Below are 55,655 nucleotides of genomic sequence, written 5' to 3'. Positions count from 1 at the left end.
GATCTGGCCGGTGGCGGTGCAAGGCGATCAATGCGCGCCGCAGGTGGCGCGCGCGATCAGGGGCTTCAACGCGCTGGCACCGGGCGGTGCGCTGCCCCGGCCTGACCTTTTGATCGTGGCGCGCGGGGGCGGCTCGATCGAGGATCTGTGGGGGTTCAACGAAGAGAGTGTCGCGCGCGCGGCGGCGGCCAGTGACATTCCACTGATCTCGGCGGTGGGGCACGAAACCGACACGACGCTGATCGATTTCGTCTCGGACAAGCGCGCCCCGACACCCACGGCGGCGGCGGAACTGGCGGTGCCGGTACGCATGGACCTGCTGGCCTGGGTCGGGGAACAAGGCGCCCGGCTGACCCGCAGCGCGGGCAGCGCCGTTGCCCTGCGCGGTCAGCGGCTTCGGGACGTGGCGCGCGCCCTGCCGCGCCGGGACGCGCTGTTGCAGACACCGCGCCAGCGGCTGGACGAGGCGTCGGACCGGTTGCCGCGCGCGCTGGTGGCGGGGGTGCAGACGCGCAAGGTGGCGCTGAGCGAAGCTGGCGGTCTGCTGCGCGCAAGCACTCTGACGCGGATGATCGGGAACAAACGCGAGGCGCTGGGGCGGCGCGGCGACCGGCTGCGCCCCGAAACCCTGACGCGCGAGATTGATCGGCGCAAGGACCGGCTGGGCGATCTGGCGCGGCGGCTGGACGAGGCAACACAGCGGCGCATCCAAGCCCCGCGCGACAAGCTGGCGGCACTTGGCCGGATGAACGAGACCCTGAGCTACAAGGCAACACTGGACCGCGGCTACGCGGTGGTCCGGGGGGACGGGGCGCTGGTGAAAACCGCGGCGGCCGCGCGCAAGGCCGACAAGATCGAGATCGTGTTCGCCGATGACACCTTCTCACCGGCCGCCCCAAGAAAGGCGCCTTCGGCCGCGCCGAAACCGAAACCGTCACCCGGACAGGGCAGCCTGTTCTGATCCGGCTTTCAATGTTCCGAAAATACTCTGGGGAGTCGCGCGCCCGCGCGCGGCGGGGCAGCGCCCCTCAACCGGCTCAGACACCCACTTCGGGACCAAGGCAAAGCATCTCCTCGCCGCTGGCCTCGACCTCATACAGTACCCGGCCATCGGGGTCGCTTTCGAACCGGGCGGTCAGGCCCCCGGCCTCCAGAAAAAAGCTCCAGCATTGCGGGCCGGGGGTGTCGTCATAGACAAAGCAGATCTGCCGCCCCCGGGCAAACCAGCGCCCATCCTTGCACTGGCCGTCCAGGAATGACCAGCGCACACGGCGGTCGGGGAGATATTCCTCAACACCATAGCGGCGCCCGTCGGCGGCAAAGAACAGGGTTTTGCCAGTTGTGTAGGCTTCGAATTCGGCCGCGCTCATCGTTGATTGCGCGGTTTGCGCGGCGGCAGAACCGGCCAGAAGGCAGGCGGACAGGAGCAACTGTTTCATGCCACCATGCTGCCAAAGGATCGGCGCGCGCGCCAGTCTCAATCCCGTGACCGGCCCAGGCGCGCCACGCGCGGGTCCATCACCCGGCGCCAGAGCGGCGGGCACAGGGCCAGCGCGCCCATGGCCGGCAGCGACCGGGGCAGGACGGGCATGGTGGCGCTGTCCAGCCGCAGCGACGGGTAGGGGCGCAGCGGGTGCATGTGGTGATCGGAATGGCGCGGCGCGTTCAGCATCAACGCCGAGGAAAAGAAATGCGGTGCGTTCCAGCTATGGGCGGGGGACACCGGCTCGGGCCGTCCGTTGGGCAGGGTCGCGCGGTGCAGGCCGTAATGCTGTACATAGTCGGAAACCAGAAGCTGCATCTGCGCATAGGCGGTGATGGCGATCAGCGCGAGGAGGCCCGCAGGGCCAAAGAGCCAGAGCGCCAGCGCCAGCGTAGCCAGCGCGCCGCCGACATAGCCGACATAGGGGTGGGTCCAGGCCGGGGGCGGCGGCGTGACGCGGGCGCGCAGGGCGGTTTCGGCGCGCAGCCCGGCGCGGAACGAGCCGATCCAGGCGCGCGGCCAGAACCGGTAAAACCCTTCACCGGGGCGCGGGCTGTTGGGGTCGTTGGGCGTGGCGACCCAGACATGATGCACTCGGGTATGGGCCGATGTATGGTGGCCGAACAGCAGGCTGACATAGACAAGCTGGCCCAGCCGTCGCGGCCAGCGCGCCTGCCGGTGAATCAGCTCATGGGCGTTGGCATTGCTGACCTGGCCAAAGAACATGCCGAACGCCACAAAGCCAACCAGCCGTTCGCCCCAGCCCTGTCCGGTCGCGCCCGACAGCGCCATGACCGCCAGCACCAGCAGCGGGACATGCGCCAGACCCAGAAAAACCGACAGCGCCGAACCCGAGGGAAATTCGCCATCCGCGCCGCGCCGGGCCACGGCGCCGTGGATCAGCAGGTCCAGCGAAAAGGTCAGCACCGTCAGATAGGCCAGGGCCGCCACCGGCCAGACGCCGCCCAACAGTGCGGCGGCGCTCAGCAAGGCGACAGGCAGGGTTGTTGCAAGTGTGAACCAGAGCATCCGGGCGCCCCATGTGGCAGGTCTCGGCGCCATTTGCCCATAAGTCGGCGGATGACTCAAGCCGGGCGCGCGCATTGACGGCACGGCAGCAAGCCAGAATTTTCCGCAACTGCAAAGTTTCTTGGAAACCCCCATTGACTCGGGGGCGGGCATCGGTAAAAGGCAGGCTTCATGAGATTTCACGGGGCGGTGCTGTCTGCCCCGGCGCAGGAGAAGACAAATGGCGAAGCCGACGACCATCAAGATCCGTCTGAACTCGACCGCGGGCACGGGCCATTTCTACGTGACCAAGAAAAACGCACGCACCATGACCGAAAAGATGGTCGTACGAAAGTACGATCCGGTGGTGCGCAAGCATGTCGAGTACAAGGAAGGCAAGATCAAGTAAGATCGCCCCTTGATGACACAGCAAAAGCCGCGCCCCGAAAAATGGGCGCGGCTTTTTGCATTTCTCCCTTGTCGCGCCCCGCATTTGCCACCTGGACCTTGCAGGACACGACATGCCGGACCTTTTTCAAATCCGCCCCGCCACACCGGATGACCGGTTGCAGGTCACGCAGCTGTTTCGCCGCTCTTACCCGCGGCTCCTGCCGCGCGATTACGCGCCGCGCCTGTTGCGCGACGCGTTGCCGGTGATCACCACGGCCCAGCCCGCGCTGTTGGCCTGTGGCACCTATTTCGTGGCGGTCTGTTGTCAGAGCGGGGCTGTGGTGGGGGCGGGCGGCTGGACCGACATAAGCCCGACGCGGGGGGTGTCGGGGACCGGACAGGGCCACATGCGCCACATGGCGACCGATCCGGGCTGGTTGCGCCGGGGCGTGGCGCGGGCTTTGCTGCGCCACAGCTGTGCATCGGCGTGGGCGCAGGGCATCACGCGGATGACCTGCATGAGCACGCTGACCGCGCGCCGGTTCTATGCGGCGATGGGATTTCACGAACAGGGCGAGGTCGAGCTGACGCTGGCGCCGGGGGTGCATTTCCCGGCGGTGCAGATGGCGCGGGATCTTGCCGGGACTGGCGATGATGACCTGTATCATGCCGCCGGGGCGCCGGATGGGGTAGGATCGGCGCGGTGACAGGTGAGAAGGAGACTGCCATGTCAGGCAAGGACAACAAGCGCCCGGACTGGATCGAAGAGATCGAGGTGGCGGGCGAAAAGCTGGTGGAAGAGGTGAAGCGTCTGGCCGCCGAAGGCAAGGTGCGCCGCATCCGCATCTACGAGCCGGATGGCGATATCGCGGTGGACATTCCGCTGACCGTGGGCGCGATTGCCGGCGGCGCGGTGGTGCTTGCGGCACCGATCCTGGCCATTGTGGGCGCTTTGGCGGCGTTTGTGACCAAGGTGAAGATCGAGATCGTGCGCGACACCCCGCCCGAGGCGGATGATGACGCCCCGTCCTGACGGACGCAGGGTCAAAAAAGCAAAGGGCCGGTCCCAAAGGACCGGCCCGGATGTTTTGCCGTTGTTGCGGCTTTATTCCCGGTTGCCAAGCAGTTGCAGCAGGAACATGAACATGTTGATGAAGTCGAGATAGAGGTTCAGTGCCCCCATGATCGCGGCCTTGCCCAACCATTCGCTGTCGCCGCTATGGGCGTGTTCCAGGTAGGTATTCTTGATCTTCTGCGTGTCATAGGCGGTAAGCCCGGCGAAGATCAGCACACCCAGGATCGAGATCGCGAACATGATCGCGGGCGAGCCCAGGAAGATGTTGATGATCGACGCCACCAGGATACCGATCACACCCATGATCAGGAACGATCCCCAGCCGGAGATGTCCTTTTTCGTGGTGTAGCCCCACAGCGACAGGCCGGCGAAGGCGATCGAGGTGACAAGGAACACCTGCGCGATCGAGAAGCCGGTGAAAGCAACGAAGATCCACGCCAGCGACAGGCCCATGACAGCGGCAAACGCATAGAAGAACAGTTGCGCACCCGCTGCCGAAAGGCGGTTGATTGCCGCGCCGAAGCCAAAGATCATGCCCAGCGGTGCAAACATCACGATCCAGCCCAGGATATTGGGCTGAAGCGTGATCGGATCGCGGAACATGCCCAGCAGCGACGGGCTTGTGCCCACGGCCCAGGCCACGGCAAATGTCAGCAACATGCCCACGGACATGGTGCTGTAGACCTTGTTCATATGGGCGCGAAGCCCTGCGTCAATCTCGGCCGCGCGCGTACCAGCGCCGCTCCGGATTGTGTCAAATTCAGCCATTCAAGCCTCCGATATTGAACTTTTGGGCCACCCGATCCCTCAGGCAGCCGTCAGAACTGAATATCGGTGAGGTGGCGGCGCTTTTCAAGGACAACAAGCGGCGTGATACACGAAATTCAGTGTTCACGCCGCATCTGCCGGTTAACCGCGCCAGTTGGAGGGCACATCCCAGACCGGGCGCCGGATTTCGGCATTCACATCGCCGGCCGTCAGCCCCAGATCCTTCAGCGCGGCGTCGTCCAGCCGGGCCAGCGCACGGCGCTGCCGCAGCACGGCGACGGCTTTGGCAATCGCGCCGGTGTCAAACGAAAAGCCGACATGGCGGCCGAGGGTGCTGAGGAGGGTCATGGGGTGTCCTTTCCTGATCTGCGATGGGTTTCTCATGTTTCATCAAATTACTTGATGTATATGGCGCAATGTGATCTATATTGAAAACGAATGTTTGTGACGTCATCCATCAAGGATCATGATGATATGCGAAATCTTGACGTGACCACCCTGCGCAGTTTCGTGGCCGTGGCCGATATGGGCGGTGTGACCAAGGCGGCCGGATTTCTGCACCTGACCCAATCGGCGGTGTCGATGCAGCTCAAGCGGCTTGAGGAACTGATCGGCGTGGCGCTGCTGGACCGCACCGGGCGCGGCATCGCGCTGACCCCGGCGGGCGAGCAGATGCTGGGCTATGCGCGCCGGATGGTGACGCTGAATGACGAGATCATGCGCCGCCTGACCGATGAGGCGTTCGAGGGGGAAATTTCGCTCGGGGTTCCCCATGACATCGTTTATCCGGCCATTCCGAGGGTGTTGCAGCAGTTCAGCGCCGCCTATCCGCGGGTCAAGGTGCATCTGGTGTCGTCTTTTACACGGGCGCTGAAGCGGGATTATGAAAAGGGGGAAATGGACCTGATCCTGACCACCGAGGCGGAAAAGCCGGAAAACGCCGAAGGGCTGTGCCGGTTGCCGCTGGTCTGGATCGGGGCGCCGGGGGGCGCGAGCTGGCGGCGGCGGCCGATCCAGTTTGCCTCGGGGCGGCAATGCGTGTTCCGGGCCCGCGCCATCGGATCGCTGGACCGGGCGGGGATCGAATGGGAATCCGCGCTGGAAACGGAATCGGATCGCACGGTCGAGGCGACGATTGCCGCCGATCTGGGGATCGGGGCGATGATCGAGGGCACGGAGCCGCAGCAGCTGGAGGTGATCGAGCACGGCGGCGCGCTGCCCGATCTGGGCGAGCAATATATCAACATGTATGGCGGCAACCCGGCCAAGGGCGATGCCGTCGCCCATCTGGCCGGATTGATCCGCAAGGGGTTTCGCCCGCTGGCCACGCAACAGGACTCGTTGGTGCGGCTGGGCGCGGTTGGCTGATTGCGGGGCTGAATACCTAGGGTCAGGACCCATTAATCCTGCGCCACTGGTTTAACAGATTTGCTGTCTGACTACGTACAATGCCGCAGGAATAGTGGTTCTATTTCAAGGCATTGAAAGGACGTCAGGCGGCAAATCCGTCAAATCCGCAGGACGCCAAATCCACTTCATCCCAGCGGCTTGGCACGCTTGGAAATAGAGCCACTATGTCCGGCGCGCGCCAAACCCCTGATATTTCGTGGATTTGGCGCCAGTGGTGCAGGATTAATGGGTCCTGACCCTAGTCGACCGTCACCACAACCTTGCCGGTGGATTTGCGGCTGCGCAGCAGCTCATAGGCCGCGTCCGCCTGATCGAGCGGCAGCACGTGGCTGATATGTGGCTTGATCCTGCCCTCGGCATACCAGCGGAACAGGGTTGCCATGCTGTCGGTCACGACAGCGGGTTTGAAGGCCATGTAGCCGCCCCAGTAAAGCCCCATCACGGTGAGGTTCTTGACCAGAAGGTGATTGGCCGGGATTTGCGGAATGTCGCCCGAGGCAAACCCGATGGGCAGAAGGCGCGCTTCGGGGCGGCAGGCGCGAAAGGCCGCCTTGAACTGATCGCCGCCCACCGGATCATAGACCACATCGGCCCCGCCCAGTGCCTTGACGGCGGCGCGGATATCGTCGGTTGATGCGTCGATCAGGTGATCCGCCCCCATCTTGCGCGCCACCTCCAGCTTGTCGGCGCCGCGGGCGCAGGCGATGACATTGGCGCCCATCAGCTTGCCGATCTCGACCGCCGTGAGACCAATCCCGCCGGCCGCCCCCAGCACCAGCAGGTTTTCCCCCGGTTGCAGGCGCGCCCGGTACTCCAGCGCCACATGGCTTGTGCCATAGGCGACAGGAAAGGCGGCGGCGTGTTCAAAGCTCATGGCGTCAGGCAAGGGCACGGCGCGCGCGGCCGGATAGCAGCCATATTCGGCCAGCCCGCCCTGACCGCCAAACACCACGACCCGGGTGCCGATGGCGGGGCCGGGTGTATCGGGGCCCAGCGCCTCGACCTCGCCCGCCACCTCCATGCCCAGAACGAAAGGCAGGGGCGGAATATCCTGATAGGTGCCCTTGATCATCAGAAGATCCGCGAAATTCAGCGCGCAGGCGCGGATGCGGATGCGGATTTCGCCGCGGCCCGGTTCGGGCGTGGGAATATCGCGGATGGCGGGCGGCGAATCGTGGGTGGTGACCTGGTAGGCGCGCATGGGGACATACTCCTGATGTGATGCGCCTTGAGTACACAAGTGGTGGAACAGGTGTCAAAACCGCAGAGTCGCTTTGGCTGTTTCGCGACACAGCGTCACAATTCCGGGACAAGCCATGATTGTATGGTGTGCTATTTGGTTAACGGCTGACTTGTATCAAATTCCTTGAACGAAAGGTCAAAGCTGTTAAAGTGGGGCATCGCTGTAGGGATGCGCGGCGACATCAAGAACAGGGCATGCGCCGGGTGTTGGGAGCTGGCGCATGTTTCGGCGAAGGCCGAAGAAAAGGTAAAACAAGGAGTCGTATGATGACGCACCCGGTAGACGTGCATGTAGGCAAGAGAATTCGGCAACGCCGGTGGTTGACCGGCATGACGCAGCAGCAGCTGGCCGAGCAAGTGGGAATCAAGTTTCAGCAGATCCAGAAATACGAAACCGGGGCCAACCGCGTCAGCGCGTCCCGGCTTTGGGATATTGCCGATGCGCTTGATGTGCCCGTAAGCTTCTTTTTCGAAGGCCTGGATGCTGAAGAAGGCGATCTTGCCAGGAAAGTGCCCGCGGACCTGATGGGTGACAAGGAAGCGCTGGATCTGGTCCGGTCGTATTACGCGATCCCGGAGAACCAGCGGCGGCGCCTGTTTGAACTGGCACGGGTTTTAAGCGACGTAGCTTGAGTTTTCTTCCCCCTTGGGCTAGCGCAGAGGTGGCCGACAGGGGCGAGGGGCATTCAAGTGAACCGTAGCGATATTGAAAAAATCAAACGGGTGGCGGATGTGATGGCAGACGCCGCCCGTTCTGCCATTCTGCCGCATTTTCGTGCGCAGGGGCTGGCGGCGGAGAACAAGCTGACGGACGGGTTCGATCCGGTCACGGTGGCGGACCGCGCCGCGGAACGGGCGATGCGGGATGTGCTGGAGCGCGAATTCCCGCAGGACGGCATCCTGGGCGAGGAATACGGCGCGCGCGAGGGCAGCTCGGGCCTGACCTGGGTGCTGGATCCGATCGACGGCACGCGCGGTTTCATCAGCGGCACGCCCACCTGGGGCGTGCTGATTGCGCTGTCGGATGCAACCGGCCCGCTTTATGGCGTGATCGACCAGCCCTATATCGGCGAGCGATTTGCCGGCGGGCTTGGGGTGGCGGACCTGACCGGCCCGCAGGGCCGGCGGAGGCTGGAAACCCGGCGCACGCACCGGCTGGAAGACGCGATCCTGTTCACCACCTTTCCCGAAATCGGCACGCCCGGTGAACGGCGCGCGTTCGAAGCCGTGGCGGAACGGGTGCGGCTGACCCGCTATGGCATGGATTGCTATGCCTATGCTCTGGTGGCGGCGGGGCAGGTGGATCTGGTGATCGAGGCCGGGCTGAACGCCTATGACATTCAGGCGCCGATTGCGGTGATCGAGGCCGCGGGCGGGATCGTGACCGACTGGCAGGGTGGCAAGGTGCATATGGGTGGGCAGGTCCTGGCCGCCGCGACGCCCGAATTGCACGCCGAAGCGCTGAAGCTGCTTTCGCAATTCCCTGATTGAAACCGGCGCGCGCGCTGATTAAATTGACAGGCGTTGCCGGAGTCCTTTGCCCGCTTTCTGTCCGGTGGCTTTCACACTTCAAAACCGAATCGGGCCTTTGTGAAGTGTGAAAGGCTGACCATGTCCGAAATTCTGCTGAAATCCTGTGAAACCGTCCTGACCATGGACGATGACCGCCGTGAACTGGCGGGGTGCGATATCCGTATCCGCGATGGCGTGATCGCCGAGATCGGCGCGGATCGGACAAGCGGCGGCGAGGTGGTGCGCGCGGCGGGCTGCGTGGTGACGCCCGGTCTGGTCAACACCCATCACCATTTGTACCAGACCCTGACGCGGGCGGTGCCGGGCGGGCAGGATGCGCTGTTGTTTGGCTGGTTGCAGACGCTGTATCCGATCTGGGCGCGGTTCGGGCCGGAAGAGATGTTCGTATCGGCGCAGGTGGGGCTGGCGGAACTGGCGCTGTCGGGCTGTACGCTGACCTCGGATCACCTGTATCTTTATCCCAACGGCGCGCGGCTGGATGACACGATCGACGCGGCCCGCGAGATCGGGATGCGGTTTCATCCAACGCGCGGTGCGATGAGCATCGGGCAAAGCGACGGCGGGCTGCCGCCGGATATGCTGGTCGAGCGGGAGGCGGATATCCTGGAGGATGCGCTGCGTGTCATCGACCGGCATCACGATGCGCGCGAGGGCGCGATGGTGCGGGTGGGCGTTGCGCCCTGTTCGCCCTTCTCGGTGAGCCGCGATCTGATGCGGGACGCGGCGTTGCTGGCGCGCGACAAGGGGGTGATGCTACACACGCATCTGGCCGAAAATGACGAGGACATCGCCTATTCGCTGGAGAAATTCGGCTGTCGTCCCGGACAATATGCCGAGGATCTGGGCTGGACGGGGCCGGATGTGTGGCACGCGCATTGCGTGAAGCTGGACGGGCAGGAGATCGGCCTGTTCGCGCGCAGCGGGACCGGGGTGGCGCATTGCCCATGTTCGAACTGTCGCCTTGGCAGCGGCATCGCGCCGGTGCGGGCGATGCGCGATGCGGGCGTGCCAGTGGGGCTGGGTGTGGATGGCTCGGCCAGCAACGATGCGGGCAACCTGGTGTCCGAGGCGCGCCTGGCGATGCTGTTGCAGCGGGTGGCCAGGGGCGCGGACGCGATGAGCGCGCGCGAGGCGCTGGAGATCGCCACGCGGGGCGGGGCGGCGGTGCTGGGACGCGCGGATTGCGGGCAGATCGCCGTGGGCAAGCGCGCCGATATCGCCCTGTGGGACGTGTCGGGTGTGGAGAGTGCCGGAAGCTGGGACAAGGCGGCGCTGTTGCTGGCGGGGCCGACACGGGTGCGCGATCTGTTTGTCGAGGGGCGTCAGGTGGTGCGCGACGGACAGGTGATCACGATCGATCTGGCGCGGGTGATCGAGCGGCAGACCAGTCTGGCGGCGAAGCTGGCGGGGTAACGCGCGAATTCGATGCCGCCTGGCAGCCGTCTGCGAACGGCTTGCGCCGTGACGTGACACATGCGGCTGGAATGCAAAAAGGCGCAAGGGAAGGTTCCCGTGCGCCCTGAGGTTTGATCCATTGGAGCGGGCGAGGCGATTCGAACGCCCGACCCTAACCTTGGCAAGGTTATGCTCTACCCCTGAGCTACGCCCGCCCCCTTTGGATGAGGGGTGAGATAGCCCCGGCGCGGGGGGACTTCAAGAGGAAAAATGCGGTGGTGCTGTGCACGCGCGGACGGGTCCGAAACATGAAAAGGCGCCGGGGTTCAACCCGGCGCCTTTTTCACTGTCCCTCCATCCGGAGGATATTGGAGCGGGCGAGGCGATTCGAACGCCCGACCCTAACCTTGGCAAGGTTATGCTCTACCCCTGAGCTACGCCCGCATCCTTGGGTGAGGCGTGAGATATAAAGAGTCGCCCCGCGCCGCAAGAGGTAAAATGATCACCCGAGGAAAAAAATTGTCCTCTTCACGACGGAATACGCGATGGGTTGCGTAAGAGATTTCATGAGAAAGACGACAACATGAAACCCGCCGGAACGCGCGAAATCCGGGCACCATGCGCGGCGCGCGAGGTCGCGGCGGGACAGAGGGATGAAGACGATGACACAGAATATGCGCCTTGTGGCGTTGGTCGTGGCGATCAGCCTTGGCATGGTGGTTTCGGCCGATGCGCAGGATCACCCCGCGACCTGCGACGCACCGGTGGCACAGTGCGCAGCGCCGTGACCTGTCGGTAAGCCCGCACAGGCTTGACCGTCTGACGCGGCGTGATAGGGAGAGGGCATTCCTGGGACGATCGCGGTTTGGATGGGCGTGGCACGGTCATATATCATTACCCTGACATCGGTGCCGCCCCGGTTTGGCCAGCTTGACTCGACCCTGCGCAGCCTGCTGGCGCAGAGCGTTCCGCCAGAGCGGGTGATCCTGTATCTGAACCGGCGCTATCGCCGCTTTCCCGACTGGGACGGTACCCCGCCCGAGGTGCCGGAAGGTGTTGAAATCCGTTGGGTTGGGGAAGATTGGGGGCCGGCGACCAAGCTGTTGCCCGCGTTGCGCGACTTTGCCGGGCAGGACATCGACATTCTGTATTGCGACGACGATCAGGCGTATCGCCCCTGGCTGGCCGAGCGGATGCTGAAGGCGCGCGCGCGCCGCCCCGGCGACGCGATCGCGGTCAGCGGGATGTGGGATTTCGCGCCGCCGGGCGGCGGCAGACGGCGGTTCGACAAGCGGCCAAGGCGGCTGTTTCTGTGGAAGATCACCAATGTCGGGTTTCACCTGCGCGCCCTGCTGCGTCGGGTGTCGTGCCGTCTGACCGGGCGCGATTATGTCGAGCCGGATCGGCGGCGGGTGCTGCGCGCGGGCTATGCCGACGGGGCCGAGGGCTGGATGGGGGTTCTGGTGCGTCCGGAGTTTTTCCCCGACGAGGTGTTTGATATCCCCGATTTCGCCTGGCCGGTGGATGATGTCTGGCTGTCGGGGCAGATGGCGCGCAAGGGGCACGGGGTGTGGATCATCGGCGGATTGCGCGAGCCGTATCTTGCGCCCGTTGAAAAGCCCGCCCACTCGGATGAAGAGGCGCTGTTCCGGTCCGAATTCGGGGGCAAGAAGCGCCGTCAGCTGAACAACGAGGCCGCGCGGTATTTTCAGGACCGCTACGGGATCTGGAGTTAGCGCCGCATGTCCTATGTCATTTCGCTTTCGACCATTCCAAGCCGGTTCGCGCTGATGCGGCCAACGCTGGAGATGCTGGTGCGTCAGCGGCCCGCGCCCGAGGCGGTCGTGTTGTACCTGCCGCGCCGGTACCGGCGGTTCCCGGATTGGGACGGGGCGTTGCCCGACGTGCCCCGGGGCGTTGAAATTCGCGTCGTTGACGAGGATTTCGGCCCGGCCAGCAAGGTGTTGCACGCGCTGCGCGAGTTTGCCGGGACGCAGACCGACATTCTGTTCTGCGATGATGACATGTGTTACCGCCCCGGCTGGGCGGCGGCGTTTCTGAAAGCGCGGCGCAAACAGCCCGGCGCGGTTATCGCGCTGTCGGGGATGCCGGTGACATCCTATCACCCGGCGGCGGCGCCCACGGGGTTCCTGCCAAGGGCGCGGCTGCATTGGCGCGCGACGGACCCGGAATTTGCCTTGCGCAGCTGGTGGATCCGGTGGCGGGCGCGCAACCCGGACTATCCGCTGATCGGTCCCGGCCGGCGGGCCTATTGGAAGGCGGGGCACGCCGACATTTTCGAAGGCTACGCGGGTGTGATGGTGCGGCCCGATTTCTTTGCACCCGAGGTGTTCGACATACCTGACGTGGCGCGTCACGTGGACGATGTATGGCTGTCGGGCATGGCCACGGTCAAAGGCACGCCGATCTGGGTGCCGGCCTTTCAGCGCGAGCCGGACCTGCTGCGCGGGGCGCATTCGGATGCGCTGCATCTGGGCACGCATCAGGGACAGGACCGGCGCGCCCAGAACCGGGGCGCGGTGGAATACCTGCAAGCGCGCTACGGTATCTGGACCTGAACACGCCCCGCCGGAGCGGGCCCCTGGCCTATTCCAGTTCGATCAGAAGATCCTTGGCGTCAATCTGGCCGCCGGCCTGCACATGCACGGCCTTGACCGTGGCGTCGCGTTCGGCATGGATGCCGGTTTCCATTTTCATGGCCTCGATGGTCAGGAGCAGATCGCCCTCCTTGACCGCCTGACCGGCGCTGACGCCGACAGAGGCGACGACGCCGGGCATGGGCGCGCCCACATGGTTGGGGTTGCCGGTCTCGACCTTGGGGCGGGCGACGGTGGAGGATTTCACCAGACGGTTGGGCACGCGGATCGCGCGCGGCTGGCCGTTGAGTTCGAAGAACACCTTGACCTCGCCGTTTTCGTCGGTGTCGCCAATCGCTTGCAGGCGGATTTCCAGCGTCTTGCCGGGGTCGATCTCGGCGGTGATCTCTTCGCCCGGTTCCATGCCATAAAAGAAGGTGCGCGTGGGCAGGGTGCGGACCGGGCCATAGCTGCGGTGCCGGCCCATGTAATCCAGAAAGACCTTGGGATACATGAGATAGCCGTTCAGATCCTCGTCATCGACCCTGAGCCCTTCAAGCTGTTCGGAGACTTCGTTGCGCACCGTTTCCAGATCGACGGGCGGCAGATGTTTGCCGGGGCGTTCGGTGTTGGGTTTTTCGCCCTTGAGCACCTTTTTGACGATCTTTGACGGGAAGCCGCCGGGAGGCTGGCCCAGATTGCCGCGCATCATGTCGATCACCGACTCCGGGAAGGCGACCTCGGTTTTCGGGTCTTCGACCTGTGCGCGGGTCAGGTTCTGGCTGACCATCATCAGCGCCATGTCGCCGACCACCTTGGAGGAGGGCGTAACCTTGACGATATCGCCGAACATCATGTTCACGTCGGCATAGGCCTGGGCGACCTCGTGCCAGCGTTCCTCCAGCCCCAGCGAGCGCGCCTGCGCCTTGAGGTTGGTGAACTGACCGCCGGGCATTTCGTGCAGGTAGACTTCGGAGGCCGGGGCCTGAAGGCCGGATTCAAAGGCGGCGTACTGGCCGCGCACCGCTTCCCAGTAATTGGAAATCTCGCGCACCGCCGCAATATCCAGATCGCTTTCGCGGTCAGTGAAACGCAGCGCTTCGAGAACCGAGCCCATGGTGGGCTGCGAGGTGTTGCCCGAGAAGGCATCCATCGCCGCATCCACGCAATCGACCCCGGCGCGGGCCGCGGCCAGAACCGTGGCGATGGCGGCGCCGGATGTATCATGTGTGTGGAAGTGGATCGGGATGTCCACCGCGTCTTTGAGCGCCGGGAACAGGGCCTCGGCGGCGGGGACTTTCATCAGCCCGGCCATGTCCTTGATGCCCAGCACATGCGCCCCGGCGGCCTCAAGCTCTTTGGCCATGTTGACGTAATACCTGATGTCATACTTGGCCCGCCCCGAATCCAGCGCATCGCCGGTATAGCAGATCGTGCCTTCGCAGATCTTGCCGTTTTCCTGCACCGCATCCATGGCGACGCGCATGTTTTCGACCCAGTTCAGCGAGTCGAACACGCGGAACACATCCACGCCGGTTTGCGCGGCCTGGCGGACAAATTCCTGTACCACGTTGTCGGGATAGTTGGTGTAGCCCACGCCGTTGGAGGCGCGCAGCAGCATTTGCGTCAGGATGTTGGGCATATGGGCGCGGATGTCGCGCAGGCGCTGCCAGGGGCATTCCTGAAGGAAACGATAGGCCACGTCGAACGTGGCGCCGCCCCAGCATTCCACCGAGAACAGTTGCGGCAGGTTGGCGGCATAGGCCGGGGCGACCTTGATCATGTCGACCGAGCGCATCCGGGTGGCCAGCAGCGACTGGTGCCCGTCGCGCATGGTGGTGTCGGTGAACAGGAGCTGATCCTGCGCCTTCATCCAGTCGGCCACCGCCTTTGGCCCTTGCGCGTCCAGCAGGTTGCGGGTGCCCGGCGGCGGCGTGTCGGCGCGTTTGGCGGGGCAGCGCGCCGGTTTCAGATCGGGATGCGGGGTGGGGCGGTCCTGGACCTCGGGATGGCCGTTCACGGTGATGTCGGCGATATAGGTGAGCACCTTGGTGCCACGGTCGCGCCGCTTGCGGAACTGGAACAGTTCAGGGGTCTCGTCGATGAACTTGGTGGTGTACTGGTTGTTCAGGAAGGTCGGGTGCTTCAGCAGGTTCTCGACAAAGGCGATATTGGTGCTGACGCCGCGAATGCGGAATTCACGCAGCGCGCGGTCCATGCGGGCGATGGCCTTTTCGGGGGTCTGCGCCCAGGCCGTGACCTTGGTCAGCAGGCTGTCGTAATAGCGGGTGATGACCCCGCCGGCATAGGCCGTGCCGCCGTCCAGGCGGATGCCCATGCCCGTGGCCGAGCGATAGGCGGTGATGCGGCCATAGTCGGGGATGAAATTGTTTTGCGGATCCTCGGTGGTGACGCGGGTTTGCAGCGCGTGGCCGTTGAGGCGGATGTCATACTGGCTGGCCTTGCCGGTGGCTTCGGCCAGCGACTTGCCCTCGGCGATCAGGATCTGGGCCTGCACGATGTCGATACCGGTCACTTCCTCGGTGACGGTGTGTTCCACCTGAACGCGGGGGTTGACCTCGATGAAGTAGAATTTGCCGGTTTCCATATCCATCAGGAATTCGACGGTGCCCGCGCATTCATAGTTCACATGGGCGCAGATCTTGCGGCCCAGTTCGCAGATTTCCTCGCGCTGGGCTTCGGACAGATAGGGCGCGGGGGCGCGTTCCACGACCTTCTGGTTACGGCGCTGGACCGAGCAATCGCGTTCGTAGAGGTGATAGATATTGCCATGGCTGTCGCCAAGGATCTGCACCTCGACATGGCGGGCGCGGGTGATCATCTTTTCCAGATACCCCTCGCCATTGCCAAAGGCGGCTTCGGCCTCGCGGCGGCCTTCGAGAACCTTCTCTTCCAGTTCGTCCTCGGACAGGATCGGGCGCATCCCGCGCCCGCCGCCGCCCCAGGACGCCTTGAGCATCAGCGGATAGCCCACCTCGGCCGCCTCTTTCCTGATCGCCGCCATGTCGTCGCCCAGCACCGCGGTTGCGGGGATGACGGGCACGCCGGCCTCGACCGCCACGCGGCGGGCCGACGCCTTGTCGCCCAGGGCGCGCATGGTCTCGGCCCTGGGGCCGATGAAGGTGATGCCGTTGGCGGCGCAGGCGTCCACGAAATCGGGGTTTTCCGACAGCAGCCCATAGCCGGGATGGATCGCATCGGCGCCGCATTCCCTGGCGACGCGGATGATTTCGTCAATCGAGAGATAGGCCGCCACCGGCCCCATGCCTTCGCCGATCCGATAAGCCTCGTCCGCCTTGAAGCGGTGCAGCGAGAGCTTGTCCTCTTCCGCAAAGACGGCCACGGTTTTCTTGCCCATCTCGTTGGCGGCGCGCATCACGCGGATGGCAATCTCGCCCCGGTTGGCAATCAGGATCTTCTGGAAATCGGGCATTGGGCAGGCTCCTCCCTTTTCGGTGTCTGTCCGGCTGTGTTCGCTGCGCGCAGATAAGACCATGCTGCGGCGCAGAGCAATACCGAGTCGTACGGATTCTGGCGCATTTCTGTTAGGATTCGTAAGATTTCGTTCCGTTTCCGGTCTTGCCGGCACGGAGTTCGACGTGCTGGCGGCTTTGTCAGTTGTGTCGGGCGCAGGGCTGTGGCACGACATGTATATAGAAAAAGCGGAATGTGAAACGATGCAACGACGGGTGTTTGTTGGCGGATTGGCGGCTGGTGTCGGGTTGGCGACGGCGGGACAGGCCGAAGGGATGGTTCTGACGGCGCAAGAGGCGCTGGCCGGGCTGGAGGGCGGCGACCTGATCCTGATCGATATCCGCACGCCCCGCGAGTGGCAGGACACCGGCGTGGCGCGCGGCGCCTGGCCGATGGACATGCGCGACCGCCGGTTCGGCGCGCGTCTGACCGGGGTGCTGGAGCGCAACCCGGATCGCCGGGTGGCCGTGATTTGCCGCACGGGCAACCGCTCGGGGTATCTGGTGGAGGTGCTGGCCAGGAATGGCATCACCAATGTCTGGGACGTGTCCGAGGGCATGGCCGGGGGGCCGAATGGCAAGGGGTGGATACCGTCCGGCCTGCCGATCGTGACCGCGCGCGCGGCGCAGGACGCCATGCCCGTCGACCTGCGCGCCGACTAGGGTCAGGACCCATTAATCCTGCGGATTTGACGGATTTGCCGCCTGACGTCCTTTCAATGCCTTGAAATAGAACCACTATTCCTGCGGCATTGTACGTAGTCAGACAGCAAATCTGTCAAACCAGTGGCGCAGGACTAATGGGTCCTGACCCTAGTTTGGCTCTTTCGCCCGTTGGTCCTGGCGCAACAGGCGCGATGCGGCCCGGGAGGGGGTGTCCAGCCCCAGCTGGCCCATATTGGCGTGCAGATCCTGCGTGAGAATTTCGGCAAGGTGGCCCGGCCCCGGCGCCCCAAGCGCGGCCAGCGCATAGTGAAAGCCGCGCCCCATCATCACCAGAGTGGCCCCGAGCGCCACGGCGCGCAGGATATCGAGCCCGGTCTCGAACCCGCTGTCCACGATCAGCGGCAGGGTGGTGGCCGCGCGGATGGCGGGCAGCGCCTCGATGGTGGCGGGGGCGGCGTCGAACTGTCGCCCGGCGTGGTTGGAGATCCAGAGCGCATCCACCCCGGCCTGTTCCAGCGGCGCGGCATCGCGCGGGTTCAGCACGCCCTTGACGATGAACGGCCCGTCCCAGTGATCGCGCAACCAGTGCAGATACTCCCAATCCGGCGAACTGCGCAGCATATAGCCGGCATGGGCGGTGGAGTTCAGCCCCGTCATCGGGCCGGCATAATCGTCGATCAGGCGCATGCGCGGCAGCCCGTGGCGCGCCATGCCCAGGGCCCAGGCCGGGCGCCGCGCGATCTGGGCCAGCAGGCGCGGTGTGAGGCGGGGCGGTGTGGTGAGGCCCGAGCGCAGCTGGCGTTCCCGGCGGCTGGCGACCGGGACATCCACGGTCAGGACCAGCGTGCGAAAGCCCGAATTGCGGGCGCGGCGCAGCATGTCCTTGCGGATATCGGGATCGCGCGGGGGGTATAGCTGAAACCAGCCATGCGGACCAAGATCCGGCGCGACATCCTCGGGGGTACGGCTGGCGACGGTGGACAGGCAATAGGGAATGCCGATATCGCGCGCGGCACGGGCGAGCCGGCGTTCGGCATCGGGCCAGACCAGACCGGACATGCCCACGGGGGCGATGCCGATGGGCAAGGCAAAATCCTGGCCCAGGAAAGGTGTGCCAAGGTCCGGGGCAATGTCGCCATGCAGGACCGAGGGGTGAAACAGGATCGCGTCCAGCGCCGCCCGGTTGCGGGCCTTGGTGCGTTCGTCGCCGGTGGCGCTGTCCAGAAACTCCCAGACAAAGCGGGGCATCCGGCGCTGCGCCCTGGCGCGCAGGTCCGACAGGGCGGGATATCTGGCATGTGGATCCATATGTCTTTGTTGGCCCTGAACGGAGGCTTGTCCAGAGGGGGCGAAATCTTGCAAAGATTTCGGTGCGGTTTCTTTTCAAGAAATCGTTTGGAACGTTCGGAACATAGAGAGAACGTAGCTTTCGCGTCGCCGCGCTTTGCGTTAATCTGGCGCGCATGAGCAGTTTTGACGAATTCGACGCCTTTGAAGGCGCTTCTCTTTCGGCGCGGGCCATGGCGGCGCGGCCGATGCCGTATCTGGACGAGCTGAACCCCGCGCAGCGCGAGGCGGTCGAGCAGATGGACGGGCCGGTTCTGATGCTGGCGGGCGCGGGCACCGGCAAGACCAAGGCGCTGACCGCGCGGATCGTGCATTTGCTGAATACCGGCCGGGCGCGGCCCAACGAGATTCTGGCCGTGACTTTCACCAACAAGGCGGCGCGGGAGATGAAGAACCGTGTGGGCGCGATGCTGGGACACGCGATAGAGGGAATGCCCTGGTTGGGCACGTTCCACGCGATCTGTGTCAAGCTGCTGCGCCGTCATGCCGAGCTTGTGGGCCTGAAATCCAACTTCACGATTCTGGATACGGATGATCAGCTGCGCCTGCTCAGGCAATTGGTGCGGGCCGCCAATATCGATGACAAACGCTGGCCCGCGCGCCAGTTGGCGCATCTGATTGATGGCTGGAAGAACCGGGCGCTGACGCCGGAAAACCTGCCGGCGGCGGATCACGCGGCCTATAACCATCGCGGCGGCGAGATCTATGCCCAGTATCAGCGCCGCCTGCTGGAACTGAACGCGGTGGATTTTGGCGATCTTTTGCTTCACGTGGTCACGATTTTCCAGAAACACCCGGATGTGCTGGAACAGTATCAACGCTGGTTCCGTTATATCCTTGTGGACGAGTACCAGGATACCAACGTGGCCCAGTATCTGTGGCTGCGCCTGCTGGCTGGGGCGCACAGGAATATCTGCTGCGTCGGGGATGATGACCAGTCGATCTATGGCTGGCGAGGCGCCGAAGTGGGCAATATCCTGCGATTCGAAAAGGATTTTCCCGGCGCGCATGTGGTGCGGCTGGAGCAGAATTACCGGTCGACCCCGCAGATCCTGGCCGCGGCGGCAAATGTCATTCGCGGCAATGCCGACCGGCTGGGCAAGGAATTGTGGACCGAGGCGGAGGAGGGCGAAAAACTTCGACTGATCGGCCATTGGGACGGCGAAGAGGAAGCGCGCTGGATCGGGGAAGAGATCGAGGCGATGCAGTCAGGCACGCGCGGCATGCGCGCCTTTGGGCTGGACGAGATCGCCATCCTTGTGCGGGCCAGCCACCAGATGCGCGCGTTCGAGGACCGGTTCCTGTCGATCGGGCTGCCCTATCGGGTGATCGGCGGGCCGCGGTTCTATGAGCGGATGGAGATCCGGGATGCCATGGCCTATTTCCGGCTGGTGGTGTCGCCCGACGACGATCTGGCCTTTGAGCGGATTGTGAACACGCCCAAGCGGGGCCTGGGCGATGTCGCACAGCAGAAGATCCAGACCTGCGCGCGCCGTCATGGCGTGAGCCTTGTCGAGGGCGCGCGGATCCTGCTGGAGGAAAAGGGGCTGGGCGGCAAGGGCGCGCGGGAACTGGGCCTTTTGCTGGACGGGCTGGCGCGGTGGCGCCGTCAGGGACAGGCGCCGGTCATCGAGGTGGCGCTGGATGACGATGCGGTGCTGGATGACGAGGCCGCGCCCAGGGCGACGCGGCTGCAGGAGGGGCAGCCCGAGCTGGGCCATGTGGAACTGGCGCAGGTGATCCTGGACGAATCGGGCTATACCGCCATGTGGCAGAACGACAAGACGCCCGAGGCGCCCGGGCGGCTGGAGAACCTCAAGGAACTGGTCAAGGCATTGGAACAGTTCGACAATCTTCAGGGCTTTCTGGAGCATGTCAGCCTGATCATGGACAATGAAAGTGACGGGTCCGAGCAGAAAGTATCGATCATGACCCTGCACGCCGCCAAGGGGTTGGAATTTCCGGCGGTGTTCCTGCCGGGCTGGGAAGACGGACTGTTTCCGTCCCAGCGCAGCATGGACGAAAGCGGTGTGAAGGGGCTGGAGGAAGAACGGCGGCTGGCCTATGTTGGGATTACCCGCGCCGAAGACCTGTGCACGATCTCTTTCGCGGGCAACCGGCTTGTGTTCGGTCAGTGGCAAAGCCAGATGCCGTCGCGATTCATCGATGAACTGCCCGAGGCGCATGTCGAGGTGCTGACGCCGCCGGGCCTGTATGGTGGTGGCTATGGCGGCGCGGCGGCCCGCCCGGCGGCCTCGACGCTGGAGCAGAGCGCGGCGCGCGCGGACGGGTATAATTCGCCCGGCTGGAAGCGCCTTCAGGCGCGCGCGGGGCATTACGGCACCAGCCAGCCACGCGAAAGCCGCCACGCGGCGATCGACCTGGAGGCGGTGTCAAGTTTCACGGTTGGCGACCGGGTGTTTCACCAGAAATTCGGCTATGGCGCGATTCTGGGGATCGAGGGCGACAAGCTGACGGTGGATTTCGAAAAAGCCGGGGAAAAGAAGGTCGTGGCCCGGTTCGTATCTGCGCCGGATGATATTCCGTTCTGAGCCGGGCCTTGTGACCCGGGGTTCCGGTTGACAGGGCGGCGCGCGCGCGCCTTGGCTGGAGGCAACAAGGAGGACCGCATGATTTTTTATGATTGCAACACGGCGCCCAGCCCGCGCCGGGCGCGCATGTTCATTGCCGAAAAGGGAATCGAGATTGAAACCCGCAATATCGACCTGAGCAAGGGCGAGCAACTGGGCCCCGACTATCTGGCGGTCAATCCGCGCGCCACGGTGCCCGCGCTGGTCACGCAGGGCGGGCAGGTGCTGGGCGAGAATATCGCGATTGCGGCCTATCTGGAGGCGCTTTTCCCGGAACCGCCGCTGATGGGAGAGGGGGCCGAGGAAAAGGGATCGGTGATGATGTGGAACGCCATGAGCGAATTTCAGGGCGGCTGGGCGGTGGCAGAGGCGCTGCGCAATGCGCATCCGGCGATGAAGGACCGCGCGCTGCCTGGCCCGGAAAGCTATCGTCAGATTCCCGAGTTGGCCGAACGGGGCCACGCCCGCCTGAACGTGTTCTTTGACCTGCTGGAGCAGCGGTTGCAGGAAAGCCCTTACCTGGCCTCGGGGCGGTTTACCCTGGCGGACATCACCGCGTTTGTGTTTTGCGATTTCGCGCGGGTCGTGCGCCGGGCCATTCCCGAAGAGAACGGCGCAACGCGGGATTGGTTCGCGCGGATTTCCGAGCGCGACAGCGCCCGGCGGTAAGTGCCGCCCGGGTTTGGCGCACGCCTGTTGACCGGAGAATCCATTGTCTGAAAAAAGATACGGCGGCACCCGGGAGGAGGGTGCCGCCGCTCGTTTGTCAAGACACCCCAGGGAGGAGGAGAGGGTTGCCTTGATCCCGGTGGGCCATGCGGCCCGGTGTTCTGGTGCGGCGGTCCCAAGGGAGGAGCGGAACCGCCGCGCTAGTCTCAAGACACCCCAGGGAGGAGGAGAGGGTTGCCTTGATCCCGGTGGGCCATGCGGCCCGGTGTTCTGGTGCGGCGGTCCCAAGGGAGGAGCGGAACCGCCGCGCTAGTCTCAAGACACCCCAGGGAGGAGGAGAGGGTTGCCTTGATCCCGGTGGGCCATGCGGCCCGGTGTTCTGGTGCGGCGGTCCCAAGGGAGGAGCGGAACCGCCGCGCTAGTCTCAAGACACCCCAGGGAGGAGGAGAGGGTTGCCTTGATCCCGGTGGGCCATGCGGCCCGGTGTTCTGGTGCGGCGGTCCCAAGGGAGGAGCGGAACCGCCGCGCTAGTCTCAAGACACCCCAGGGAGGAGGAGAGGGTTGCCTTGATCCCGATGGGCCATGTGGCCCGAATTTTGCTGCGGTAATGCCAGGGAGGAGGAGGCATCACCGCAGATATTGGAAAGCCTGAGGGAGGAGCGGCCTTCCGAATTGTTCAGTGCTCGCTGACGGCCTCGAGGGCGATGCGGCGGATCATCGACCGGTTCATGCCGAGATCGGCAAGCTCGCGGTCGGACAGGGATTGCAGTTCCAGAACGGTCTGACGGAACTTGCGGTGACGCTCGTAGCGTGCGACCAGATCGGCGAACAGGGTCGAAAGGCTGCGGCCGGATGCCGGTGCGAGTGTCGTGTGATTTGTTGCGTATGCCATTTCGGAACCTTCTCGGATGCGTGTCTGTCGTCGTTGTTGAGAAACATATAGGGGTATGCTGCATGTGCACAATGGAAGGCTTCGCAAAGCCGATATGCGCTGAGGGAATGGGGAAGCAACGTCAACTTGGACTTGCTGAATATTTAGGCAACCCTGTATGAATCTTGGGTAATTCGCCTATATTTGTCTGAATGGTCAAACCGCGATGCATTGTGCAGTCGCAGAAAGAGGAGAGCGAAATGGGTGTGGAAAAGGCCACTGTTCTGGACGCGTTGCAGCGATTGAGCCTGCCGGATGGCGGTGATCTGGTGAGCCGCGACATGGTGCGCGCGCTGACAATTGATGGCGCTAACATCCGATTCGTGATCGAGGCGGCCTCGCCCGCGATTGCCCGGCAGATGGAACCGCTGCGTCGCGCGGCAGAGCAGGCGGTGCGCGCGCTGGAGGGGGTGCGGGAGGTGCATGTGGCGCTGACCGCGCATGAGGCGGCACCGCAGGGCAAGCCGGCGGCGCCGTCGCTAAAGATCGGCGGCCACCCCAAGCCGCAGCAAGGCCCGATGAAAGTGCCGGGCGTGGCGCGTATTCTGGCGATCGGTTCCGGCAAGGGCGGGGTGGGCAAATCCACCGTGTCCTCGAACCTTGCCGTGGCGCTGGCCCGGCAGGGGCGCCGGGTGGGATTGCTGGATGCGGATATCTACGGGCCAAGCCAGCCGCGCATGATGGGGGTGAACAAGCGCCCCGCGTCGCCCGACGGCAAGACCATTCTGCCGCTGCACAGCCACGGGGTGACGATCATGTCGCTGGGTTTCATGCTGGACGAGGACAAGCCCGTGGTGTGGCGCGGGCCGATGCTGATGGGGGCGTTGCAGCAGATGCTGACGCAGGTGCAGTGGGGCGAGTTGGACGTGCTGATCGTGGACCTGCCGCCGGGCACGGGTGACGTGCAGCTGACCCTGTGCCAGAAGACCGAACTGACCGGCGCGATCGTGGTGTCAACGCCGCAGGATGTGGCGCTTCTGGATGCGCGCAAGGCGTTGGGCATGTTTGACCAGCTCAAGACTCCGGTGCTGGGACTCATTGAAAACATGAGTGTTTTCCACTGTCCCAACTGTGGGCACGAGACCCATATCTTTGGCCATGGCGGGGTGGCCGCCGAGGCCGAAAAGCTGGGCGTGCCGCTTTTGGGCGTGCTGCCGATCGATCTTGAGACACGCCTGGCCGGCGACGGGGGCACCCCGGTTGCCGCCGGCGAGAGCGATATGGCCAGCGCCTATGCCAGGATTGCGGAAGGGCTGGTCAAGGGCGGGATGGCGTGATCAGCTGACCACCTCGCCGATCAGCACATCCGGGTTCACGTTGGTGAAATTCGGCACATCGGCCATGACCGGGCCAGAGGCCTCCATGGCGGCATCCAAGGCGGCCTGATCGGCAAAGGTGATGGTGGCGATGGCGTGGTAGCCCGGGGGAGTTTTGGGGCCTCCGGCGACACCCCTTGTGACGGTGGTGGCGGCGATATGCGGCCCCATATGTTCGCCCACCAGATCAAAATGGGTGCTCAGGTAATAATCGAAATCGAAGGTCGATCCGTCGCTGACGGGATAGATGACTTGCAGAGAAACGGCCATTGCACGTGTCCTTTCACAGAGGGTCAATCGAGGGACTGTAGCAGCTTTGGGCCGCGTGTGTGAGGTATTTGGGGGGCGGGCAACGGGCGCAATCCGGTCGCATCCGGGGGCCGGGCCCGCGTCGGCATCACGTCGGTATTGCGTCGGTAGCGGGCGCGGAAATGGCCGGGTTGGCCCGACGCCCGCCCGCGCAACGTGGTTTCAGGCGGCTTGCGGGCGGCTCAATCGACGCGGCGCAGTTGAAGCTGATTGCTGGTCTTGCGGGTTTCGAACCGTTTGAGACCCTTCACCAGATCGCTGAGTTTGCGATGGCCATAGGTGCGGGTGTCGAAATCGGAATGTTCGGCGGTGATGTACTGACCGATCTGGCCCAGCGCGTACCAGTCGTCATCCTGCTGGATCTTTTCCATGGCGGACAGGATCAGCGGAATGGCATCGGTGGCCGGACGCTTGCCGGTCTTGACGGCGCCTTTCTGGGCCGGGGTGGGATCGTCGATGAGGTTCTCGATCAGGATGAACCGGTTGCAGACGTTGCGCAGGGATTCGGGTGTCTTGCCTTCGCCGATGCCGATCACGTCCAGCCCCTGTTCGCGGATGCGATTGGCCAGCGCGGTGAAATCGCTGTCGGAACTGACCAGCACGAATCCGTCAAAGCGGCCGGTGTGCAGGATGTCCATCGCATCGATCACCAGACCGATGTCAGAGGCGTTCTTGCCCTTGGTATTGGCGGTTTCCTGATGCGCCACCAGCCCGTGTTCGCGCGCGGTATCGGCCCAGTTGCGCAATTGCCCCGAGGACCAATCGCCATAGACCCGGCGCAGGGCCGGTTCCCCGAAAGAGGTGATTTCCTTGAGGATCGGCCCGGCATGTCGGGCCGGGATATTGTCGGCGTCGATCAGGACGGCGTAGAGGGGGCGGTCGCGGTTGGGCATTGGAGGGCCTTCTATTTGAGAAAGGCGCGCCATGAACGACGCGCCCTGATTTACTGATAACATAGGCGTGTGGCGTGATCTTTGAAAGCCGGTGCCGGGCTTTCGCTCAGAACTCCACGACAGCCCGGATCGATTTGCCCTCGTGCATCAGGTCGAACCCCTTGTTGATCTCTTCCAGCGTCAGCTTGTGGGTGATCATCGGGTCGATCTCGATCTTGCCGTTCATGTACCAGTCCACGATGCCGGGTACGTCGCTGCGCCCCCTGGCGCCGCCAAAGGCGGTGCCTTTCCACACGCGCCCCGTCACAAGCTGGAACGGGCGGGTGGAAATCTCGGCCCCCGCCGGAGCGACGCCGATGATCACCGAGACACCCCAGCCGCGATGCGAGCATTCCAGCGCGTCGCGCATCACCTGCACATTGCCGGTGGCGTCAAAGGAATAATCCACGCCGCCAAATGCGTCACGTTCGGTTTTGGTGAGGTCGATGATCGCCTCGGTCACGGACTGGCCTTCGGGCAGGTCGGCCGGGTTCACGAAATGGGTCATGCCGAATTTCCGGGCCATTTCGACCTTGCCGGGGTTCAGGTCGACGCCGATGATCATGTCGGCCCCGGCCAGGCGCAGGCCCTGGATCACGTTCAGCCCGATGCCGCCCAGCCCGAACACTGCCGCCGTAGAGCCGATTTCCACACCCGCGGTATTGATCACCGCGCCGATCCCGGTGGTGACGCCGCAGCCGATATAGCAGATCTTGTCAAACGGGGCGTCGTCGCGCACCTTGGCCAGCGCGATTTCCGGCAGCACGGTGTGGTTGGCGAAGGTCGAGCAGCCCATGTAGTGATAAATCGGCGTGCCATCCAGCATGGAAAACCGGGTGGTGCCGTCGGGCATCAGGCCCTGGCCCTGGGTGCCGCGAATGGCGGTACAAAGGTTGGTCTTGCCCGACAGGCAGGCATGACATTCGCGGCATTCCGGCGTGTAGAGCGGGATCACGTGGTCGCCCGGTTTCAGCGTGGTGACGCCTTCGCCCACCTCGACAACGACGCCGGCGCCCTCGTGCCCGAGGATCGAGGGAAACAGCCCTTCGGGATCGGCGCCGGAGCGGGTGAATTCATCGGTGTGGCAGATGCCGGTGGCCTTGATCTCGACCAGAACCTCGCCCGCCTTGGGGCCTTCGAGGTTCACTTCCATGATTTCCAGCGGTTTTCCGGCCTCGAGGGCAACGGCGGCCTTGGTGCGCATCATGATGATAATCTCCCTGAATTCTTTTGGCGAAGGGTGGTTGAAAGCGGTGGTCTTTGCAACCTTGTTGCCAAAGCATCGCGCGGCCTGGCGGGCCGGGGGCGAAGCGATCCGGCCGGTTTGCGACAGGTCTGGGCGGCGGCAGGCGGCGGGCAGGCGGGGGTGGCTCGACTTGGGGTGGGAATCACGCTAGATTGAGAACAATTAGCGAACATTTGTGTCGTGCCGCTGCTGCCATCACCGAATTGCCATGCCCAACCGCCGCATTCTTTCCCTGTGGTTCCCGCGTCTGGGGGCCGAGCGCCTGATCCGTATGGAGCGGGGGCTGTTTGACGCGCCGCTGGCGGTGTTGCGCGATACCGGGCAGATGCAGGTGATTGTGTCCATGAATGCGGCGGCCGAGGCCGAGGGGCTGGAGCCGGGCCAGCCGTTGCGCGATGCGCAGGCGGTGTGCCCGCATCTGGTGACGCGATTGCAGAACGCGCCCGCCGAAGCGGCGTTTTTGTCGGCTGTGCGGCGCTGGGCAGGCAAGTTTTCCCCCTGGGTGGCCGAGGAGGCGCCCAATGCGCTGATGCTGGACCTGACGGGCTGCGCGCATCTGTTTGGCGCAGAAGACGGGGTGTTGGAGGCGGTGGAGCGCGATTGCGCGGAGCTGGGGCTGACGGTGCGGGCCGGGATTGCCGATACGCCGGGGGCGGCCTGGGCGCTGGCGCGGTTTGTGCAACAGCCGGGCGGGGAGATCCATCGCAGCGGCGACGACATCGCGCAGGAGGCGCGTGCGACGCGCAGCCGCGCGGTGAAACGGCGGCATTGGACGCGGGGGGGCACGCCGCCGCAGAAACTGCCGGAGGTGGCGCGCGCGGCGCGGATTGCGCCACCGGGGCAGACCCACGGCGCCCTGGCGGATCTGCCGGTGGCGGGGCTGCGGCTGGAGGCGGGCACGCAGGCCGAACTGGCCCGGCTGGGGCTGCGCCGGATCGGAGACCTGACCGGCCAGCCGCGCGCGGCGCTGGCGCGCCGCTTTGGCAAGGGGCTGGTGTTGCGGCTGGATCAGGCGCTGGGCAGCGCGCCCGAGCCGGTGAACCCGGCGGCGGTGTCGCCGCTGTTTGCGGTGCGCATGACCCTGCCCGAGCCGATCGGGCTGGAAGAGGATCTTCTGGCCGGTGTTGACCGGCTGCTGGCGCCGCTCTGTGCGCGGCTCAAGGCGCGCGGGCTGGGTGCGCGGGTGGTGCGGTTGCAGGTGTTTCGCGCGGACCAGACCATGCAATGGGTGGATGTGGGGCTGGCGCGGGCCAGCGACGATCCCGAACGCATCCGCCCGCTGTTGCGCATGAAGCTGGAAGAGATCGATGCCGGGTTCGGCATCGACATGCTGCGCATCGAGGTCTTGCGCAGCGAAACCCTGCATACACGCCGCAAGACCGGGCATCTGGAAGCCGGCCGCGCCGTGGCCGAACGGCTGGCGACGGGCCATGGGCTGGACGATCTTGTGGGGCGGATCGGGGCGCGGATCGGGCTGGAACAGATCACGCGGCGCCATCCGGCATCCAGCCATGTGCCCGAGAAGGGTGCGCAGGTGCTTTTTTCCGCCTGGTCGGCGCCCTTCGGGGAGGACTGGCCACAAGTGCCCGGCGCGCGTCCGCTGCTGCTGTGGCGCCCCGAGCCGGTGCACGGGATGGCGGGGCCGCATCTGGGGGCGGGGTTTCGCTGGCGTGGGCGCGACATGGTCCGGGCGGGCGCGCAGGGCCCCGAGCGGATCGCGCCGGAATGGTGGCTGGACGAGCCGGACTGGCGCAGTGGAGTACGCGATTACTGGCGTGTGACCTGTGAAAGCGGCGAGCAGCTGTGGCTGTATTACGCCCATGGCGGCACGATGTCGCCGGGCTGGTTCTGCCACGGGGCCTTTGCGTGATGTCTGGAAGAAAAGGCCCCCGGCGACGCGGACTGGGTGGGGGCAATAACGCCGCGCCGCCGGAGGTAGCGGTATAGTTTCGCTATGAAGTCAGGATGCCCCTTGGCTGCGGCAGAAAAAGGATCGCTCAAGGGCCATTTGCAGATGAATCTGAGGCAAAACCGGGGCAGGCTTGATTTATCGAAAAATCGGCGCAAATCTGGACCCATGAATGCCCAGCCCCCCATTCCCCTGCATTCCGGCCCCAGAGCGCCAGAGCAGGTGGCCTTTCACCGCACAGAGCTGAACATGATCCTGTCGCTTTATGGCCGGATGGTGGCTGCCGGTGAATGGCGCGACTATGGCATATCGCATCTCAAGGACGTGGCCGTGTTCTCGGTATTTCGCCGCACCGCCGAAAACCCGCTCTACCGGATCGAGAAACGCCCCAAGCTGCGCAATCGGCAAGGGATTTACACGGTGATCGGCATGGAGGGGCAGGTGCTCAAGCGCGGGCACGATCTGAGAACCGTCCTGCGGGTTCTGGAGCGCAAGCTGATCCGCAGCGTCGAATAGGGGGCGCTGCCCCCATCGCCGCAAGCGGCGACTCCCCCGGAGTATTTTCAGCAAAATGAAGATGTATGAGCGCATGAACTTCTTTTGGCCCGAAATATCCCGGGGGTGAATTGAGCCGTCAGGCTCAAGAGGGGGCTGGCCCCCTGGCCGCGGCCCCCGGGGCCATGACGCAGAGCATTTCGAACATGAGCGACGCGCCAAGGAACGCTGTGCTTCCGGAGGTGTCAAAGGGGGGCGAGACTTCGACCAGGTCGGCGCCGACGATGTTCAGCCCGTCCAGCGCGCGCAGGACCTGAAGCGCCTGGTAGCTGTCGGGGCCGCCCACTTCGGGGGTGCCGGTGCCGGGGGCAAATGTGGGGTCGACGAAATCGATATCGTAGGACAGGTAGGTCGGAGCGGTTCCGACTATCGCGCGGGCTTCGGCCATGACATCGTTCACGCCGCGTACGAAGAATTCCTCGATGCGGATGATGCGGATGCCGACACTTTTGGCGAAATCGCTGTCTTCGCTGTCGTAATTCGTGCCGCGGATGCCGATCTGTACCACGCGTTCCGGATCGAGCAGGCCTTCTTCGACGGCGCGGCGAAAGGGCGTGCCGTGGGTGTACATCATGCCGCCGAAATAGCTGTGATACAGATCGGTATGGCTGTCGAAATGCACCATGCCGAGCGGCGCGTCGGCGGCCAGTGCGCGCAGCACGGGCAGCGAGGTGAGATGGTCGCCCCCGGCGGTCAGCGGGGTGATGCCGTTGGCGCGCAAGTCACGGTAGAAGGCGGTGATTCGCGCCATGCTGTCGGGGATATCGGCCGGGTTGGGGCCGACATCGCCCAGGTCGGCGCAGTTTGCCAATTCGAAGGGGCGCATGCCGGTGGCGCCATTTTCGGCGCGGATCATGGTGGAGGCGTCGCGCAGCTGGCGCGGTCCGTGGCGCGGGCCGGGGCGGTTGGTGGTGCCGCTGTCCCAGGGCACGCCGACCAGGCCGATCTGCACATCGCGGTAGCGGGGGTGGTCCGGGGTCAGGACGGGCAGGCGCATGAAGCTGGGAATACCTGCGAAGCGGGGCAGGTCCATGCCCGAGACCGGCTGAAAGAAGGGATCGGTCATGGGGCCTCCTGAAGCGGGCGTTTGCGGGATGTCACCGGACCCCCGCCCTGTGCCGCGATGCGGGCAATGGCGGTGGCGGTGGGTTCCCGCGCCACGGCCATGTGATGGGCGTTGGCATGGATCATGGTGTCGGTGTCAGTGACCATCGCGACATGCCCCTTCCAGAACAGGAGGTCGCCGCGCTGATAGGGGCCGGTGGCGTCCGGGAAGGCGGCTTCTTGCAGGTCGCTGTCGCCCGGACAGGGGATGCCGCAGGCCAGCAGGGCGGCCTGCACGAGGCCGGAACAATCGATGCCGAAACCTGAATTCCCGGCCCAGAGATAGGGGGTGGCGAGGTAACGTTCGGCTTCGGCCACGGGATCGGTTGGGGACGGGGTGAGTGGGGCAAGGTGGGGCATCGGGACATAGGCCGCGCCGCCCTTGTCCGGTGTGGTGGTGGGGCAGTTGATTTCGGCCCAGTCACAATGATCGTGACGGGTGGCGCGGACACTGACCAGCGCGCCGATGGGCAGGGGCACCGGCGCGCCCTGTGCCTTGAGCTGCGGTTTGGCGTTTCGATAGCTGGGGGCGATGACCCGGTGAGTGGGAGGCTGGAAATGATCGGCCAGCTGATCGGCGGCGACATAACCGACATAGCCATCCCGCAGGGCGGCGCCAAAGGCCCAGCCCTGGTGAATTTCCAGCAGGTCGAACTGTTCTCCGAAGGCCAGTTCGCGGTTCCGTGGCGCGCGCGCGCGCGGTTCTGCCAGCAGGGGGGCGACGGGGACAGCCACGAGGTGGCGGGTGGGGGTGACAAAGGACACGCCGGCGCGCTGGCCGGCAAGCGATTGATGGGCGACGCGGGAGTTGGCCGGTGTGAGGCGGTGGTCCATCACAGGTTCAGCAGGTCTGGCAGCGCCTGCAAGAGCGCCCGCGCGCCCATGCCGACGCCACCCTTGGGCCGGGCCGGGGCGGTGGTGGGGTTCCAGCCGTAGATGTCGAAATGGGCGTAACGCTGGCCTTGTGCAAAGCGGCGCAGGAACAGGGCCGCGGTGATCGCGCCGGCCATACCGCCCGAGGGTGCGTTGTCCAGATCGGCGATGCCCGGTTCTATCATCTTTTCATACGGCTCCCAGAAGGGCAGGCGCCAGACCGGATCGGCGACGCGCTGCGCCGCCGGTTCCAGGGCGGTGGCAAAGGCGCTGTCGTCGCAGAAATAGGGCGCCAGGTCCGGGCCGACGGCGACGCGGGCGGCGCCGGTGAGGGTGGCCATGGAGATCAGCAGGTCGGGATTTTCCTCGGAGGCCAGGGCCAGGGCGTCGGCCAGGACCAGCCGGCCTTCGGCATCGGTATTGTTGACCTCGACGGTAAATCCCTGGCGTGAGGTCAGGATATCGCCGGGGCGGAAGCTGTCGCCCGAGACCGCGTTTTCCACCGCCGGGACCAGCACGCGCAGCCGCAGCGGCAAGTTCAGCGCCATGATCATCGCGGCCAGCCCCAGCACGGTGGCCGCGCCGCCCATGTCCTTTTTCATCAGACCCATGGACCCGCCGGACTTGAGATTCAGCCCGCCGGTGTCGAAACACACGCCCTTGCCGACAAGCGTCAGCCTGGGTCCGGTTGTGCCCCAGCGCATGTCGATCAGGCGCGGGGCGCGGTCGGGCGCGGCGGCGCGGCCGACCGCGTGGATCATGGGGAAATTCCTGTCGAGCAGGTCGTCGCCAATGGTCACGGAGAAGCGGGCGTCATGCGTCGCCGCCAGAAACCGGGCGGCGGCCTCGAGTTCGGCGGGGCCCATATCGGCGGCGGGCGTGTTGATCAGGTCGCGGGTGAGCGCCTCGGCCTCGGCGATGGATTCGACACGGGCGGCGTTTACATCGGTGGGGCAGACGAGGCGGGCGCCGGCGCCGGACTGGTCGCTGTATCGGTCAAAGGCGTAGGCCGCGAGCAGCCAGCCGAGGCATTCGGTTTCCGGGTCGCCCGCGGGCAGGGGTGTTGCCAGGCGGTAAGTGCCCGCAGGCAGGGATTCGGCCGCGGCGGCGAGGGCAAAGCGGACTCGGGCGCGGGCCGTTGCAGTCCCGTAACCGGCCAGTGCCAGGGCGGGTTTGCCGCTGGAATCGGGAATCAGCAGGGTCCGGCCGATTGTGGGCATGAAGCCGCTGGCGGCCACCCAGGTCTGGATGGCGGGCGGTTGCGCAGAGAGCCAGCCGTCCAGACCGTCGGCATCAACGACATGGAGGGGCAGGGCATCGGCATCGGCCGGGGCGAAAGTCTGCGACATGGGGGCCTCGTTGGTTGGGGTTGCGCCGCATCACAGGTTAGCCGGTGCGCCGCCGCCCGCAAGCCCTGTCAGACAGGCAGGTCCTGCAAATCCCATATTTCCCGCAGCGAGCATTCGCCCAGCCGGATCATGCGGCAGTGCGTGGCGGCGAGCGCGGCCGGGTCGTGCGTTTCGCAACACCGGCCCACATCGCCGGCCACGCGGGCCAGCCTTGTCATGCCTATGCGCGCGGCCACGGTGGCAATCGCCCCCGCGCAGTCGCCCAGCCCGTCGTGATCGGCGGCGCGGAACAGGCGGTGCGCATGTGGCAGGCGCAGGGCCAGTTCCTCGATGGATTGGGCGACCATTTCATCGGCGGCGCTGTCCATCCGGATGAATATCCGCGCAAGTTCGTCCTGATCGACCGAGACATCCTCGGTCGGTTGAAGTATTGCGACATGTGTCACTGTCTCACCCCGTAACGTTCACTTCCCACACCGCGGAAGAGAGTGCGCCCAAGTTCTGAGTAAAAAGTTGACGCCGATCCCCCTTTCTTGTCGAAATTGCGCTAAATTCCGACTATCCCGACCTGCAAACCTGAACGAATGGGGGACATCATGGACCACGCGAAACCGTTGCCATCCTATCTGGTGCAGCGTTACCACGGCTGGAAAGCCACCACCTATGCGCAGAATGCAAGCTGGTACCGCCATCTGGGCGCCGAGGGGCAGCATCCGCGGGCAATGATCATTTCCTGTTGTGACAGCCGGGTGCATGTCACGTCGATTTTCGGTGCGGATCAGGGTGAGTTCTTTATCCACCGCAACATTGCCAATCTGGTGCCGCCCCACAAGCCGGACGGCAATCAGCACGGCACCTCGGCGGCGGTGGAATACGCGGTGACGGCGCTGAAGGTGGCGCATGTGGTGGTTCTGGGCCACTCGCAATGCGGCGGGGTGCAGGGCTGTATCGACATGTGCAAGGGCAATGCACCGGAACTGGATGCCAAGGAAAGCTTTGTCGGGCGCTGGATGGATGTGCTTCGGCCCGGCTATGAGGCGGTGGCCGATATCCGGGATGACAGGGAACAGGCGCGGGCGCTGGAAAAGCGGTCGGTTCTGGTGTCGCTGGAAAACCTGATGACGTTTCCGTTCGTGCGCGAGCGGGTCGAGCGGGGCGACCTGACCCTGCACGGGTTGTGGCACGATATCGCGGAAGGCGGGCTGGAAGCCTATGACCGGGTCTCGGATGGGTTTGTCGCGGTCTGAGACCTCTGAAAACGAGGCAGCCCGCCAGGGGCGGGCTGTTCCTGTGATCCGTGCTCTGAGATGGGCTTCAGAGGAAGATGTTCGACATCTCGCGATTGGAGGCCATCAGAGCGCGCAGGCGGCGCTCCCGGGCCTTTTCGGCGAGCGATTGAAACTCGATATTGGCGTTTTCCATGATGGTTTCCTTGTAAATCCGCTTTGGCATGTGAGCCTCCAGTTTTCCGTTATTGCCCGTGTCTTTCGACTGATTTCAATTTGCTCCGGGATTGCGGCGGAAGTGGCGCGAAATGTGTCGAAAAGGCGGAAATCCGGTTCGATTGCGGAAACACAGTGTTTCGGGCCCAGCAGCGCGTGGCTGAGGGCCTGACAGGCATAAACATGTTGTCGCAGGACCACCCATTCGCCGCGGCGCGTTGGCGCGGACCCTGGGCGGAAACTGCCCCACTGCCCGAAACATGCGCTTCGGGACCCGCTGCGCAAGCGACGCCCGGAAAGGGCGCGGTTTGCGAGCTGGGCTTGGTGATATGTGCGGTTTCTGTCCCGAATGTGGCGGGGGGCTGACAATTCGGGGGAGTGATTCGGCGCGAATGTGACGCGCAGGCGCGTCAATTGCCGGCGCGGTGCCATGACGGCGGGCCAGTGGCAGCGCCGCGGGACAGGGCCAGGGCGCTGTGCGCGGGGTGGGTCGTCATGTGCTAACCGCGTGTTAACCCTGGCGGCGCAGAGTGGCTGCATGGATTTGCAGGACGTTCATTTCAGAATGCCGGTTCCGATGCTGAACGCGGCGCAGCATCTGGCCCGCGAGGCGGATATCACTGTCGGGCAATTGTTGCGGCTGGCGCTGGAAGCCGAGATCGCGCGGCGGACGCGTGCGGCGAAAACGCCCAATCGGGCGGATGAGCGGCTCCTCGCCTCCTTGCGGAGCCTCCTCGCCATTGACCTGGCGGCGGCGCGCAGCTGGGGGGAACTGAGCGGGCGGCTGGCGCGGAAGGGATTTGCGCTGCGCGAGGCGGGGGGCGGATTGGCGCTGCACTCGCATCCCGAGGGGCAGCGGCTTTGCAAGGCATCCGAACTGGGATTCGCCTATGGCAGCCTGATGCAGCGTTTCGGCAAACCTTTTCCCGGGCAGTGTCATGTCCGGGCGGGCGAACGGGTGCCGGGGCCCTTGTCAAAACACGGAAGCGCCGATCTGATCGGAGATGTCTGAAAGGAAAGGGCGCCGCAAATGGGCGCCCTTTATTGCAACAGGCATGTTTCGGTGCCTAGGGTCAGGATCCATTAATCCTGCGCCACTGGTTTGACAGATTTGCTGTCTGACTACGTACAATGCCGCAGGAATAGTGGTTCTATTTCAAGGCATTGAAAGGACGTCAGGCGGCAAATCCGTCAAATCCGCAGGACGCCAAATCCACTTCATCCCAGCGGCTTGGCACGCTTGGAAATAGAGCCACTATGTCCGGCGCGCGCCAAACCACCGATATTTCGTGGATTTGGCGCCAGTGGTGCAGGATTAATGGGTCCTGACCCTAGCCTTTTTTCAGCACTTCGCGGCCCAGCGTTTCGGCGATCTGCACCGCGTTCAACGCCGCGCCCTTGCGCAGGTTGTCGGATACGCACCACAGGTTCAGACCATTGTCCACGGTGCTGTCCTGGCGGATGCGGCTGATGAAGGTGGCGAAATCGCCCACGCATTCCTTGGGGGTGACGTAGCCGCCGTCTTCGCGCTTGTCGATCACCATGATGCCGGGCGCCTCGCGCAGGATGTCGCGGGCTTCGTCCTCGTCCAGGAAATCCTCGAACTCGATATTGATCGCCTCGGAATGGCCCACGAACACAGGCACGCGCACGCAGGTGGCCGTGACCTTGATCGACGGGTCGACGATCTTCTTGGTTTCGGCGACCATCTTCCATTCTTCCTTGGTCGAGCCGTCTTCCATGAAAACGTCGATATGGGGAATGACATTGAAGGCGATGTCCTTGGTATAGACCTTGCGTTGATAATTGTCGGTGGGGTTGTAGGCGGCCTTGGTCTGGTCCCACAGTTCGTCGATGGCGGCCTTGCCCGACCCGGAGACCGACTGATAGGTCGAAACCACGACGCGCTTGATGGTGGCGCGGTCATGCAGCGGCTTGAGGGCCACCACCATCTGCGCGGTCGAGCAGTTGGGGTTGGCGATGATGTTCTTTTTCGAATAACCGTGGATCGCGTCGGCGTTGCATTCCGGCACGATCAGCGGCACATCCGGGTCGTAGCGGTAGAGCGACGAGTTGTCGATCACCACGCAGCCCGATTTGGCCGCGATCGGGGCATATTTGCGGGTGGCGTCCGAACCGATGGCAAACAGCGCCATGTCCCAGCCCGAGAAATCGAATTGCTCGATGTCCTGGGTTTTCAGGGTCTTGTCGCCAAACGAGATTTCGGTGCCCAGCGAGCGGCGGCTGGCCAGAACGGCAAGCTCGTCCACCGGGAACTGGCGCTCGGCCAGGATGTTCAGCATTTCGCGGCCCACATTGCCCGTGGCACCCGCGACGACGACGCGATAACCCATTTCCAGTCTCCTTTGGTTGGGACGCGCCCTATTAGCCGCCTTTGGGCCGGGAAAAAAGGGGGCATGTGGCGGTTTGTGGTGAAGTGGCCCATTTCAGGACGCGATGATTTGCGCGCGGCCTCGCGCGCGGCCCTAGTCGGTGCGGTCCTGTGAGAAGAGATAGACCAGCAGCCCGATCAGCAGCAGGGCGGCGAAGGCGGCGAACAGCACCTGATAGGCCAGCAAGGGATTGGCCGGGGCGATGGCGCCGTGCAGCCGCCCCGAGCCGAACTGGGCCACGCCCACCCCGCCGATGCCGAACAGGTTCAGCAGCGTCACGCCGCGCCCGGTCAGGTGGGGCGGGAAAAAGCTGCGCGCGTGGGCGATGATGATGGGAAAGCCCGCCCCGAAAAACCCGATCGCGGCCATGAGCGCAACCGACACCCAGCCGTTGAACTGGATCGCGACGGTCAGGCCGATCAGCGCCGCCATGGCCAGTGCGCTGCCCACAAAGGCCACCCATTTGCGGGTGCCAAAGATGCGGTCGGCGGGGCCATAGGCCAGCGTGCCGGCGATCATCGCGACACCCATCACCAGCGTGGCCTGCCCGACAGCGCCGGTATCCATGGCAAAGACATCGCCCAGATAGGGCCCGATCCACAGCCCGCGAATGGCGGCGGCGGGCATGTAATTGACAAACATCAGCGGAATGAGCAGCCACAGGGCGGGAATGCGCAGCAGATCCAGCACCGATCCCTTTTCTTCGTGTTCGACATGGGGCGGATCCTGAACCAGCGCCCACAGCCCCAGCGCGGTGATGCCGCTGACTCCGGCCAGAACCCACAGGGAGGCGCGCCAGCCAATGGTCTCGGCGGCCCAGGCCATGGGGTAGGCCGCCACGAGATTGCCTACGGACCCGACCCCGAGCATGAGCGCGGCCAGCGTGGCAAAGCGGGCCGCCGGATAGCTGCGGGCAAAGATGAAATAGCTGGCCATCAGCACCGGGGAACAGCCCACGCCGATCAGCCCCATGGCCAGCGCGATGTGCAAAGGTGTGGTGGCCAGCGCGAACAGCGCGGCGCCGCCACCGCCGCCAATCAGCAACAGGATGCCCGAAGTGCGGCGCGGACCATAACGATCCAGCGCCGCGCCCACCGGGATTTGCATGGCCGCAAAGACCAGGAACCAGAGGCCCGAGGCAAAGGCCAGGTCTTCGGGCGTTGCACCGATATCGGCCTTCAGCACTTGTGTCAGCACAGCCAGAAAGGCACGGAAAAACTGGCTGAGCACATAGGCCAGGCACAACAGGATCAGATCGGCGCGCATGTCTTGATTTCCCCTCGCTTTGCGCCAGACTTGACCGCAGGGCGCGCGGAAAGACAAGAGGGCGGTTTGTGCCCTGTCGCGCCCAAGTGATCCGGAACCGTCCGGCGTGCGTAATGCGGGAAGAGTCCTGCAAGAGAAAGTCAGGGTATGTCTTTGAAACAGTCTACGCAGGATTTTTACCGGAACTTGCCCAGCGAAACCGATTTCGACCGGCTGAGCGATCCCGTGCACTATGTGCCGCTGCCCGATGACTGGGTTGTGGGCGTGGCCGATATCGTCGGCTCCACCGCCGAGATCGCGCGCGGGCGTTACAAGGTGGTGAACATGGTGGGGGCGGCGGTGATCTCGGCCCAGATGAACGCGGCCGGCATGCGCCCGCTGCCCTATGTTTTTGGCGGCGATGGCGCCGGGTTCGCGGTGTGGCCCGCGCAGCGCGCGGCGGCGGAACGGGCGCTGGATGCGGTGCGGCGCTGGGCGCTGCGGGAATTCGGCATGGAACTGCGCGCCGCCATGGTCAGCGTGGCCGAGATCCGCGCCGCCGGGCGGGATGTGCGCGTGGCCCGCCATTCCCCGGCGGAAAAGGTGGATTACGCCATGTTCAGCGGCGGCGGTGTGGCCTGGGCCGAGGCGCAGATGAAGGGCGGTGTGCTGGCCCTGCCCGAGCGGGGCGATCCGGGCGAACCGGATCTGACCGGGCTGAGCTGCCGCTGGTCGAACCTGCGCGCGCGCAACGGAGAAATCCTGTCGCTGGTGATGAAGCCGCGCCAGGGCGTGAGCGAAAGTGCCTTTGCGCAGGTGGCGCATAAGGTGATCAACGCGGCGGGCGCGGCGCATCAGAACGGTCATCCGGTGCCCCGCAACGGGCCGGGGATGCGGTTCCCGCCACCCGGTATCTCGCTGGAGGCCCAGGCGCATCATGGCACATGGCCCGTATGGGCGATGAAGCTGCTTCTTCTGGGGCAGAACCTTGCGATCTGGATCATGTTCGTGACCAATCTGCGGCTGGGCCGGTTTGTGCCCTCCGCCTATCGCGCCAACGTGTCCGGCCATGCCGATTTCCGCAAGTTCGATGACGGTTTGAAAATGACCCTGGATTGCGATGCCGCCTCACGCAGCCGGATCGAGGCGGTGCTGGAACGCGCGGCGGATGACGGGCTGATCCGCTATGGCCTGCACGCTCAGGAAGAGGCGCTGATGACCTGCCTCGTGCCCTCGGCGGTCGAGTCCGAACACATGCATTTCGTGGATGGCGCGGCGGGGGGGTATGCCCGCGCCGCGGCCCTGATGCAAAGATAAGTCTATCGCGGTTGGCGCAGGCGCCCGACGATGCCGGTGGGGAAGAAATAGACCGACAGGATGAACAGCACGCCCAGCCACAGCAACCAGCGGTCGGCATTCAGCAGGTCGGGCAGGATCGGGACGCCCGTGACCGCGTTCGCCGCCACATCCATCAGGTTCTGCAAATAGTTCTGCGCCAGCACGAAAAGCGTTGCCCCGATCACGGCACCATACATGGTGCCCATGCCACCGATGACAACCATCAGCAGGATGTCGATCATGATCTCCATCGAGAGCGACGTGTCCGGCCCGACATAGCGCAGCCAGATCGCGTAAAGCGCCCCCGCCAGCGCGGCAATGGCCGCGGAAATACAGGTGGCGGCCACGCGGTAATGCACCACGCGATACCCGATCGCCTCGGCCCGGAAATCGTTTTCGCGGATCGCCAGAAGGACACGGCCAAAGGGCGAATGCACAATGCGCAGCATGACCAGGAACAGGATCAGGCTTGAGAAGAAGACAAGATAATATTTCAACAACTTGCCGTCCATCCTGACGCCGAACAGCTCTCCGTCCGCGAATTTGAACGCCGGGCCAAGCGCGCGCGGGATCTTGTAGGATAGCCCGTCTTCCCCCCCCGTGAGCCCCGAAAGCTGGGAGACCAGCACGGCGACGGCCGAGGCGACGGCCAGCGTGATCATGGCAAAGAAGATGGCGCGCACCCGCAGCGAAAACAGCCCGATCAGCAAGGCCAGCAAGGCCGCGATCAGCGCGCCCGAGACCGAGCCGACCAGCAGAGCATCGAAACCACGCCCCATATGGGTGCTGGCCAGCGCCACGCCATAGGCCCCAAGGCCAAAGAACATGGTGTGGGCAAAGCTGACGATGCCGCCATAACCCAGCATCAGATCATAAGAGGCCACCAGCACGATGAAGATACTGATCCGCGCCGCCGTATCCACCGAACGTACGCCCGGGAAGATGAACGGCGCAAAGGCCAGTCCGATCAGGATCGCGATCAATACAACGGCCAGCGCGGTGGAACGGGGCATGTCGCCCGAAAGGATCTTGGTCAGCATGTCACTTCGCCTTCACAACCGGGATCATGCCCATCGGGCGCCACATCAGGATCGCCACCATCAGGCCAATATTGGAAATCAGCGCCAGCTTGGGCTCAAGAAAGGCCACGTAATTCTGCATCAGCCCCACCAGCAAGGCGCCAATGAAACAGCCCTCGACCGACCCCAGCCCGCCGATGATCACGACGATGAAGATCAGGATCATGGTATGGTTGCCCATCTGCGCGGTGATGACCTCCTGATACAGCCCCCAAAGCACGCCGCCCAGACCGGCCAGCGCCGAGCCCGCGATGAACACACCGACAAAGACCAGCCGCAACCGATAGCCAAGCGCCTCGACCATCTCGCCATTCTCCACCCCGGCGCGCACGATCAGCCCGATCTTGGTGCGCCGCAAGACCCAGCGCATCGCCAGGAACACCACGATCCCGATACCCACCGCCACCAGCCGGTATTTCTCCAGCGCAGCCCCGGCAAAGGTGATCGCGCCCTTGAGCGCCTCGGGGCGGTTGATGAATATCTCTTCCGGCCCCCAAAGCACGATGATCAGCTGCTCCACCACGATCAGCCCGCCCATGGTGACGAGGATCTGCTTGAGATGATGGCCATAGACCGGCTTTACGATCACCCTTTCAAAGGCCCAGCCCATCAGCCCGGTCGCGGCCATGGCCCCGACAATGGCCACCATCATCGCCGTCAGGTTCAGCCAAAGCGCCGGCGCGCCGGTCATCTGTTCCAGAACCAGCAACAGGCTGATCCCGACAAAGGCACCCACCGACACAAAGGCGCCATGGCCGAAATTGATGACATCCATCAGGCCGAAAACCAGCGTCAGACCGCTGGCCATGATGAAGATCATCATGCCCATGGCCAGCCCCGACACCGTCAGCGTCAGCCAGCTTGAGGTGGACGGAATGGCGATCAGCCCAAGGATCATCAGCCCGACGATCAACAACACCGGCGCATGGGGCGCCAGCCGTTCGGCCAGCGACATGCGCGCCATGGTGGGATTATGCTGTGGTGCGGCACTCATGGCGATACACCCTCTTTCATTGTTCCAGAAATACTCAAAATCCGCCCTCGCAACCCACGCATCATCCCGCCTCCACGCTCAGGCCCATCAGCCGTTCCTGCAAAGCGGCGTCGGTGGCCAGTTGCTGCATCCGGCCCGACCACACCCGGCGCCCGTCATCCATGACATTGGCGCTGTCGCCCAATGCGCGGGCCACGGCAAAATTCTGCTCCACCAGAAGGATCGAAGCGCCCTGGTCCTTCAACTCGCGCAAGGCACGGGCCATGGTCGAGATGATGGCCGGCGCCAACCCCTTGGTGGGCTCGTCAATCAGGTAAAGCCGGCGTTCCTCGATCATGGCGCGGGCGATTGTCAGCATCTGTTTCTGCCCGCCCGAAAGCGTGCCAGCCTCTTTCTTCCAGAAGGTTTCCAGCGCCGGAAAAACCGTGAACAACCATTCCAGCCGTGTGGAATCGATCGGGCCGGAGACCGCGGCAAGCACCATGTTCTCTTCGACCGACAGGTCCGAGAAAATGCCCATGTCCTCGGGCACGAAACCGATGCCCAGCCGGGCAATGGCGGGGGTGGGCAGGCGGGTGATGTCCTGCCCGTCGAACAGAACCTGGCCCTCATGCGCGCGCCAGTGGCCGATGATGGTGCGCAGCGTCGTGGTCTTGCCCACGCCATTGCGCCCCAGAAGCATCGTCACCGCGCCGCGCGGCACCTCCAGATCGACCCCTTGCAGGATATGATATTGCGCGATGTTGGTGCGCACGCCCCTGAGGGAGAGAATGGGATCAGACAATGTCCAGCTCCTTGCCCATATACGCTTCCTGAACCACGTCCGAGGCCATCACCCCGGCCGGTTCGCCATCGGCGGCCAGCGCGCCGTTATGCAGAACGATGATGCGATCGGCGAGGGTGCGGATCACGTCCATCTTGTGTTCCACCAGCAGGATCGAGCGGTCCTTGCGGTGTTTCAGCTCGGCGATCAGATCAAGCACCACCGGCGCCTCGTCCACCGACATTCCGGCGGTGGGTTCGTCAAACATGTAGACCAGAGGATCAAGCGCGATCAGCAGGGCCACTTCCAGCTTGCGCTGGTCGCCATGCGACAGCTCGCTGACCGGTTGCAGCGCCTGGCCGGACAGGCGTACACGCTCGACAATTTCCATCGCCGGGGTGGTCAGGTCGTCATGGGTGGAGGCCATCGAGAACATGTTGAAGCCACGCCCGGCTTTCGACTGGATCACAAGGCGGACATTTTCCAGGACGTTCAGGTTGGGAAACAGGTTGGTCAGCTGAAAGGCGCGCCCGATCCCCAGATGGGTGCGTTGCGCCACCGACAGGCGGGTGATGTCACGCCCATTGAGCACCACCTTGCCGGCGCTGGCCGCAATCTGGCCGGAAATCAGATTGAAATAGGTGGTCTTGCCCGCACCGTTGGGGCCGACAATCGCCGTCAGCTCGCCGGTGTTGAAAGTGCAGGAAATGCGATCGACCGCGACATGACCGCCGAAACGGACCGTCAGATCGGTTGTTTCAAGGATGGGATGAGACATCGGGAATGGTTCCCTTGACTGGGAAAGCACGAGGCCCGGCGGCGCGACCGCCGGGCCTCGGTTGGCGGTTCGGATTACTGATTGCGGATCGGGATCGGCAGATCGTCGATGGTCAGTTCCTTGACCAGTTCCGGGATCGCCCATTCCACATTGTCATCCACGCGGATCTTGAAGTGATACATGGATTGCAGCGCCTGATGATCCTCGGGGCGGAATTTCATCATGCCCTTGGGGGTCATCCACTCCATGCCTTCCATGGCGGCGATCAGGGTTTCGGTGTCGGTGTTGCCGCCGGTTTTCTTGAGCGCCTCGACCACGGCCATACCTGTGGCCATGCCACCCGCGGTGAAGAAATCGGGCGGGGTGCCGAACCGCTCCTGATGGGTTTTCACCAGCCAGTCGTTCACCTCGTTGTCGGGCAGTTCATAATAGTAGTAGATCGCGCCTTCCATGCCGGGGAAGTCCTTGTAGCCTTTCAGCGCCGCAAGGATATTGCCGCCGGTGGCCAGCTCGATACCAAAGCGGGACGGGTCCATGGCCTGGATCTTGCCCAGCGGGTTGCCGCCGCCGGCCCAGAGAATGAACACCTTCTTCTCGCCGTCAAGGTCTTTCATGGCGTTGAAAATCCGCTCTGCCGCCGCCGTGAAATCGGTGGTGTCGGTGGGCGCGTATTCCTCGTGCACGACCTCGGCGCCGGTCCCTTCAAGCGCCTCCTTGAAGGCCGACACGCCGTCACGCCCAAAGGCGTAATCCTGCGCCAGCGTGGCGATTTTCACGTCCGGGCCGGCCATGGCGATGGCCTGGGCGACGGCATCCTGTGACGAGTTGCGCCCGGTGCGGAAGATATAGCGGTTCCAGTTGGCACCGGTGATCGAGTCGGCCACGGCGGGGTGCACGACCAGCAGCTTTTCGTATTCCTCGGCCACGGGCAGCATTGCCAGCGCCACGCCCGAGCTGACCGGGCCGATGGCCAGATCCACCTCGTCGTCGCCATAGGCTTCTTCCAGCAGCGCCTTGCCATTCTCGGGCTTGAGCTGGGTGTCCTTTTCGATGACGACGATCTTTTCGCCATTCACTTCCATCGTGCCGCCGGTGGCGTATTCCAGCCCCAGCATCAGCCCGTCATTGGATTGTTTGGCATAGGCCTCGAACGGGCCGGTCTTGCCATAGATATGGGCGATCTTGATTTCGGCATGTGCGGCACCGGCCAGTGCCAGCGCCGAGACCATGCCCGCAAGCAATTGTTTCTTCATGAGGTTTCCTCCCTGAGATCAAGCCCGGTTTGACGCCGGAACCATTGACCTCATGGTAGGAGGCAGAAGCGATTTCGGTCAATTCGGGGAAAATACGTAGTCCGGGAATCACCCCAGGCCAGCGGCAATTTCCTCAATGACTTCAAGGGCCAGGCGCACATCCTCGCGCGTGGCCGCGACTTGCCCGACCTGAAAACGGACCACCAGATCCCCGTTCACGCGGGTCTGGGTGAGGTAAATGCGCCCGTCATCGTTGATCCGCTCAACCAGGGTTTGGTTGAGCGTATCGGGGTCTTTGGCCCCTTTGGGCGCGTAGCGGAACAGGAACAGCGAGAGCACCGGTTCGGTGACGATTTCAAAGCCGGGCAGGGCGCGGATGTCTTCGCACAGCTCCTGAGACCAGGTCACGTGATTGCGGATCATCTGCTGTAGACCTTCCAGCCCGTAGATGCGCAGAACGAACCAGATCTTGAGCGCGCGAAAGCGGCGGCCCAGGGGGACGGACCATTCGGAATAGTTGACGATGCCGTCCTTGCCATGGGTTCTTAGGAATTCGGGCTGGATCGCCAGCGTGCGCACAAGATCGTCCGGGGTTTTCACGAAATGGGCAGAGCAGTCGAACTGGATGCCCAGCCATTTATGCGGGTTGAAGACGACGCTGTCGGCGCGCCCGACCCCGTGCCAGAGCGTGCGGAATTCCGGGCAGATCATCGCCGCCCCGGCCCAGGCGGCATCGACATGCAGGTAGAGGCCGTGTTTTTCGGCCACGTCGCAGGTGGCGGCGATATCGTCACAGGCGCCGGTGCCGGTGCCGCCGGTGCAGGCAATGATGCCCGCCGGGGTCAGCCCGGCAGCGATGTCGGCGGTGATCGCGGCGTCCAGCGCGGCCGGGTCCATGGCGCGGGTGGGGCCGGTGGTGGGGATGCGCACCAGATTGTCCTGCCCGATCCCCGCCACCCAGATGGCGCGATCCACCGAGGTGTGCACCTCGGCAGAGCAATAGACGCGCAGGGGCGGCTGGCCGGCCAGCCCCTGTTGATTGCCCCGCCAGTTCAGGGCCTTTTCCCGCATGGTCAGCACGGCCGCCAGCGTGGCCGAGGAGGCGCTGTCCTGGATTACGCCGGAAAACCCTTTGGGCAGGCCGACGGACTGGCGTAGCCAGTCGATCATGCGGGTTTCCATCTCGGTCGCGGCCGGGGAGGTTTGCCAGAGCATACATTGCGGGGCGATCACGGTGGCGAGGTATTCGGCCAGCATCGAGGGCGGCGTGGCATTGGCCGGGAAATAGGCAAAGAAGCGCGGGTGCTGCCAGTGGGTGATGCCGGGCATCACGATGCGTTCGAAATCGGCAAAGATTGCCTCCATCTGCGTGCCGGTGGCCGGGGGCGTTTCGGGCAAGGCGTTGTGAACCGAGCCGGGCGCGACCTGTGCGCGCACCGGACGGGTGCGGATGGTTTCGTGATACGTGCGCGCCCAGTTGGAAAGCCTTGTGCCCCAACGGGAAAATTCTGCCCAGTCCATGCGGCCTCCGATCTGACTTGCGGACAGGTGATAGCATGGGGACGGGTTTGCACCACAATGAATTTGCCTTTTTCGCCCATGACGTGCATGAAGAAATCATGACGAAAGACACCAGAATTCCGTCCACGTCACAATCGCTTCCGATCGCGCTGTTGCGCGCGCGGGAAAAGGTGATGGGGCCGATCCGCCATATGCTGGCCGATGCCGGTGTGACCGAGCAGCAATGGCGCGTCGTGCGCGTGTTGGTGGAGGAGGGGCCGCTGGATCCGACCAGCATCGCGGAGCGGGCGGTTCTGTTGTTGCCCAGCCTGACCCGGATCTTGCAGAAGCTGGAGGAAAAGGGGCTGGTGACGCGGGCGCAGGACGATGTGGACCGGCGCCGGCAGGTGATCACGGTTACACAGGCCGGGCATGATCTGATCGCCAGCAACATGCCGGCCAGCCTTGCCTATGCCAAGCAGTTTCGCGACCAGTTGGGCGACGCGAAATATACGCGCCTTCTGGCGTTGCTGAACGAATTGAACGATCTGGAATTATAGCGCGGCCCGGCTCTGATCCGGTCCACCTTTGGGTCTGCCCGCCTTCAGTCCGGCCTGACCTGATCGGGATGCGCGGCGGCAAAGGCCGGGTGCGCGGCGCAGGCTTTTTCCACTGCCAGAATGCGCGGGAATTCAGAGATGTCCACGTCCCAGCGGCGGGCATTGTAAAGCTGCGGCATCAGGCAGATATCGGCCAGGGACGGCGCATTGCCCGCGCAATAGGGGGCCTGGCCGAACCCGGCCAGAAGCGTTTCGAACGCGGCCAGACCGGGCGGGATGAACCGCTGCATCCAGGTGGCCATGCCGTGTTGCCTGTCCTGCGAGATGTAGGTGGCGGCGAACCCGGCGACAGAGACATTGCAGACCGGATGCACGTCCACCGCGACGGTTTGCGCCAGCGCGCGCAGATGCGCCGCGGCGGTGGGGTCGGCGGGCAGCAGACCCAGAGAGCGGGTCGTGTCGAGATAGTCGAGGATGGCCAGGGACTGGGTGAAGCGCTGGCCGTCGATGTCAAGCACCGGGACCAGACCCTGGGGGTTGCGGGCGACATGCGCGGGCGTCTTGTGGTCGCCCCTGACCAGATCGACCGGCACGGCGCGATAGTCGATCCCGGCCAGGTTCAGCGCGATGCGCAGCCGATAGCTCGCCGAAGAGCGCCAGTAATCGTAGAGGATCGTTTCGGTCATGCAGCCCCCCTGAACACAACCGGCCCGGAGGGGCCGGTTGCTTGGGTTTAACGCATTTTGATTGCGATGTTAACAAAAAATGCGCCTTATGGGGGCAGGCGGGTTTCAATCCGCTTCATGCCAGGGCGCTTGCCAATGCCCCGGCGGCGTCAGGCGCCCTTGCCCAGTTCCCTGGCGTGAAGCCAGGCGGCGTGTTGGGGCGCTTTCTTGGTGCGGCTCCATTCTTCGAGCATGTCCCATTTGACCGCGTCCATGCGTTCGAGAAGGGCCTCTTCCTCGGGGTCCGGGCAGGCCAGTTCGATGCGGTGGCCGCTGGGATCGAAGAAATAGATCGAATGGAAGATCGAGTGGTCGGTGACGCCCAGAACCTCGACGCCATTGGCTTCGAGATGGTCCTTGAACTTCAGCAATGTGTCGCGGTCCTTGACCTTGAAGGCGATGTGCTGCACCCAAGCCGGGGTGTTTGGATCACGTCCCATTTCCGGCTTGGTCGGCAGTTCGAAAAACGCCAGAACGTTGCCGTTGCCGGCATCCAGGAAGAGGTGCATGTAGGGATCGGGTTCGTGCGTGGAGGGGACGTGATCCTCGGCAATGGCGAGGACAAAATCCATGTTCAGCATCTTGCCGTACCATTCCACGGTTTCCCTGGCGTCCTTGCAACGATAGGCGACGTGGTGGATCTGCTCGATTTTCATGACTGTTGCTCCTTGAGTGCGGCGGCCCTGAGTGCCTGGGACAGCACGGCGCGGTCGCCGATATGGTTGGCCAGCACCAGCACGAGCCGGGCGTTCAGCGCATCGCTCTGGGCCTTGTCCAGCCCTTCATGGGCGGCCAGAAGATCGGCGTAGAAATCATCCGGGGTGTCGATATTGGGGGTCAGGATCAGTTGGTCGGACATCCTTGTTACTCCTTGCCAAGGGCACGGCGCAGCGCGGTGCGGAAGTGGGTTTCATCAAAGCCGGGGCGGCGGGCGGCGACGTGCTGATCCGGGCGGATCAGGTAGACGGCGCTGTCGCAATCGCCCAGGTAGCGGCGTTTCAGCTCCAGCGTGGGATCGTCCCTGACCGAAAGCGCCAGCCGCGTGACCTCGACCCCGTCCTCCTCGAAACTGTCGGGAGCGTCGGCATCGATGGTGAGCAGGGTAAAGCGGCCGCCCAGCCGTGACAGCAGGAAATCGTCGCCCAGCGGCGCGTCCGGGCAGGGCGAGCCGGGGCGGGTGCGTGACGGGCCGTCCAGCGCGTCGGCGGAGTTCAGCGGCGAGCCGTCATAGGTGCAGGGCACCGAAAGGCGCCCCGAATTGACCAGCGGGCGGGCGAAATCATACTGCTCGGACAGGTCCAGAACCGCGTCGCGGAAGATCCGGCTGGTTTCCGATTTCGGGGTAATGAAATCGGTGGAGCGGGTGGAGTTCATGATGTTCTCGTCGGCGCCGTGGATGCGTTCCACATCATAGCTGTCCAGCAGCGTTTCGGGCGCCTTGCCCGCCATCACCATGCCGAGCTTCCAGCACAGGTTGTCCGTGTCCTGAAGGCCGGAATTTGCGCCGCGCGCCCCAAAGGGCGATACCTGATGCGCCGCGTCCCCGGCAAACAGAACGCGGCCATGGCGGAATTTCTCCATCCGGCGGCACTGGAAGGTGTAGATCGACACCCATTCCAGTTCGAATTCGACCTTGTCGCCCAGCATGTCGCGCAGGCGCGGGATCACGTTTTCGGGGCGCTTCTCGCGTTCCTTGTCGATGTCCCAGCCCAGTTGCAGATCGATCCGCCAGACATTGTCGGGCTGTTTGTGCAGCAGCGCGGACTGGCCGCGATTGAAGGGCGGGTCGAACCAGAACCAGCGTTCGGTGGGAAAGTTGGCCTCCATGATCACATCGGCGATCAGGAAATTGTCCTCGAACACTCGGCCCACGAAATCCAGCCCCAGCATCCGGCGCGTGGGGGAATTGGCGCCGTCGGCGGCGATCAGCCAGTCGGCTTCGAGCGTATAGGCGCCTTCGGGGGTTTCGACCTCGAGGGTGACGTGATCGTCATGGGTGCCGATCGCCTCGACCTTGTTGCGGCCCCGGATCTCGATGGGGGCGCCCTGGGCCTGCAATTCGCGTACGCGGTCGACCAGGTATTCCTCGAAATAGTATTGTTGCAGGTTGATGAAGGCCGGGCGCCGGTGGCCGGTTTCGGGTTGCAGGTTGAAGCTGTAGACCTCGCGGTTGTCGAAGAACACCTTGCCCACGTCCCATTCGACGCCCTTGTCGACCATCGGCTGGCCACAGCCAAGCCGGTCCAGGATTTCCAGCGGACGCTTGGCAAAGCAGATGGCGCGCGAGCCGAAGCTGACCTTGTCGTTGTCATCCAGGATCACGACTTCGACCCCCTGCTGGGCGAGGTCGATGGCGGCGCCAAGCCCGATGGGGCCGGCGCCGATCACCACCACCTTGCGGCGCACGGGGATCGATGCGTCCTGATCCGGGCTGTGGGTATATGGGTAGAGCGGAATTTCAAAGATTTTGTTCATGGTCTCCTCCCGAGAGTGAGCAAGTCTCTTCTGTATCCGGCGCGTGGGAGCCGGAGCGATTGGTGTCAGTGTCTCATGGTTCCGACGGGCGTTACACGATCTGGATCAAATCCCGGCGGTGGCTCTTCCGCCCTTGCGGGCGTCTTCGCGATGAAAGCCCGCAAGGGCGTGAGGAGCGGCTGCGTCAGCCCTGGAGCGCCTCCCACATTTCCAGATCGCGCTGCGCGGTCCAGATCCGGGGGGTATCGATGCCGCGCGCCTCGTCATAGGCGCGCGCGACATTGAAGGGCAGGCAGTGTTCGTAGATTGCGTAATCGGCGAATTTGGGATCGCATTCGGCGCGCACCGCGTCCCAGGCTTCTTTCAGCGTGCCGTTGCGCGCGGCGACGCGGGCGGCGGGGCGGTAGGTGCTTTGCACGAAGTCGCGGGTGTTTTCGATGGCGGCGTTGACCATGTCCTTGCCCACCAGCGCATCCCCCCGCCCTGGCGCGATGGCGTCGACGCCATAGGCCTTGATCCGGTCGAGCGTGCCGCCCCAGTCGTTGAAATGCCCGTCGCCGCAATAGCAGGCCGAGTGGTATTCGACGATATCGCCGGTGAACATCACGTTCTGGTCGGGCACGTGGATGACGGCATCTCCGGCGGTGTGGGCGCGCCCGATCTGGCGGATATCGACCCGGCGGTTGCCCAGATAGACGGTCATTGAGTCGGAAAAGGTGGTGGTGGGCCAGGTCAGGCCGGGGATGCTTTCATGGCCTTCGAACAGGCGCGGGAACCGCTGGAATTCGCTGTCCCAGTCTTCCTGGCCGCGTTCCACGACCATGGCGCGGGCGGCGTTGGACATGATGACCTGGCCGGCGCCGAAGGCCGAGGCACCCAGAACGCGCACGGCGTGGTAATGGGTGAGCACGACATGGGTGATCGGCTTGTCCGTGACCGAGCGCACGCAGTCGATCACCTTGCCCGCGAGGCGCGGGGTGGCCTGGGCCTCGACGATCATCACGCTGTCGTCGCCGATGATCACACCCGAGTTCGGATCGCCTTCGGCGGTGAAGGCGTAGAGCCCTTCGCCGATCTCGTCGAAGGTGATTTTCTTTTCGGTCATGTCGCCCTGGGATGCGAATGCTTTGGCCATGGTCGGTTTCCTTCTGGCGGTGCGGCGGAGGAGAGTGCGGGACGCCTCCGGCGGGAGTATTTGGGGAACATTGAAAGGGTTAGCGGGCGTAAGGATCCTTGAGCGCGGGCAGGACGGTGCCGGTGCAGTCGCCAAAGCCGATGGTGTAACCATCGCCGCGCGCGGCGCCCGAGAGGGTGAGTGTATCGCCGTCCTCGATAAAGCTGCGCGTGTCGCCGGTATCGAGTGTCAGCGGCTCCTTGCCGCCCCAGCTGAGTTCCAGCAGCGAGCCTCGGTTTTCCTTTTCCGGGCCCGAGATGGTGCCCGAGCCCAGCAGATCGCCCACATTCATCGGGCAGCCCGACGTGGTGTGATGGGCCAGTTGCTGGGCCGAGGAATAGTACATTTCGGAATAGTTGGTGCGGGCGATGGTGGTGGCGGGTTTGCCGGCGGGGGCCATCGTGACCTGGAGGTCGATGTCATAGAGCATCGGGCCGCAATCCTTGAGGTGGTCGAGCAGTTCGGCGAGGCGTTCCGGCGTGTTGCAGCGGAACGGTTCCAGTGCCGCCCTGGTGACGATCCAGGGGCTGATCGATGTCGCGGTGGCCTTGGACTGGAACGGGCCGAGGGGCTGGTATTCCCAGGCCTGGATATCACGCGCCGACCAGTCGTTGAGCAGGACATAGCCGAAGATATTGGCATCCGCCTCGGCCACGGTGATCGGCCCTTGGGAGGCGGTGCCGACAATGGCGCCCATTTCCAGTTCGATGTCGAAGCGGCGGCAGGGCAGATAGGCGGGGCGGTCGTGATCGGGCGATTTCAGCTGACCCCAGGGGCGGCGGATATCGGTGCCCGAGACAACCACCGAAGAGGCGCGGCCATTATAGCCGATGGGGATGTGCAGCCAGTTCGGGGGCAGCGCGTTTTCCGGGCCACGGAACATGGTTCCGACGTTCAGCGCGTGGTGGCGGCCGGCATAGAAATCGGTGTATTCGGGAACGACGACGGGCATGTGCAGCTCTGCGTCGGCCATGGGCACCAGCAGCGGCGCGACCGCGGCCTGATCGGCGCTGCCCTCGGCGAGCAAGTCGATGAGCCGGGTGCGCAGCCTGCCCCATGTGTCGGCGCCCAGTTCCATGAACTCGTTCCAATAGGGCACGTCGAAGACCGGCATGTCGGCCACACGGACCAGACCGGATTCTTCGGCGGCGGCCAGATCGAGGATCATGTCGCCGATGGCAACGCCGCAACGCTCTTGCGTGCCTTGGGTCGACAAGACGCCGCAGGGCAGGTTGTTGAGCGGGAAAGGGTGGTTGGCGTCATTGGCCGATGTCACCCAGGATTTCAGCAGAGGCATGTGTCGTCCTTTTTGATCGGTGCGCGGCGAGCGCGCATCCCATGGTGCGTGTAGGGTGCGCCTTTACGGCGCACCATGCCATTATTTCTTGCCGGGCGTGCCGTCGAATTTCTTTTCGATATCGCTCCAGCAATCGATGTAATCATCCTGCAACGGCGCCTCGCTGGCGGCAAAGGGCGTGAGATGCTGTGGAAAACGGGTTTCGAACATGAAGGACATGGTGTTGTCGAGCTTGTCCGGGCCGAGATTGGCATTGGACGCCTTCTCGAACGCCTCGCGATCCGGGCCATGGGGCAGCATCATGTTGTGCAGGCTCATGCCGCCGGGGACAAAGCCCTGTGGCTTGGCATCGTACTGGCCGTAGATATTGCCCATCAGTTCGGACATGATGTTCTTGTGATACCAGGGCGGACGGAACGTATCCTCGGCCACCATCCAGCGTTCACGGAACAGTACGAAATCGATATTGGCGGTGCCGGGTTGGCCTGACGGGGCGGTCAGCACGGTAAAGATTGACGGGTCGGGATGATCGAACAGGATCGCGCCGACCGGGCAGTAGCTGCGCAGATCGTATTTCAGCGGCGCATAGTTGCCGTGCCAGGCGACCACGTCCAGCGGGGACTGGCCGATCCTGGTCTGGTGGAACTGACCGCACCATTTCACGGTGACGGTTGACGGGACTTCGCGATCCTCAAAGGCGGCCACGGGGGCCTTGAAATCGCGCGGATTGGCCATGCAGTTGGCACCGATCGGGCCGCGCCCGGGCAGCTCGAATTTCTGGCCATAGTTTTCACAGACAAAGCCGCGGGCGGGGCCTTCGAGCACCTCGACGCGGTAAATCAGCCCGCGCGGAAGGATGGCGATTTCCCTGGGCTCCAGATCGATGATGCCCAGTTCCGTGGAAAAGCGCAGGCGGCCCTCTTGAGGCACGACAAGCAATTCGCTGTCGGCCGAGAAGAAATAGTCATCCACCATCGATTCGGTCACAAGATAGACATGGCTGGCCATGCCGACCTGAGTATTCACGTCGCCCGCCGTGGTCATGCTGCGCATTCCCGTGAGCCATGTCAGCGGGGTATCGGAATGGGGCACGGGATCCCAGCGATATTGCCCCAGCGACGTGACATCCGGGTCCACGCAGGGGGCCGATTTCCAATAGGGCAGATCGATCCGGGTGTAGCGGGCAGAGTGTTTCACGGAGGGGCGGATGCGGTAGCACCAGGTCCGTTCCGGCGGGTTGGCGGTAAAGGCCGTGCCCGAGAGCTGTTCACCGTAAAGGCCGTAGTTGCATTTCTGCGGCGAGTTCATGCCCTGGGGCAGGGCGCCGGGCAGTGCCTCGGTTTCGTAGTCGTTGCCGAAGCCGGGCATGTAACCCTGGTGCGGGCCTTCGGGGGAAGGGGCCAATTGCATGCGGGTCGGAACAGTTTGTGGGGTCATGTTGCGCGCTCCTGTTTCGAATTTAGTTGCTTTGGTAATGGTTGTTTTTGTAACTAACAAGCAGGAGGGCACGTTTCATGCCAAAAAAGGACAGCGAGTTCGCTTTGCAGGATTTCCTGCCGTACCTGTTGAATCAGGCGGCCGAGGAAAGCAGCCTTGCGTTTCAGAAAGCCTACAAGAACCGTTATGGAATGCTGCGAACCGAATGGCGGGTGCTGTTTCACCTGGGCACATATGGCCAGATGACGGCGACCGGAATTTGCGACAAGGCCCGGATTCACAAGACAAAAATCAGCCGCGCGGTCCAGAAGCTAAGCGAGCGGCGGTTTGTCGTGCGGGCGCGCAGCGACGAGGATCGGCGCGTCGAATACCTGAAGCTGACACCGGCGGGAGAGGCGGCCTATCGCGATTTGCGGACCGAGGCGGAGGATTATGACGCGCGGTTGCGCGGGCAGTTCACCAGCGGCGAAGTGGCGCTTTTGCGCATGATGCTCAAGCGGCTGGCGGGGCTGGACGCGGCGGGGTGATTCGCCGTTCGGTCAGAAATCCGCGCTGACGCCGGGCAGGTTCAGGGCCTTGAGCAGGTCGCGCAGTTCCTGGCGCGCGGCGACATTGGAGATGTTGAGCTGCTTGACCCCGATATCGCGCAGATCCAGCAGGGTCAGCCCACGCGGGAAAAGTTCGCGGAACACCACGCGTTCGTTGAAACCGGGGGCGACCCGAAATCCGATGCGCTTGGCCAGGTGATCCAGCGCGCGGCCCATCTTTTCCTTGTTGACCATCTGCTGCGCGCCCATCCGGTTGCGCATCACGATCCAGTCAATCGGCTTTAGCCCGGCCTGCGCGCGCAACTGGCGGGCGTTCCAGACCATTTCGGAATAGACGGAAGGTCCGAGGATTTTCTCGCCGTCGCTGTCGATATGGGCCAGAAGGTCGAAATCGACAAAGCTGTCGTTGAGCGGCGTCACCAGCGTGTCGGCCAGGGAATGCGCCACCTGCGACAGGCGGGTGTGCGATCCGGGACAGTCGATCAGGATGAAATCATTGCCCGGTTCCAGGGCCGCAATGGCCGCCGAGAGCCGGTGATCATAGATGTTTTCGCCTGGCTGCAATGTGGACGGATCGATTTCGGGCAGGTCGGAATAGGTGGGGGTTGCCAAATCAAGGCCGGATTTCTCTAGGAAATTCCGCCGGTTATCGACATAGCGGCCAAAGCTTTTCTGCCGCAGGTCAAGATCGAGCGCACCCACCCTGTGCCCCATGCGGGCAAGCGCCGTTGCGATATGCATCGACAGTGTCGATTTGCCCGCGCCGCCCTTTTCATTGCCGACAACGATGATATGTGCCATCCGCCTTGCGCCCCTGATCGGTTTGGTTTTGTTGCCGGAATACGGCGCGTATCCGGCCAAGTCCACTATATGTTGTGTTTATCCACAGGAAAAGTGGCCTCTGTTGTCTTTCAGATGTCGCGCCATTCGCCCGGTTGCAGGCCGCAGAGGGCCCAGTTGCCAATGCGGGCGCGGATCAGGCGCAAGGTGGGATGGCCGATGGCGGCTGTCATGCGGCGGATCTGGCGGTTGCGTCCCTCGCGCAGGGTCAGTTCGATCCAGCAGTCGGGGACGGATTTGCGAAAGCGGACCGGGGGCGTGCGCGGCCAGAGGCCGGCAGGGGGATCGATGCGCCGGGCCGTGGCGGGACGGGTGGGGCCGTCCTTGAGGACAATGCCGGTGGCGAGGGCGCGCAGGGCGTCGTCGTCGGGCAGGCCCTCGACCTGGGCCCAATAGGTCTTGGCCAGCTTGTGGCGCGGGTTCGAGATGCGGGCCTGAAGAGCGCCGTCATCGGTGAGCACCATCAACCCCTCGCTGTCACGATCCAGGCGGCCGGCGGGGTAAACGCCCGGAATATCGATGAAATCCGAAAGCGTCTGGCGCGGGCTGCCGGTGGTGCCGCGATCGGTGAATTGCGACAGTACATCGAAGGGTTTGTTGAACAGGATCGTGCGGGCCATGGCGGCTGCGTAGCAGCTTGACCGCGCGCTGGCGAGGGGTCTTGCATGTCGGGCGCGCTTGGCCCCACATGGGCACGGCCACGATGGCACGCCCAGATCGACAAGGAGCGCAAGGATGAAACCCGGCGACATGCATCCCGAGACATTGCTGGCCCAGGCGGGCGGCGCGGTGGATATGGCGAGCGGTGGCGTGGTGCCGCCGATCCAGCCATCGACGACCTTTCTACGCGGCCCGGATTACCAGCCGGTTAATCCCGCGAACACCTATGCGCGCGACCACAACGACGCGGTGCGACAGGCCGAAGCGGTGCTGACCCGGCTGGAGCGCGGGCATGATGCGTTGGTGTTTCCCAGCGGCATGGCCGCGATCGCGGCGCTGTTCCGGGCGGTGCCCGGCGGCGCGCGGGTGATCGTGCAATCGGGAATCTATTGGGGAACGACCAAATGGATTCGCGAATTTTGCGCGCGTCGTCAGGTGGTTATGAGCGAAGTGGATGCCAGCGACGCAGGCGCGCTGGACGCGGCATGTGCGCAGGGGCCGGCGGCGCTGATCTGGGTGGAGACCCCGTCAAACCCGTGGCTGAAAATCGTGGACATCGCCCGGGCGACGAAGGCCGCGCAGAGCTGCGGCGCGTTGCTGGCGGTGGACAGCACCGCAGCCTCACCGATCCTGTCCAACCCGTTGAATCTGGGCGCGGATGTCGTGATGCACTCGACCACCAAGGTGATCAACGGGCATTCGGATGTGCTGGGCGGTGTGCTGGTGACGCGGGCGCCGGGAGAGATGTGGGACGCGATCGTCAATGACCGGGCCGGCGCGGGCGCGGTGATGGGACCGTTCGAGGCGTGGCTGTTGCTGCGGGGTATGCGGACGCTGGACGTGCGGGTCCGGCGGATGTGCGATAACGCATTGAAAACCGCACGTTTTCTGGAGGATCATCCGCGTGTCGAGGCGGTGTGGTATCCGGGGCTGGAAAGCCATCCCCAGCACGTGCTGGCGCG

Annotated in this window: 56 protein-coding genes and 2 tRNA genes (2 of these 58 cut by a window edge); 23 read left to right on the top strand and 35 right to left on the bottom strand. The window is 64.2% G+C overall.

Annotation, left to right across the window (positions count from 1 at the left end):
- Positions 1-961: the 3' portion of an exodeoxyribonuclease VII large subunit gene (gene xseA / locus I3253_RS07975; protein ID WP_197917128.1), read on the top strand. Its footprint begins 527 nt before the window's first position; 961 of the gene's 1,488 nt are visible here — the last part of the coding sequence; its start codon lies off the left edge, out of view; its stop codon occupies positions 959-961.
- A gap of 76 nt (positions 962-1,037) precedes the next feature.
- Here the strand turns inward: xseA and I3253_RS07970 are convergent, their stop codons facing one another.
- A complete protein-coding gene (locus tag I3253_RS07970; protein ID WP_197917127.1) occupies positions 1,038-1,439 on the bottom strand; it encodes a hypothetical protein in 402 nt (133 codons plus the stop codon).
- A gap of 38 nt (positions 1,440-1,477) precedes the next feature.
- On the bottom strand, positions 1,478-2,512 hold the full coding sequence (locus I3253_RS07965; protein ID WP_197917126.1) for an alkane 1-monooxygenase: 1,035 nt from the start codon (positions 2,510-2,512) through the stop codon (positions 1,478-1,480).
- A 220-nt stretch (positions 2,513-2,732) separates the two neighbouring features.
- On the opposite strand from I3253_RS07965, the gene rpmG reads away from it, so the two are divergent.
- From rpmG to I3253_RS07950, 3 genes are all read left to right on the top strand, one after another.
- Positions 2,733-2,900 carry a 50S ribosomal protein L33 gene (rpmG, locus tag I3253_RS07960; RefSeq protein WP_007814563.1) on the top strand — a complete coding sequence of 56 codons (168 nt, stop codon included), beginning with the start codon at positions 2,733-2,735 and terminating at the stop codon, positions 2,898-2,900.
- Positions 2,901-3,012: 112 nt separating this feature from the next.
- Positions 3,013-3,588 (top strand): GNAT family N-acetyltransferase, encoded by a 576-nt coding sequence (locus I3253_RS07955; RefSeq protein WP_197917125.1) that lies wholly within the window; start codon positions 3,013-3,015, stop codon positions 3,586-3,588.
- Positions 3,589-3,608: 20 nt separating this feature from the next.
- Positions 3,609-3,914, top strand: coding sequence for a DUF4342 domain-containing protein (locus I3253_RS07950; protein WP_197917124.1), 306 nt, complete (start codon positions 3,609-3,611; stop codon positions 3,912-3,914).
- 72 nt (positions 3,915-3,986) lie between these two features.
- Here the strand turns inward: I3253_RS07950 and I3253_RS07945 are convergent, their stop codons facing one another.
- Entirely contained in the window at positions 3,987-4,724 is a 738-nt protein-coding gene (locus I3253_RS07945; RefSeq protein ID WP_197917123.1) for a Bax inhibitor-1/YccA family protein, read from the bottom strand.
- A 141-nt stretch (positions 4,725-4,865) separates the two neighbouring features.
- Positions 4,866-5,072 carry a DUF1127 domain-containing protein gene (locus I3253_RS07940; RefSeq protein WP_197917122.1) on the bottom strand — a complete coding sequence of 69 codons (207 nt, stop codon included), beginning with the start codon at positions 5,070-5,072 and terminating at the stop codon, positions 4,866-4,868.
- 126 nt (positions 5,073-5,198) lie between these two features.
- Here I3253_RS07940 and I3253_RS07935 point away from each other — a divergent pair, with 126 nt between their 5' ends.
- Entirely contained in the window at positions 5,199-6,092 is an 894-nt protein-coding gene (locus tag I3253_RS07935) for a LysR family transcriptional regulator (RefSeq protein WP_197917121.1), read from the top strand.
- Positions 6,093-6,372: 280 nt separating this feature from the next.
- Here the strand turns inward: I3253_RS07935 and I3253_RS07930 are convergent, their stop codons facing one another.
- Positions 6,373-7,335, bottom strand: a complete 963-nt coding sequence (locus I3253_RS07930; protein WP_197917120.1) for an NADPH:quinone oxidoreductase family protein — start codon at positions 7,333-7,335, stop codon at positions 6,373-6,375.
- A 308-nt stretch (positions 7,336-7,643) separates the two neighbouring features.
- On the opposite strand from I3253_RS07930, the gene I3253_RS07925 reads away from it, so the two are divergent.
- From I3253_RS07925 to I3253_RS07915, 3 genes are all read left to right on the top strand, one after another.
- Positions 7,644-8,009: a helix-turn-helix domain-containing protein gene (locus I3253_RS07925; protein ID WP_197917119.1), complete on the top strand. Its 366-nt coding sequence runs from the start codon at positions 7,644-7,646 to the stop codon at positions 8,007-8,009.
- A 57-nt stretch (positions 8,010-8,066) separates the two neighbouring features.
- Positions 8,067-8,867, top strand: coding sequence for a histidinol-phosphatase (hisN, locus tag I3253_RS07920; protein ID WP_332255661.1), 801 nt, complete (start codon positions 8,067-8,069; stop codon positions 8,865-8,867).
- A 120-nt stretch (positions 8,868-8,987) separates the two neighbouring features.
- Positions 8,988-10,322, top strand: coding sequence for an 8-oxoguanine deaminase (locus tag I3253_RS07915; protein WP_197917118.1), 1,335 nt, complete (start codon positions 8,988-8,990; stop codon positions 10,320-10,322).
- Positions 10,323-10,444: 122 nt separating this feature from the next.
- Here I3253_RS07915 and I3253_RS07910 read toward each other — a convergent pair.
- Positions 10,445-10,519: transfer RNA gene (locus I3253_RS07910), tRNA-Gly, on the bottom strand.
- Between the two features lie 154 nt (positions 10,520-10,673).
- Positions 10,674-10,748, bottom strand: a tRNA-Gly gene (locus I3253_RS07905).
- A 218-nt stretch (positions 10,749-10,966) separates the two neighbouring features.
- Here I3253_RS07905 and I3253_RS20595 point away from each other — a divergent pair.
- From I3253_RS20595 to I3253_RS07895, 3 genes are all read left to right on the top strand, one after another.
- Entirely contained in the window at positions 10,967-11,092 is a 126-nt protein-coding gene (locus tag I3253_RS20595; RefSeq protein ID WP_269648386.1) for a hypothetical protein, read from the top strand.
- 87 nt (positions 11,093-11,179) lie between these two features.
- Complete coding sequence (locus tag I3253_RS07900; RefSeq protein ID WP_197917117.1) at positions 11,180-12,040, top strand: glycosyltransferase family 2 protein; 861 nt, start codon at positions 11,180-11,182, stop codon at positions 12,038-12,040.
- Between the two features lie 6 nt (positions 12,041-12,046).
- Positions 12,047-12,883 carry a glycosyltransferase family 2 protein gene (locus tag I3253_RS07895; RefSeq protein WP_197917116.1) on the top strand — a complete coding sequence of 279 codons (837 nt, stop codon included), beginning with the start codon at positions 12,047-12,049 and terminating at the stop codon, positions 12,881-12,883.
- Positions 12,884-12,911: 28 nt separating this feature from the next.
- Here the strand turns inward: I3253_RS07895 and pyc are convergent, their stop codons facing one another.
- Entirely contained in the window at positions 12,912-16,355 is a 3,444-nt protein-coding gene (gene pyc / locus I3253_RS07890; protein WP_197917115.1) for a pyruvate carboxylase, read from the bottom strand.
- 244 nt (positions 16,356-16,599) lie between these two features.
- Between pyc and I3253_RS07885 the strand changes: the two genes are divergently transcribed.
- Positions 16,600-17,058, top strand: coding sequence for a rhodanese-like domain-containing protein (locus I3253_RS07885; protein WP_232272125.1), 459 nt, complete (start codon positions 16,600-16,602; stop codon positions 17,056-17,058).
- A gap of 150 nt (positions 17,059-17,208) precedes the next feature.
- On the opposite strand, the gene I3253_RS07880 is transcribed toward I3253_RS07885, so the two are convergent.
- Entirely contained in the window at positions 17,209-18,369 is a 1,161-nt protein-coding gene (locus I3253_RS07880; protein ID WP_197917113.1) for an alpha-hydroxy acid oxidase, read from the bottom strand.
- Positions 18,370-18,524: 155 nt separating this feature from the next.
- Between I3253_RS07880 and I3253_RS07875 the strand changes: the two genes are divergently transcribed.
- Together I3253_RS07875 and I3253_RS07870 are read left to right on the top strand one after the other, a co-directional pair.
- Positions 18,525-20,960 (top strand): ATP-dependent helicase, encoded by a 2,436-nt coding sequence (locus I3253_RS07875; protein ID WP_197917112.1) that lies wholly within the window; start codon positions 18,525-18,527, stop codon positions 20,958-20,960.
- 78 nt (positions 20,961-21,038) lie between these two features.
- Complete coding sequence (locus tag I3253_RS07870) at positions 21,039-21,668, top strand: glutathione S-transferase family protein (RefSeq protein WP_197917111.1); 630 nt, start codon at positions 21,039-21,041, stop codon at positions 21,666-21,668.
- Positions 21,669-22,344: 676 nt separating this feature from the next.
- On the opposite strand, the gene I3253_RS07865 is transcribed toward I3253_RS07870, so the two are convergent.
- Positions 22,345-22,560, bottom strand: coding sequence for a DUF1127 domain-containing protein (locus I3253_RS07865; protein ID WP_197917110.1), 216 nt, complete (start codon positions 22,558-22,560; stop codon positions 22,345-22,347).
- Positions 22,561-22,799: 239 nt separating this feature from the next.
- Here I3253_RS07865 and I3253_RS07860 point away from each other — a divergent pair, with 239 nt between their 5' ends.
- On the top strand, positions 22,800-23,876 hold the full coding sequence (locus I3253_RS07860; protein ID WP_197917109.1) for an Mrp/NBP35 family ATP-binding protein: 1,077 nt from the start codon (positions 22,800-22,802) through the stop codon (positions 23,874-23,876).
- On the opposite strand, the gene I3253_RS07855 is transcribed toward I3253_RS07860, so the two are convergent.
- From I3253_RS07855 to I3253_RS07845, 3 genes are all read right to left on the bottom strand, one after another.
- The gene (locus I3253_RS07855) at positions 23,877-24,185 is read right to left on the bottom strand and encodes an EthD family reductase (protein ID WP_197917108.1); all 309 of its coding nucleotides are present in this window, start codon (positions 24,183-24,185) and stop codon (positions 23,877-23,879) included.
- A 221-nt stretch (positions 24,186-24,406) separates the two neighbouring features.
- A complete protein-coding gene (locus tag I3253_RS07850) occupies positions 24,407-25,117 on the bottom strand; it encodes an NYN domain-containing protein (RefSeq protein ID WP_197917107.1) in 711 nt (236 codons plus the stop codon).
- 106 nt (positions 25,118-25,223) lie between these two features.
- Complete coding sequence (locus I3253_RS07845) at positions 25,224-26,360, bottom strand: S-(hydroxymethyl)glutathione dehydrogenase/class III alcohol dehydrogenase (protein WP_197917316.1); 1,137 nt, start codon at positions 26,358-26,360, stop codon at positions 25,224-25,226.
- A gap of 250 nt (positions 26,361-26,610) precedes the next feature.
- On the opposite strand from I3253_RS07845, the gene I3253_RS07840 reads away from it, so the two are divergent.
- A complete protein-coding gene (locus I3253_RS07840) occupies positions 26,611-28,272 on the top strand; it encodes a Y-family DNA polymerase (RefSeq protein WP_197917106.1) in 1,662 nt (553 codons plus the stop codon).
- Positions 28,273-28,479: 207 nt separating this feature from the next.
- Positions 28,480-28,827 (top strand): DUF2794 domain-containing protein, encoded by a 348-nt coding sequence (locus I3253_RS07835; RefSeq protein ID WP_197917105.1) that lies wholly within the window; start codon positions 28,480-28,482, stop codon positions 28,825-28,827.
- A 124-nt stretch (positions 28,828-28,951) separates the two neighbouring features.
- Here I3253_RS07835 and speB read toward each other — a convergent pair whose 3' ends face one another.
- From speB to I3253_RS07815, 4 genes are all read right to left on the bottom strand, one after another.
- Complete coding sequence (speB, locus tag I3253_RS07830; protein WP_197917104.1) at positions 28,952-29,932, bottom strand: agmatinase; 981 nt, start codon at positions 29,930-29,932, stop codon at positions 28,952-28,954.
- A complete protein-coding gene (locus tag I3253_RS07825) occupies positions 29,929-30,804 on the bottom strand; it encodes a C40 family peptidase (RefSeq protein WP_197917103.1) in 876 nt (291 codons plus the stop codon). Before I3253_RS07825 ends, speB begins: the two co-directional genes overlap by 4 nt.
- Positions 30,804-32,192: a leucyl aminopeptidase family protein gene (locus tag I3253_RS07820; protein WP_197917102.1), complete on the bottom strand. Its 1,389-nt coding sequence runs from the start codon at positions 32,190-32,192 to the stop codon at positions 30,804-30,806. The genes I3253_RS07825 and I3253_RS07820 overlap by 1 nt, the downstream gene beginning before the upstream one ends.
- 68 nt (positions 32,193-32,260) lie before the next feature.
- On the bottom strand, positions 32,261-32,638 hold the full coding sequence (locus tag I3253_RS07815; RefSeq protein ID WP_197917101.1) for a hypothetical protein: 378 nt from the start codon (positions 32,636-32,638) through the stop codon (positions 32,261-32,263).
- Positions 32,639-32,788: 150 nt separating this feature from the next.
- Here I3253_RS07815 and I3253_RS07810 point away from each other — a divergent pair, with 150 nt between their 5' ends.
- Positions 32,789-33,439 carry a carbonic anhydrase gene (locus I3253_RS07810; protein ID WP_197917100.1) on the top strand — a complete coding sequence of 217 codons (651 nt, stop codon included), beginning with the start codon at positions 32,789-32,791 and terminating at the stop codon, positions 33,437-33,439.
- Positions 33,440-33,506: 67 nt separating this feature from the next.
- Here the strand turns inward: I3253_RS07810 and I3253_RS07805 are convergent, their stop codons facing one another.
- On the bottom strand, positions 33,507-33,644 hold the full coding sequence (locus I3253_RS07805) for a hypothetical protein (RefSeq protein WP_197917099.1): 138 nt from the start codon (positions 33,642-33,644) through the stop codon (positions 33,507-33,509).
- 528 nt (positions 33,645-34,172) lie between these two features.
- Between I3253_RS07805 and I3253_RS07800 the strand changes: the two genes are divergently transcribed.
- On the top strand, positions 34,173-34,646 hold the full coding sequence (locus tag I3253_RS07800) for a relaxase family protein (RefSeq protein ID WP_197917098.1): 474 nt from the start codon (positions 34,173-34,175) through the stop codon (positions 34,644-34,646).
- Between the two features lie 319 nt (positions 34,647-34,965).
- On the opposite strand, the gene I3253_RS07795 is transcribed toward I3253_RS07800, so the two are convergent.
- Together I3253_RS07795 and I3253_RS07790 are read right to left on the bottom strand one after the other, a co-directional pair.
- Positions 34,966-35,988, bottom strand: coding sequence for an aspartate-semialdehyde dehydrogenase (locus I3253_RS07795; protein WP_197917097.1), 1,023 nt, complete (start codon positions 35,986-35,988; stop codon positions 34,966-34,968).
- Between the two features lie 132 nt (positions 35,989-36,120).
- The gene (locus I3253_RS07790; RefSeq protein WP_197917096.1) at positions 36,121-37,293 is read right to left on the bottom strand and encodes an MFS transporter; all 1,173 of its coding nucleotides are present in this window, start codon (positions 37,291-37,293) and stop codon (positions 36,121-36,123) included.
- Between the two features lie 147 nt (positions 37,294-37,440).
- Here I3253_RS07790 and I3253_RS07785 point away from each other — a divergent pair, with 147 nt between their 5' ends.
- Positions 37,441-38,589 carry a DUF3095 domain-containing protein gene (locus I3253_RS07785; RefSeq protein ID WP_197917095.1) on the top strand — a complete coding sequence of 383 codons (1,149 nt, stop codon included), beginning with the start codon at positions 37,441-37,443 and terminating at the stop codon, positions 38,587-38,589.
- A gap of 2 nt (positions 38,590-38,591) precedes the next feature.
- On the opposite strand, the gene I3253_RS07780 is transcribed toward I3253_RS07785, so the two are convergent.
- The 6 genes from I3253_RS07780 to I3253_RS07755 form a co-directional block, all read right to left on the bottom strand.
- Positions 38,592-39,650 (bottom strand): branched-chain amino acid ABC transporter permease, encoded by a 1,059-nt coding sequence (locus I3253_RS07780; protein WP_197917094.1) that lies wholly within the window; start codon positions 39,648-39,650, stop codon positions 38,592-38,594.
- Between the two features lies 1 nt (position 39,651).
- On the bottom strand, positions 39,652-40,683 hold the full coding sequence (locus I3253_RS07775) for a branched-chain amino acid ABC transporter permease (protein WP_197917093.1): 1,032 nt from the start codon (positions 40,681-40,683) through the stop codon (positions 39,652-39,654).
- A gap of 61 nt (positions 40,684-40,744) precedes the next feature.
- A complete protein-coding gene (locus tag I3253_RS07770) occupies positions 40,745-41,467 on the bottom strand; it encodes an ABC transporter ATP-binding protein (RefSeq protein ID WP_197917092.1) in 723 nt (240 codons plus the stop codon).
- Positions 41,460-42,224, bottom strand: coding sequence for an ABC transporter ATP-binding protein (locus I3253_RS07765; RefSeq protein WP_197917091.1), 765 nt, complete (start codon positions 42,222-42,224; stop codon positions 41,460-41,462). Before I3253_RS07765 ends, I3253_RS07770 begins: the two co-directional genes overlap by 8 nt.
- Positions 42,225-42,298: 74 nt before the next feature.
- Positions 42,299-43,477: a substrate-binding domain-containing protein gene (locus I3253_RS07760; protein ID WP_197917090.1), complete on the bottom strand. Its 1,179-nt coding sequence runs from the start codon at positions 43,475-43,477 to the stop codon at positions 42,299-42,301.
- A 108-nt stretch (positions 43,478-43,585) separates the two neighbouring features.
- Positions 43,586-44,998: a pyridoxal phosphate-dependent decarboxylase family protein gene (locus I3253_RS07755; protein ID WP_197917089.1), complete on the bottom strand. Its 1,413-nt coding sequence runs from the start codon at positions 44,996-44,998 to the stop codon at positions 43,586-43,588.
- 98 nt (positions 44,999-45,096) lie between these two features.
- Here I3253_RS07755 and hpaR point away from each other — a divergent pair, with 98 nt between their 5' ends.
- Positions 45,097-45,537 (top strand): homoprotocatechuate degradation operon regulator HpaR, encoded by a 441-nt coding sequence (gene hpaR / locus I3253_RS07750; RefSeq protein WP_197917315.1) that lies wholly within the window; start codon positions 45,097-45,099, stop codon positions 45,535-45,537.
- Between the two features lie 44 nt (positions 45,538-45,581).
- Here the strand turns inward: hpaR and maiA are convergent, their stop codons facing one another.
- From maiA to hmgA, 7 genes are all read right to left on the bottom strand, one after another.
- On the bottom strand, positions 45,582-46,223 hold the full coding sequence (gene maiA, locus I3253_RS07745; protein WP_197917088.1) for a maleylacetoacetate isomerase: 642 nt from the start codon (positions 46,221-46,223) through the stop codon (positions 45,582-45,584).
- 149 nt (positions 46,224-46,372) lie between these two features.
- On the bottom strand, positions 46,373-46,918 hold the full coding sequence (locus I3253_RS07740; RefSeq protein ID WP_197917087.1) for a VOC family protein: 546 nt from the start codon (positions 46,916-46,918) through the stop codon (positions 46,373-46,375).
- Positions 46,915-47,121 carry a DUF2783 domain-containing protein gene (locus I3253_RS07735; RefSeq protein ID WP_197917086.1) on the bottom strand — a complete coding sequence of 69 codons (207 nt, stop codon included), beginning with the start codon at positions 47,119-47,121 and terminating at the stop codon, positions 46,915-46,917. Before I3253_RS07735 ends, I3253_RS07740 begins: the two co-directional genes overlap by 4 nt.
- A gap of 5 nt (positions 47,122-47,126) precedes the next feature.
- A complete protein-coding gene (locus I3253_RS07730) occupies positions 47,127-48,737 on the bottom strand; it encodes an FAD-dependent oxidoreductase (protein ID WP_197917085.1) in 1,611 nt (536 codons plus the stop codon).
- 184 nt (positions 48,738-48,921) lie between these two features.
- Positions 48,922-49,872, bottom strand: coding sequence for an MBL fold metallo-hydrolase (locus I3253_RS07725; RefSeq protein WP_197917084.1), 951 nt, complete (start codon positions 49,870-49,872; stop codon positions 48,922-48,924).
- Positions 49,873-49,951: 79 nt separating this feature from the next.
- Positions 49,952-51,208 carry a fumarylacetoacetase gene (gene fahA / locus I3253_RS07720; protein ID WP_197917083.1) on the bottom strand — a complete coding sequence of 419 codons (1,257 nt, stop codon included), beginning with the start codon at positions 51,206-51,208 and terminating at the stop codon, positions 49,952-49,954.
- A gap of 81 nt (positions 51,209-51,289) precedes the next feature.
- Positions 51,290-52,645: a homogentisate 1,2-dioxygenase gene (gene hmgA, locus I3253_RS07715; protein ID WP_197917082.1), complete on the bottom strand. Its 1,356-nt coding sequence runs from the start codon at positions 52,643-52,645 to the stop codon at positions 51,290-51,292.
- Between the two features lie 77 nt (positions 52,646-52,722).
- On the opposite strand from hmgA, the gene I3253_RS07710 reads away from it, so the two are divergent.
- Entirely contained in the window at positions 52,723-53,172 is a 450-nt protein-coding gene (locus I3253_RS07710) for a MarR family winged helix-turn-helix transcriptional regulator (RefSeq protein ID WP_197917081.1), read from the top strand.
- A gap of 12 nt (positions 53,173-53,184) precedes the next feature.
- Here the strand turns inward: I3253_RS07710 and I3253_RS07705 are convergent, their stop codons facing one another.
- Together I3253_RS07705 and I3253_RS07700 are read right to left on the bottom strand one after the other, a co-directional pair.
- Positions 53,185-53,994, bottom strand: coding sequence for a division plane positioning ATPase MipZ (locus tag I3253_RS07705; protein WP_197917080.1), 810 nt, complete (start codon positions 53,992-53,994; stop codon positions 53,185-53,187).
- A 110-nt stretch (positions 53,995-54,104) separates the two neighbouring features.
- The gene (locus I3253_RS07700) at positions 54,105-54,653 is read right to left on the bottom strand and encodes a pseudouridine synthase (RefSeq protein ID WP_197917079.1); all 549 of its coding nucleotides are present in this window, start codon (positions 54,651-54,653) and stop codon (positions 54,105-54,107) included.
- A gap of 115 nt (positions 54,654-54,768) precedes the next feature.
- Between I3253_RS07700 and I3253_RS07695 the strand changes: the two genes are divergently transcribed.
- Positions 54,769-55,655, top strand: the 5' portion of a protein-coding gene (locus I3253_RS07695) for a trans-sulfuration enzyme family protein (protein ID WP_197917078.1). It continues 256 nt past the right edge of the window; the window shows 887 of its 1,143 coding nt (coding positions 1-887); it begins with the start codon at positions 54,769-54,771; the stop codon falls past the right edge of the window.

Source organism: Thiosulfatihalobacter marinus, assembly GCF_016019955.1.
GTDB classification, from domain to species: domain Bacteria; phylum Pseudomonadota; class Alphaproteobacteria; order Rhodobacterales; family Rhodobacteraceae; genus Shimia; species Shimia marinus_A.
This window is presented reverse-complemented; position numbering and strand designations above follow the sequence as displayed.

Coding starts and splice junctions, on each gene's coding strand:
- fahA (WP_197917083.1), bottom strand. CDS start 51,208: ATGCCTCTGCTGAAATCCTGGGTGACATCGGCCAATGACGCCAACCAC.
- I3253_RS07730 (WP_197917085.1), bottom strand. CDS start 48,737: ATGAACAAAATCTTTGAAATTCCGCTCTACCCATATACCCACAGCCCG.
- I3253_RS07925 (WP_197917119.1), top strand. CDS start 7,644: ATGACGCACCCGGTAGACGTGCATGTAGGCAAGAGAATTCGGCAACGC.
- I3253_RS07930 (WP_197917120.1), bottom strand. CDS start 7,335: ATGCGCGCCTACCAGGTCACCACCCACGATTCGCCGCCCGCCATCCGC.
- I3253_RS07880 (WP_197917113.1), bottom strand. CDS start 18,369: ATGGATCCACATGCCAGATATCCCGCCCTGTCGGACCTGCGCGCCAGG.
- I3253_RS07780 (WP_197917094.1), bottom strand. CDS start 39,650: ATGCTGACCAAGATCCTTTCGGGCGACATGCCCCGTTCCACCGCGCTG.
- I3253_RS07885 (WP_232272125.1), top strand. CDS start 16,600: ATGCAACGACGGGTGTTTGTTGGCGGATTGGCGGCTGGTGTCGGGTTG.
- I3253_RS07825 (WP_197917103.1), bottom strand. CDS start 30,804: ATGGACCACCGCCTCACACCGGCCAACTCCCGCGTCGCCCATCAATCG.
- rpmG (WP_007814563.1), top strand. CDS start 2,733: ATGGCGAAGCCGACGACCATCAAGATCCGTCTGAACTCGACCGCGGGC.
- I3253_RS07755 (WP_197917089.1), bottom strand. CDS start 44,998: ATGGACTGGGCAGAATTTTCCCGTTGGGGCACAAGGCTTTCCAACTGG.
- maiA (WP_197917088.1), bottom strand. CDS start 46,223: ATGACCGAAACGATCCTCTACGATTACTGGCGCTCTTCGGCGAGCTAT.
- I3253_RS07850 (WP_197917107.1), bottom strand. CDS start 25,117: ATGCCCAACCGCGACCGCCCCCTCTACGCCGTCCTGATCGACGCCGAC.
- I3253_RS07740 (WP_197917087.1), bottom strand. CDS start 46,918: ATGAAAATCGAGCAGATCCACCACGTCGCCTATCGTTGCAAGGACGCC.
- I3253_RS07870 (WP_197917111.1), top strand. CDS start 21,039: ATGATTTTTTATGATTGCAACACGGCGCCCAGCCCGCGCCGGGCGCGC.
- I3253_RS07705 (WP_197917080.1), bottom strand. CDS start 53,994: ATGGCACATATCATCGTTGTCGGCAATGAAAAGGGCGGCGCGGGCAAA.
- I3253_RS07955 (WP_197917125.1), top strand. CDS start 3,013: ATGCCGGACCTTTTTCAAATCCGCCCCGCCACACCGGATGACCGGTTG.
- I3253_RS07855 (WP_197917108.1), bottom strand. CDS start 24,185: ATGGCCGTTTCTCTGCAAGTCATCTATCCCGTCAGCGACGGATCGACC.
- I3253_RS07835 (WP_197917105.1), top strand. CDS start 28,480: ATGAATGCCCAGCCCCCCATTCCCCTGCATTCCGGCCCCAGAGCGCCA.
- I3253_RS07785 (WP_197917095.1), top strand. CDS start 37,441: ATGTCTTTGAAACAGTCTACGCAGGATTTTTACCGGAACTTGCCCAGC.
- I3253_RS07790 (WP_197917096.1), bottom strand. CDS start 37,293: ATGCGCGCCGATCTGATCCTGTTGTGCCTGGCCTATGTGCTCAGCCAG.
- I3253_RS07820 (WP_197917102.1), bottom strand. CDS start 32,192: ATGTCGCAGACTTTCGCCCCGGCCGATGCCGATGCCCTGCCCCTCCAT.
- I3253_RS07710 (WP_197917081.1), top strand. CDS start 52,723: ATGCCAAAAAAGGACAGCGAGTTCGCTTTGCAGGATTTCCTGCCGTAC.
- I3253_RS07805 (WP_197917099.1), bottom strand. CDS start 33,644: ATGCCAAAGCGGATTTACAAGGAAACCATCATGGAAAACGCCAATATC.
- speB (WP_197917104.1), bottom strand. CDS start 29,932: ATGACCGATCCCTTCTTTCAGCCGGTCTCGGGCATGGACCTGCCCCGC.
- I3253_RS07840 (WP_197917106.1), top strand. CDS start 26,611: ATGCCCAACCGCCGCATTCTTTCCCTGTGGTTCCCGCGTCTGGGGGCC.
- I3253_RS07865 (WP_197917110.1), bottom strand. CDS start 22,560: ATGGCATACGCAACAAATCACACGACACTCGCACCGGCATCCGGCCGC.
- I3253_RS07800 (WP_197917098.1), top strand. CDS start 34,173: ATGGATTTGCAGGACGTTCATTTCAGAATGCCGGTTCCGATGCTGAAC.
- I3253_RS07795 (WP_197917097.1), bottom strand. CDS start 35,988: ATGGGTTATCGCGTCGTCGTCGCGGGTGCCACGGGCAATGTGGGCCGC.
- I3253_RS07765 (WP_197917091.1), bottom strand. CDS start 42,224: ATGTCTCATCCCATCCTTGAAACAACCGATCTGACGGTCCGTTTCGGC.
- I3253_RS07935 (WP_197917121.1), top strand. CDS start 5,199: ATGCGAAATCTTGACGTGACCACCCTGCGCAGTTTCGTGGCCGTGGCC.
- hmgA (WP_197917082.1), bottom strand. CDS start 52,645: ATGACCCCACAAACTGTTCCGACCCGCATGCAATTGGCCCCTTCCCCC.
- I3253_RS07970 (WP_197917127.1), bottom strand. CDS start 1,439: ATGAAACAGTTGCTCCTGTCCGCCTGCCTTCTGGCCGGTTCTGCCGCC.
- I3253_RS07725 (WP_197917084.1), bottom strand. CDS start 49,872: ATGGCCAAAGCATTCGCATCCCAGGGCGACATGACCGAAAAGAAAATC.
- I3253_RS07845 (WP_197917316.1), bottom strand. CDS start 26,360: ATGCGCACCAAGGCCGCCGTTGCCCTCGAGGCCGGAAAACCGCTGGAA.
- I3253_RS07965 (WP_197917126.1), bottom strand. CDS start 2,512: ATGCTCTGGTTCACACTTGCAACAACCCTGCCTGTCGCCTTGCTGAGC.
- I3253_RS07700 (WP_197917079.1), bottom strand. CDS start 54,653: ATGGCCCGCACGATCCTGTTCAACAAACCCTTCGATGTACTGTCGCAA.
- I3253_RS07860 (WP_197917109.1), top strand. CDS start 22,800: ATGGGTGTGGAAAAGGCCACTGTTCTGGACGCGTTGCAGCGATTGAGC.
- pyc (WP_197917115.1), bottom strand. CDS start 16,355: ATGCCCGATTTCCAGAAGATCCTGATTGCCAACCGGGGCGAGATTGCC.
- I3253_RS20595 (WP_269648386.1), top strand. CDS start 10,967: ATGACACAGAATATGCGCCTTGTGGCGTTGGTCGTGGCGATCAGCCTT.
- I3253_RS07915 (WP_197917118.1), top strand. CDS start 8,988: ATGTCCGAAATTCTGCTGAAATCCTGTGAAACCGTCCTGACCATGGAC.
- hpaR (WP_197917315.1), top strand. CDS start 45,097: ATGACGAAAGACACCAGAATTCCGTCCACGTCACAATCGCTTCCGATC.
- I3253_RS07945 (WP_197917123.1), bottom strand. CDS start 4,724: ATGGCTGAATTTGACACAATCCGGAGCGGCGCTGGTACGCGCGCGGCC.
- I3253_RS07760 (WP_197917090.1), bottom strand. CDS start 43,477: ATGAAGAAACAATTGCTTGCGGGCATGGTCTCGGCGCTGGCACTGGCC.
- I3253_RS07940 (WP_197917122.1), bottom strand. CDS start 5,072: ATGACCCTCCTCAGCACCCTCGGCCGCCATGTCGGCTTTTCGTTTGAC.
- I3253_RS07735 (WP_197917086.1), bottom strand. CDS start 47,121: ATGTCCGACCAACTGATCCTGACCCCCAATATCGACACCCCGGATGAT.
- I3253_RS07875 (WP_197917112.1), top strand. CDS start 18,525: ATGAGCAGTTTTGACGAATTCGACGCCTTTGAAGGCGCTTCTCTTTCG.
- I3253_RS07895 (WP_197917116.1), top strand. CDS start 12,047: ATGTCCTATGTCATTTCGCTTTCGACCATTCCAAGCCGGTTCGCGCTG.
- I3253_RS07950 (WP_197917124.1), top strand. CDS start 3,609: ATGTCAGGCAAGGACAACAAGCGCCCGGACTGGATCGAAGAGATCGAG.
- I3253_RS07810 (WP_197917100.1), top strand. CDS start 32,789: ATGGACCACGCGAAACCGTTGCCATCCTATCTGGTGCAGCGTTACCAC.
- I3253_RS07775 (WP_197917093.1), bottom strand. CDS start 40,683: ATGAGTGCCGCACCACAGCATAATCCCACCATGGCGCGCATGTCGCTG.